This is a genomic window from Arthrobacter sp. 05N425, from assembly GCF_056397125.1.
Genome location: NZ_JBFTMU010000003.1, coordinates 113887 through 171557, shown reverse-complemented (window position 1 = coordinate 171557; position 57671 = coordinate 113887). Strand labels below are relative to the sequence as shown.

At 68.0% G+C, this 57671-nt stretch carries 45 protein-coding genes (1 of these 45 running past the window's edge); 15 read left to right on the top strand and 30 right to left on the bottom strand.

Going from position 1 to position 57671, the window contains the following annotated elements; translation table 11 throughout:
• Positions 1-159 carry the start of an LbetaH domain-containing protein gene (locus AC1DGE_RS06350; protein WP_476917100.1) on the bottom strand. The gene continues 564 nt to the left of window position 1, outside the view, so only the first 159 of its 723 coding nucleotides appear in the window; the start codon lies at positions 157-159; the stop codon falls past the left edge of the window.
• A 36-nt stretch (positions 160-195) separates the two neighbouring features.
• On the opposite strand from AC1DGE_RS06350, the gene AC1DGE_RS06345 reads away from it, so the two are divergent.
• Genes AC1DGE_RS06345 through AC1DGE_RS06335 form a run of 3 tightly spaced genes read left to right on the top strand, consistent with a single transcriptional unit; the run spans position 196 to position 2934 of the window.
• Positions 196-1287 (top strand): Gfo/Idh/MocA family protein, encoded by a 1092-nt coding sequence (locus AC1DGE_RS06345; RefSeq protein ID WP_476917099.1) that lies wholly within the window; start codon positions 196-198, stop codon positions 1285-1287.
• A 55-nt stretch (positions 1288-1342) separates the two neighbouring features.
• Complete coding sequence (locus AC1DGE_RS06340) at positions 1343-2143, top strand: acylneuraminate cytidylyltransferase family protein (protein WP_476892254.1); 801 nt, start codon at positions 1343-1345, stop codon at positions 2141-2143.
• Entirely contained in the window at positions 2140-2934 is a 795-nt protein-coding gene (locus tag AC1DGE_RS06335) for an SDR family oxidoreductase (protein WP_476892253.1), read from the top strand. Before AC1DGE_RS06340 ends, AC1DGE_RS06335 begins: the two co-directional genes overlap by 4 nt.
• A 25-nt stretch (positions 2935-2959) precedes the next feature.
• Here AC1DGE_RS06335 and AC1DGE_RS06330 read toward each other — a convergent pair whose 3' ends face one another.
• From AC1DGE_RS06330 to AC1DGE_RS06315, 4 genes are all read right to left on the bottom strand, one after another.
• Entirely contained in the window at positions 2960-3991 is a 1032-nt protein-coding gene (locus tag AC1DGE_RS06330) for a hypothetical protein (RefSeq protein ID WP_476917098.1), read from the bottom strand.
• A 69-nt stretch (positions 3992-4060) separates the two neighbouring features.
• Positions 4061-4957 (bottom strand): glycosyltransferase family 2 protein, encoded by an 897-nt coding sequence (locus AC1DGE_RS06325; protein ID WP_441417278.1) that lies wholly within the window; start codon positions 4955-4957, stop codon positions 4061-4063.
• The gene (locus AC1DGE_RS06320; RefSeq protein WP_441417277.1) at positions 4957-5370 is read right to left on the bottom strand and encodes a DUF2304 domain-containing protein; all 414 of its coding nucleotides are present in this window, start codon (positions 5368-5370) and stop codon (positions 4957-4959) included. The genes AC1DGE_RS06325 and AC1DGE_RS06320 overlap by 1 nt, the downstream gene beginning before the upstream one ends.
• Positions 5371-5373: 3 nt before the next feature.
• Complete coding sequence (locus tag AC1DGE_RS06315) at positions 5374-6147, bottom strand: glycosyltransferase family 2 protein (RefSeq protein WP_441417276.1); 774 nt, start codon at positions 6145-6147, stop codon at positions 5374-5376.
• Positions 6148-6291: 144 nt separating this feature from the next.
• On the opposite strand from AC1DGE_RS06315, the gene AC1DGE_RS06310 reads away from it, so the two are divergent.
• The gene (locus AC1DGE_RS06310) at positions 6292-8361 is read left to right on the top strand and encodes a DUF6541 family protein (protein WP_476917097.1); all 2070 of its coding nucleotides are present in this window, start codon (positions 6292-6294) and stop codon (positions 8359-8361) included.
• A gap of 96 nt (positions 8362-8457) precedes the next feature.
• Here AC1DGE_RS06310 and AC1DGE_RS06305 read toward each other — a convergent pair whose 3' ends face one another.
• The 6 genes from AC1DGE_RS06305 to glf form a co-directional block, all read right to left on the bottom strand.
• The gene (locus AC1DGE_RS06305) at positions 8458-9522 is read right to left on the bottom strand and encodes an ABC transporter substrate-binding protein (protein WP_476908563.1); all 1065 of its coding nucleotides are present in this window, start codon (positions 9520-9522) and stop codon (positions 8458-8460) included.
• 88 nt (positions 9523-9610) lie between these two features.
• Positions 9611-11602 (bottom strand): DUF6541 family protein, encoded by a 1992-nt coding sequence (locus AC1DGE_RS06300; protein WP_476908562.1) that lies wholly within the window; start codon positions 11600-11602, stop codon positions 9611-9613.
• A 40-nt stretch (positions 11603-11642) separates the two neighbouring features.
• Positions 11643-12395: an ABC transporter ATP-binding protein gene (locus tag AC1DGE_RS06295; protein ID WP_441417852.1), complete on the bottom strand. Its 753-nt coding sequence runs from the start codon at positions 12393-12395 to the stop codon at positions 11643-11645.
• 5 nt (positions 12396-12400) lie between these two features.
• On the bottom strand, positions 12401-13291 hold the full coding sequence (locus AC1DGE_RS06290) for an ABC transporter permease (RefSeq protein WP_441417272.1): 891 nt from the start codon (positions 13289-13291) through the stop codon (positions 12401-12403).
• Complete coding sequence (locus AC1DGE_RS06285) at positions 13288-15303, bottom strand: glycosyltransferase (RefSeq protein WP_441417271.1); 2016 nt, start codon at positions 15301-15303, stop codon at positions 13288-13290. Before AC1DGE_RS06285 ends, AC1DGE_RS06290 begins: the two co-directional genes overlap by 4 nt.
• On the bottom strand, positions 15300-16487 hold the full coding sequence (glf, locus tag AC1DGE_RS06280) for a UDP-galactopyranose mutase (protein WP_441417270.1): 1188 nt from the start codon (positions 16485-16487) through the stop codon (positions 15300-15302). Before glf ends, AC1DGE_RS06285 begins: the two co-directional genes overlap by 4 nt.
• Before the next feature lie 276 nt (positions 16488-16763).
• Here glf and AC1DGE_RS06275 point away from each other — a divergent pair, with 276 nt between their 5' ends.
• Positions 16764-20801, top strand: a complete 4038-nt coding sequence (locus AC1DGE_RS06275) for an FtsK/SpoIIIE domain-containing protein (protein ID WP_476908561.1) — start codon at positions 16764-16766, stop codon at positions 20799-20801.
• Positions 20802-20827: 26 nt separating this feature from the next.
• Here the strand turns inward: AC1DGE_RS06275 and AC1DGE_RS06270 are convergent, their stop codons facing one another.
• On the bottom strand, positions 20828-21310 hold the full coding sequence (locus tag AC1DGE_RS06270; RefSeq protein ID WP_476892248.1) for a hypothetical protein: 483 nt from the start codon (positions 21308-21310) through the stop codon (positions 20828-20830).
• 239 nt (positions 21311-21549) lie between these two features.
• On the opposite strand from AC1DGE_RS06270, the gene AC1DGE_RS06265 reads away from it, so the two are divergent.
• Positions 21550-21798: a WhiB family transcriptional regulator gene (locus AC1DGE_RS06265; RefSeq protein WP_003804966.1), complete on the top strand. Its 249-nt coding sequence runs from the start codon at positions 21550-21552 to the stop codon at positions 21796-21798.
• 90 nt (positions 21799-21888) lie between these two features.
• On the opposite strand, the gene AC1DGE_RS06260 is transcribed toward AC1DGE_RS06265, so the two are convergent.
• Genes AC1DGE_RS06260 through AC1DGE_RS06245 form a run of 4 tightly spaced genes read right to left on the bottom strand, consistent with a single transcriptional unit; the run spans position 21889 to position 30319 of the window.
• On the bottom strand, positions 21889-23358 hold the full coding sequence (locus AC1DGE_RS06260; protein ID WP_441417267.1) for a sensor histidine kinase: 1470 nt from the start codon (positions 23356-23358) through the stop codon (positions 21889-21891).
• Positions 23359-23392: 34 nt separating this feature from the next.
• Positions 23393-28255, bottom strand: a complete 4863-nt coding sequence (locus tag AC1DGE_RS06255; RefSeq protein WP_476917096.1) for an NAD-glutamate dehydrogenase — start codon at positions 28253-28255, stop codon at positions 23393-23395.
• 58 nt (positions 28256-28313) lie between these two features.
• On the bottom strand, positions 28314-29678 hold the full coding sequence (locus tag AC1DGE_RS06250; RefSeq protein WP_476917095.1) for a CpaE/TadZ family protein: 1365 nt from the start codon (positions 29676-29678) through the stop codon (positions 28314-28316).
• Entirely contained in the window at positions 29678-30319 is a 642-nt protein-coding gene (locus AC1DGE_RS06245; protein ID WP_476892245.1) for a CpaB family protein, read from the bottom strand. Before AC1DGE_RS06245 ends, AC1DGE_RS06250 begins: the two co-directional genes overlap by 1 nt.
• A 153-nt stretch (positions 30320-30472) precedes the next feature.
• On the opposite strand from AC1DGE_RS06245, the gene AC1DGE_RS06240 reads away from it, so the two are divergent.
• On the top strand, positions 30473-30688 hold the full coding sequence (locus tag AC1DGE_RS06240; RefSeq protein ID WP_175321842.1) for a helix-turn-helix domain-containing protein: 216 nt from the start codon (positions 30473-30475) through the stop codon (positions 30686-30688).
• Positions 30689-30695: 7 nt separating this feature from the next.
• On the opposite strand, the gene AC1DGE_RS06235 is transcribed toward AC1DGE_RS06240, so the two are convergent.
• A complete protein-coding gene (locus AC1DGE_RS06235; protein ID WP_441417263.1) occupies positions 30696-31268 on the bottom strand; it encodes a hypothetical protein in 573 nt (190 codons plus the stop codon).
• Positions 31269-31465: 197 nt separating this feature from the next.
• Between AC1DGE_RS06235 and AC1DGE_RS06230 the strand changes: the two genes are divergently transcribed.
• Together AC1DGE_RS06230 and AC1DGE_RS06225 are read left to right on the top strand one after the other, a co-directional pair.
• Positions 31466-32302, top strand: coding sequence for a LysM peptidoglycan-binding domain-containing protein (locus tag AC1DGE_RS06230; protein ID WP_476917094.1), 837 nt, complete (start codon positions 31466-31468; stop codon positions 32300-32302).
• 44 nt (positions 32303-32346) lie between these two features.
• The gene (locus AC1DGE_RS06225; protein ID WP_441417261.1) at positions 32347-32832 is read left to right on the top strand and encodes an Rv3235 family protein; all 486 of its coding nucleotides are present in this window, start codon (positions 32347-32349) and stop codon (positions 32830-32832) included.
• 103 nt (positions 32833-32935) lie between these two features.
• Here the strand turns inward: AC1DGE_RS06225 and secA are convergent, their stop codons facing one another.
• The 7 genes from secA to mtrA form a co-directional block, all read right to left on the bottom strand.
• Positions 32936-35674: a preprotein translocase subunit SecA gene (gene secA, locus AC1DGE_RS06220; protein ID WP_441417260.1), complete on the bottom strand. Its 2739-nt coding sequence runs from the start codon at positions 35672-35674 to the stop codon at positions 32936-32938.
• An 84-nt stretch (positions 35675-35758) separates the two neighbouring features.
• Positions 35759-37000 carry a winged helix-turn-helix domain-containing protein gene (locus tag AC1DGE_RS06215; protein ID WP_476917093.1) on the bottom strand — a complete coding sequence of 414 codons (1242 nt, stop codon included), beginning with the start codon at positions 36998-37000 and terminating at the stop codon, positions 35759-35761.
• A gap of 29 nt (positions 37001-37029) precedes the next feature.
• The gene (gene hpf, locus AC1DGE_RS06210) at positions 37030-37749 is read right to left on the bottom strand and encodes a ribosome hibernation-promoting factor, HPF/YfiA family (protein WP_441417258.1); all 720 of its coding nucleotides are present in this window, start codon (positions 37747-37749) and stop codon (positions 37030-37032) included.
• A 143-nt stretch (positions 37750-37892) separates the two neighbouring features.
• The gene (locus AC1DGE_RS06205; protein ID WP_476917092.1) at positions 37893-38876 is read right to left on the bottom strand and encodes a ComF family protein; all 984 of its coding nucleotides are present in this window, start codon (positions 38874-38876) and stop codon (positions 37893-37895) included.
• A gap of 108 nt (positions 38877-38984) precedes the next feature.
• Positions 38985-40703 carry an LpqB family beta-propeller domain-containing protein gene (locus AC1DGE_RS06200; protein WP_476917091.1) on the bottom strand — a complete coding sequence of 573 codons (1719 nt, stop codon included), beginning with the start codon at positions 40701-40703 and terminating at the stop codon, positions 38985-38987.
• The gene (gene mtrB / locus AC1DGE_RS06195) at positions 40700-42445 is read right to left on the bottom strand and encodes an MtrAB system histidine kinase MtrB (RefSeq protein ID WP_476892302.1); all 1746 of its coding nucleotides are present in this window, start codon (positions 42443-42445) and stop codon (positions 40700-40702) included. Before mtrB ends, AC1DGE_RS06200 begins: the two co-directional genes overlap by 4 nt.
• A gap of 175 nt (positions 42446-42620) precedes the next feature.
• Positions 42621-43295: an MtrAB system response regulator MtrA gene (gene mtrA, locus AC1DGE_RS06190; protein ID WP_476917090.1), complete on the bottom strand. Its 675-nt coding sequence runs from the start codon at positions 43293-43295 to the stop codon at positions 42621-42623.
• 264 nt (positions 43296-43559) lie between these two features.
• On the opposite strand from mtrA, the gene AC1DGE_RS06185 reads away from it, so the two are divergent.
• Genes AC1DGE_RS06185 through AC1DGE_RS06160 form a run of 6 tightly spaced genes read left to right on the top strand, consistent with a single transcriptional unit; the run spans position 43560 to position 49836 of the window.
• Positions 43560-44852, top strand: coding sequence for a DUF7847 domain-containing protein (locus AC1DGE_RS06185; protein WP_476917089.1), 1293 nt, complete (start codon positions 43560-43562; stop codon positions 44850-44852).
• On the top strand, positions 44849-45562 hold the full coding sequence (locus AC1DGE_RS06180; protein ID WP_476917088.1) for a DUF4129 domain-containing protein: 714 nt from the start codon (positions 44849-44851) through the stop codon (positions 45560-45562). The genes AC1DGE_RS06185 and AC1DGE_RS06180 overlap by 4 nt, the downstream gene beginning before the upstream one ends.
• Positions 45559-46716: a DUF4350 domain-containing protein gene (locus tag AC1DGE_RS06175; protein ID WP_476917087.1), complete on the top strand. Its 1158-nt coding sequence runs from the start codon at positions 45559-45561 to the stop codon at positions 46714-46716. Before AC1DGE_RS06180 ends, AC1DGE_RS06175 begins: the two co-directional genes overlap by 4 nt.
• Positions 46713-47813, top strand: a complete 1101-nt coding sequence (locus AC1DGE_RS06170) for an AAA family ATPase (protein WP_476908549.1) — start codon at positions 46713-46715, stop codon at positions 47811-47813. The genes AC1DGE_RS06175 and AC1DGE_RS06170 overlap by 4 nt, the downstream gene beginning before the upstream one ends.
• 3 nt (positions 47814-47816) lie before the next feature.
• A complete protein-coding gene (locus AC1DGE_RS06165; protein WP_476917086.1) occupies positions 47817-49109 on the top strand; it encodes a DUF58 domain-containing protein in 1293 nt (430 codons plus the stop codon).
• Between the two features lie 16 nt (positions 49110-49125).
• Positions 49126-49836 carry a DUF4166 domain-containing protein gene (locus tag AC1DGE_RS06160; RefSeq protein ID WP_441417251.1) on the top strand — a complete coding sequence of 237 codons (711 nt, stop codon included), beginning with the start codon at positions 49126-49128 and terminating at the stop codon, positions 49834-49836.
• A 3-nt stretch (positions 49837-49839) separates the two neighbouring features.
• Here AC1DGE_RS06160 and AC1DGE_RS06155 read toward each other — a convergent pair whose 3' ends face one another.
• From AC1DGE_RS06155 to AC1DGE_RS06130, 6 genes are all read right to left on the bottom strand, one after another.
• A complete protein-coding gene (locus tag AC1DGE_RS06155) occupies positions 49840-50877 on the bottom strand; it encodes a uroporphyrinogen decarboxylase/cobalamine-independent methonine synthase family protein (protein ID WP_441417250.1) in 1038 nt (345 codons plus the stop codon).
• 2 nt (positions 50878-50879) lie between these two features.
• Positions 50880-51302 (bottom strand): chorismate mutase, encoded by a 423-nt coding sequence (locus AC1DGE_RS06150; RefSeq protein WP_476892237.1) that lies wholly within the window; start codon positions 51300-51302, stop codon positions 50880-50882.
• 133 nt (positions 51303-51435) lie between these two features.
• On the bottom strand, positions 51436-53151 hold the full coding sequence (locus tag AC1DGE_RS06145) for an ABC transporter ATP-binding protein (protein WP_441417248.1): 1716 nt from the start codon (positions 53149-53151) through the stop codon (positions 51436-51438).
• Positions 53148-54179 carry an ABC transporter permease gene (locus AC1DGE_RS06140; RefSeq protein WP_441417247.1) on the bottom strand — a complete coding sequence of 344 codons (1032 nt, stop codon included), beginning with the start codon at positions 54177-54179 and terminating at the stop codon, positions 53148-53150. Before AC1DGE_RS06140 ends, AC1DGE_RS06145 begins: the two co-directional genes overlap by 4 nt.
• Position 54180: 1 nt before the next feature.
• Positions 54181-55272 (bottom strand): ABC transporter permease, encoded by a 1092-nt coding sequence (locus AC1DGE_RS06135; RefSeq protein WP_476892236.1) that lies wholly within the window; start codon positions 55270-55272, stop codon positions 54181-54183.
• Positions 55273-55404: 132 nt separating this feature from the next.
• On the bottom strand, positions 55405-57039 hold the full coding sequence (locus AC1DGE_RS06130) for an ABC transporter substrate-binding protein (protein ID WP_476892235.1): 1635 nt from the start codon (positions 57037-57039) through the stop codon (positions 55405-55407).
• Between the last annotated feature and the right edge of the window lie 632 nt (positions 57040-57671).

The window sequence follows — 57671 nt, the reverse complement described above, 5'->3', positions numbered from 1 at the left end:
GACGGGGCCATCCGGGCGCGCACCCGCGGCGCCGAAGGCACGGTCGCTGAGGGCGGCGATCCGTTCGCCGCGGCCGCGGATGATGGCGGCCAGGCTGCGGCTATGGCCGGAGGCGCCGATGATGAGCCATGCCGTTTCCTTCGGGGATTGCCCATCCATTTATAGTCGCAGCGCCTTTGAGAATAGAGTTGCCAGATGACCTTTTCATCATACTTGGACGATTCTAAGGTGATGGCGAGCGTCGCCACGCCTGCCGCCCGGGTCCAAGCGGGCCGCCCGCTGCGTGCCCTTGTCCGCGGTACGGGCTCCATCGGGGCCCGGCACCTGCGTGTGCTGCACAGCCTGGGGGTCGAACAACTCTTTGCGTGGCCGGTTAGGCCGCCGTCGTCGGACCCGTCCGCACGCGCCGCCGACTACCCCGCCTCGGTCCAGCTGGTCCAGGGCTACCCGGACGAACCCCTTGACCTGGTCATCATCGCCACCGACACCAACCGGCACGTCGCCGACGCCCTCGAGGCGCTGGAACACTCCCCCGCTTCGATCCTGCTGGAGAAGCCGGTCGCACCGTCCGCGGAAGAAGCGCGCGTGCTGCTGGAGCATCCGCGGGCCAACACCATCACGGTCAGCGCACCGTTGCGCTTCCATCAGGGGCTGGCACTGACGGCGGATGTTCTGCCCCTGCTTGGCCGCGTGACCAGCGCCCAGGTGGTGTCCCAGTCGTGGCTGCCCTCGTGGCGGCCGGGCCGCGACTTCCGCAGCAGCTACTCGGCCCGCAAGGACGACGGCGGTGTCCTCCGGGACCTGGTCCACGACATCGACTACCCGGCGATGCTGCTGGGCGCCCCGGTTTCCCTTAAGGCCACCCTCGGGCACGGGATCCTCGGCATCGAGGCCGAAGAGTCCGCCGATTTGCTGTGGGGCGATGGTCCCTGCGTGCACCTGCGCCTGGACTACGTCACGCCGGTTAAAACGCGCAGCATCCGGATTGCGACCGAGGAGGGGGCAATCGGCTGGGACGCAGTAAGGAACGAAGTGACGCTGGACTGGCCCGCTTCCGCGGCGGAACCCGCCGGTTCGGTCCGTGCGGCGTTCCCGGCGGACGCCGACGTCGACGTCGTGCTGGCGCGCCAGTCCCTTGCGGTGCTCGAGCGGGCGGGGACCGTCACCGGCCGCTCCATGGAGGCGTTCTCCCCGGCCGGCCTGGCCGAGGGGCTGCTGGCGGTCGCAATCTGCGACGCGGCCAGGCTGGCCTCGGCGACCGGCGGAACTGAAAAGGTACTGTGGTGATACCGCAATCCGGCCACGCACCATTGCGATCACACGACGAGGTTGAGAAATAACAATGAACGAAAAACCGTCCGCGCCCCGCGTTCTTGCAGTCATCCCCGCCCGGGGAGGCTCCAAGGGATTGCCCGGTAAGAACATCCGGCCGCTGATGGGCAAACCCCTGCTGGCCCACAGCGTGGCCCTCGCCGCGCTGCTGGGAGAGAACGTCCGTTGCATCGTCTCCACCGACGACCCCGAGATCGCCGAAGCCGCCCGCGCTGCCGGCGCGGAAGTCCCCTTCATGCGCCCAGCGGACCTCGCCAGCGACTCCGCCCCGATGAGCGTTGTCCTCCGGCACGCCCTGGAGGCGATGGAGTCACTGGACGGCACGACCTACGACATGGTCCTGCTGCTGGATCCCACCAGCCCCACCCGCACACCCGAAAGCGTAAACGAAGCCATCGCGACGCTCGGCGGCAGCCCCGAACTGGACGGCGTGGTCGCGGTCTCCGAGCCGTTCTTCAACCCGACCTGGGTGGGCGTCAAGCCGCAGACCGAAGGCGGCATCGAACTCGAGCGCTACTTCGCCGAGGGCACAGGTGTGGTGCGGCGCCAGGACGTGTCCCGGTTCCTGCGCATCAACGGCAGTTTCTACGTCTGGCGGGCCGAATTCATCCGGCGGCTGGAGAAGAGCTGGTTCGACGAAGGCCGCCACGGCTACGCCGAGATTCCCGAGACCCATGCCTTCAGCATCGATGACGAGAACGAATTCCTGCTGGTTGAAGCCGTCGTCTCCGCCGGTCTGGCCCCTCTCCCCGGTTTCGACGGCGCGGGTAAGAACTCCCGCCAGACCCTGGACAAGGACCACTCAGCATGAGCAGCGCGCAGAACCTCTTTTCCCTGACCGGGCGGACCGCGCTGGTCACCGGTGGGGCCGGCCCGCTGGGGAGCGTCCTCGCGGACGCGCTGGCGGCCCAGGGCGCGGACGTCATCATCTCCGATATCCACGAGCAGGCGTGCCAGGAGGTCGCCGCGGGCCTGCACGACCGCCACGGTGTGGCCGCCCGCGGCATCAGTTCCAACCTGCTCGAACCCGACGGCACCCGGAAACTAGTCGAGGCGATTGACGGTCCCCTGGACATCCTGGTGAACAACGCCGCCTTCACCGGGACCTCCGGGGTCCCGGGCTACGCCGTGCCGTTCGAGGAACAGACGGATGAGGCGTTCGAGCTGGCGTCCTCCCTGAACCTGCGGGCACCGTTTTCGCTGGCCCGGCAGCTGGCGCCCAAGCTCGCTGAAAGCGCGGGGGCATCGATCATCAATGTTTCATCGATCTACGGCATCGTCGCGCCGAACATGGGACTCTACGAGGGAACCCGGATGGGTAACCCGGCCGCGTATGGCGCCACCAAGGGCGGCATCGTGCAGCTGACGCGCTATCTCTCCACCGTGCTCGCGCCCCGAATCCGGGTCAACGCCTTCGCCCCCGGCGGCATCGCCCGCGGACAGGACAGCGCCTTCACGGAACGGTATGAAAAGCTGACCCCGCTGGGCCGGATGGCCACCGAAGACGATTTCCGCGGCGTCGTGGCGTGGCTGGCCTCGGACGCTTCGCGTTACGTGACCGGCCAGACCATCGCCGTCGACGGCGGCTGGAGCGCCTGGTAGCCCAGGCACCCCGCCGCCCCGGGCCTTAGGGCCTCAACGGCTCCACGGCCGCCATCGTCGGCAGCTTCGGCAACGGCGAGGGCAGGTGCTGCAGCGGGTGGCGGATCCAGTGCCACGGGGAGAGCCCCTTCTCGGTTGCGTGCGCGCCTTCGGGGACCTTCTTGAGGCCGAGCACGGTCTGCGCTTTCGTCAGGGGGCCGCTGGCCCAGTACTCCAGGAAGGGAACCACTGTGTGTGCGTCCCAGCCGAGCAGCCGGGACAATTCATGCGGCGTGCGCATGTCCCCGCGGCCCAGCTCTGCTTCGGCGATCGACGTCAGCACGTGCTGGGGCGTGGACTCGTCGTAGAACTCCGGCCACAGATCCCGCATGACCAGGCCCGGATCCGCGGCGGCATTGGCGCCCAGCCGGAAGTCCGGACCGTAGATGGCGACGTCGGCCCCGCTGACCGCTGCGTACATGATGGAGGTCGACAGCCGGTTGGACACCACACGCTTCGCGACGGACATCATCCACAGGATCCGTCCGATGAACTGCGGGTCGCGGCGGTCCCCGGCACTAACCACGTCATGGCCGGCAGAGCGCCAGGCATCAAGGATCTCGTCGTTGTGGAGATCATCAATGTGGAGGCATACCGTCGCCGGGCCCTCCTTTTCGCGGACCAGCTGCGCGTAGGCGCCGTGGTCACCGTCCACCTTGAGCAGGGCCGTCCCGTGCAGCGGAAGTACGAGGGTTCGGTCGGTGCGTTCCGGGACGGCGCCGTTGGCGCGGGCGGCGTCAAGCAGGTAGAGGTACGGGGCGCCGATGGCGTCCAGCATGGGCGTGCCGTCGCTGAAGAAGTTGCCGGCGTCGTCCGGGCTCCAGCCGCGTGAAGAGCTGGTCCAGGAAAGCCGGCGCCGGGCCGGGCCCCAGCTGGCGAAGTCGCCGAACTGGGCCGTTACCGGGCTGCTGACGGTCCAACCGTGCTGGATGAGGCCGGACACGTGGCGGAGCCTGCGCGATCCGCAGTACAGGGCAAAGACGGCCGAGTGGCCGTAGTAGTGGTTCTGGATGTCCATGGGACTGAGCGGCACCTTAAGTTGTCGATCGGGATTACCACCGCCGCTCCCGGCGGCGGGCTCGGATGGTCAGGGCCTGACGGCGTGCGTGACCAGCTTGCGCAGGCCCGGCCACATTCCCTTCGAGACCACCTTCGGCGTCAGGGACACGGCGTTTAGCCGGGACGTGAGGTGCCAGCGCGCGGCGCGGGCGGCCGAGGACCAGCCCTTGGCGGTGAAGTCACGGACGCACTCGTCGAAGAACGCGCGCTCCTCGGCGAAGCGGCGGCCGTCCAGCGCCCGGACCGAGGAGTCGGACTCCCGGTGGCGGCGGTACTGGAAGCACACCGTGTCCACGACGGCCATCTTGCCGCCGCTGAGGGTGATGTCGATGGCCAGCGCAAGGTCCTGGACGACGTCGTACTGGGGACGGAAGTCATGCTTCTTGATGGCGTCGGCGCGCCAGGCAACCGACGGGAAGTACAGCCAGTCGCCCACCATGAGGCTTTCCGCGATGGCTTCGCCGGCGACGATCGCTTCCGACGCCTTGCCGACCAGCTTGTGGCGGAGGAACTGCTTGACGGAGTCACCCAGCGGCTGGTAGACGGAGCCGTTCTCGTCGATCACCTCGACGCCGGGCTGGACAATGCTGACTTCCGGGTCCTGGAAGGCCTTGCGGACCGTGCTGAGGTAGTTCGGCAGCATCAGGTCATCGGCGCCCATGATGACGACGATGTCGTGCTCAACCAGGCCCACGCACTTCTTGTAGTTGCCGTTGGCGCCGAGGTTGACCTCGTTCCGGTAGTACCGGACCCGGTCGTCCGCGGCCACGAGGCCGGCGAAGTATTCCGGCAGGGTGTCGTCCGGATAGCCATCGTCCACAATCGTGAAGCGGAAATCCTTGTCGTCCTGTGCGAGTACGGAGGAAACAGCAGCCTTCATCATGGCTACGTCCCCGTAGTACGGGAACATTACGTCAATTGTCACTATTTTCTTCTCTCGGTTGGCGGCACGGCGGAAGCCGTCTCGGCCCCGCCTGCCGTCGGCTGGATTGGTTTGGATTCCCGTTGGAGTCGCTCCACGGAGGATCGCAGGATGGCGACTTCTTCCGCAAGAATGCGGGTCTCATCCTCAAGGATGGTGAGTTCGCGGGAGACGTGCAGGCTGACGCCCACGAGCAGCAGGATCGCCAGCGCGAACAGCAGATTGGACGGAACGACGACGCCCACCAGCGCGGCCGCCCAGTTCAGGAGTCTGGGGAAGATACCCAGAATGATGGTCAGCGTGCCGATGACCAGCCACAGGATCGCGTACTTCTCCCGCAACCGGCCGTTGCGAAGCATTATGAGGACTACTGCCACCATCACGATGGACAAAATCAAGGAACCTGCAACGTTCATGCCTTAGGCACTTCCCTCTCCGGCAATGTCGCCGGACAGCGGCGCATGCAGTTCGGCCGCGCGCGGAGTCCGGCGTCGGGCCAGCGCGAAACACAGGACCAGGCCCGAGCGCGCGAGATAGATGGATGCTTTGATGGGCCCCTGGCTGGGGGTACCGGCCTGCCGTTCTTTCATTTCGACGGGCACCTGGGTCACGCGGCAGCCGGACTTGACCGCCACGACCAGCGAATCGATGGTGTCCCCCAGGTATTCGGCCGGGAAATGTGAAATGTACTGCCGCAGTGCGGTTTCGTTCGCGGCGCGGAACCCCGAGGTGACGTCCGTCAGCTGGGTTCCGGCGACCGCCGAGATGACCTTGGCGAGGAAGAACATGGCCCAGCGGCGGGGGCCCTTGGCTCCGTAGTTTCCCTTGCCGGCGAAACGGGCACCAATCGAGATGTCGGCATACTCCAGGCCGGCCAGGACACGGTCGATGTCGTGCGGATCGTGCTGGCCGTCCGCGTCCACCTGGATCACCGAGCTGTAGCCGTTGCGGAGGGCGTACTTGAATCCCGCCCGCATGGCCCCTCCGACGCCCAGATTAAAAGGCAGGCGGAGGACCGTGGCACCGGCTTCCCGGGCAATCCTCGGGGTGTCGTCCTTCGAGCCGTCGTCGACGACTAGGACATCATGCTGGGGGACTACAGCCAGGACTTTCCGGATGGTGTTGCCGATGGCCTCGGCCTCGTTCCAAGCCGGCATGACTATTAAAACGCCGGAACGCTGTGAGTTACCCATGGTTTGAAAGTATAGCAACGTGCCACTGCCGCCCCTTGCCCCGCTGTGCGCTGCCGCCTAGCGCGGCTCCGGCGCCCGCCGCCGGATTCGTGAGGCCGTCCGCATACTTGTAGGGTTGGCTCTGAAACTTAGGAGACTGGATCAATGACTTGGTGGGAAACGCTTCCTACGCTGGCAGCGACTGCGCTGGTTTACTTCCTTCCCGGTTTGATGATCCTGGCAGCTGCCGGTCTTCGCCGGTTGAACCTGGTGGCCCTGGCCGCCCCCGTATCGGCGTCCGTTTCCGGCATGACGGCCATCATGCTGCCGTACCTGAAGCTCCCTTTTAACCCGGTGAGCTACTTCGCCGTCAGCGTGCTCGCGGCGGCCGCCGTGGCAGTGTTCAGGCTGCTCCGCCGCCGACGCCGGTCGGCAGCCGGATCCGAGGCAGCCGGGACCCGGTTCGCCGGCTTCCTGGGAGCAAACGTCCCGCTCTCCCCTGCGGACACCGGGATCTGGCTGGCCCGCCTGGCCATTCCCGCCGCCGTCCTCATCCCTGCCGCGATCATCAGCCTTCGCTACATCACCGGCTTCGGATCCCCGGACAGCTTCTCCGAGACGTTCGACAATATCTACCACCTGAACGCGGTCCGCTACATCGCCGATACCCAGAACGGCTCGACGCTAACACTGGGCAACCTCACCGCCGCGTCCAAGGGCCTGTACCCGGCGGCCATGCACGACTCCATGGCGCTGGTCCTGATGCTCGGTGCCCCGTCGGTCATGGCGGTGGTCAACGTCGGAACCATCGTTACCGGGGCCATCGTCTGGCCGCTGGGCTGCGTGTTCCTGATCAGCCGGATCGTCGGCTACCGGCCGATGCCCCTGCTGGCGGCTGGAATCCTCTCCGCCGGGTTCAGCGGGTTCCCCTACCTCATGGTGGGCTACGGTGTCCTGTACCCGAACCACGCCGCCATCGCCCTGCTTCCTGCCGTGCTTGGGCTGGCCATCGAGGCCCTCGGGATGTCGCGCACTCCCCCGGGCTCGCCTCTGGCGCCTGTCCTGGCTCTTGCCGTCACCGTTCCGGGCCTCGCCCTCTCCCACCCCAGCACCTTCGTGGCGCTGCTCGGCTTCGCCACCCCCGTGGTGATCGGCCGCCTGATCCGTTCCTGGCTCGCTGCCAGGGAAGGGCTGGTCTCACGGCGGCAGCCGCGGTTCTGGCTGGCCTTCACGGTCGCTTACCTGCTCGCCACCACCGCTGTCTGGGTGGTCGCGCGCCCCAGCCTCAGCTCTGCCGGCTGGACCCCGTTCCAGACCAACGCACGGGCCATCGGCGAAATCCTCGGCAGCGCGCCCATGGGGACCACCACTGCCTGGGTCATGCTGGTCCTGACCATCGTGGGGCTGTACGTCATCGCACGCCAACTGCGACGCTACTGGTGGGTCGCCGGCATGTACGCCGCCGGCGCCGTGCTTTACCTGGTGGTTTCCAGCTGGAGCAACGGCTTTTTCCGCAATTTCCTCACCGGAGTCTGGTACACGGACAGCTTCAGGCTTGCCGCACTGCTCCCGGTGGTGACTCTCCCCGTCGTCGTGCTCGGCGCCGAATGGGTGATCTGGCGCGTCCGCGCCTTGACCGGAGCCCTGATCGCGACCGCGAAGGAACGGCCGGCAGCCCTTCCCCGGGCAGCCTCGGGCATGATCGGCCGGCTGCCGGCGTCCTCGGGCATCGCGATGGGCTGCGTGGTACTGCTGGCCCTTGGCCTCGGCGCCCAGGGCGGAACCCTCTCCACGGTCCAGAACCGCATCAGCACCATCTTCACCACGACGCCGACGGCCTCGCTGCTGTCGACCGACGAGGTCTCACTGCTCAACGAAGTGGCGGCCATTGTGCCCGAGGGCGACGTCGTGGTGGGCAACCCCCGGACCGGCGCCTCGCTGGTTTATGCCTTCTCCGGCCGCCGCGCCCTGGCCCCGCATATCTTCGGCATCCGTACCCCGGAGGAACAGCTCCTCCTTGACCACTGGGACGAAGCCGCCTACAACGCCGCAGTATGCCCGGCGATCAAGTCGCTCAAGGCCTATTGGGCACTCGACTTCGGCAACACCGAGATCACCCCGCGTGCCGAGCCCCTCGTGGGCGTCCGCGACCTGACGGACAACACCGCCCCGGGAGTAAAGCTCGTCAAGGCCGTGGGCAGCGCCCGCCTTTTCCGCGTGACTGCCTGCGGGTAGCGCCCTGCCAGCAAAAGAGCCAGGCCGGGGACGATGTCCCGGCCTGGCTCTTCGCTTTCCTGCGTACTACTACTTTCCGTACTACTTTCCTGCGTACTACTTGCCTGCGCTGCGCTGCTGTTCATAGTAGGCCGCCTTCGCCAGTTCCGGAACAATGTTCCGGCCGGCCCAGGCGACGCCCAGCGCGGATCCGGACCGCAGGGCCTGATCCTCGATCCCCGCAGCATAAAACAGGGAGGGCTGCTTGGCCGTCGTCAGCGCCGGGATCTTGCCGCCCGCACGCAGGGAGGCCATGTCGTCCTGACTGATGGAGGCCACCAGGATGTCCGCGGTGAGTTCATCGGCGCGTTCGTGCGGCCACACGTAGGCGACCGGCGACTTCTGCCCGCCGGTGGCACGGCCTTCTGCCTTGACCTTGGCCAGCGCCGGGGCCGGAGCGAGACCGAAATCTTTCAGCACGCCCAGCACCACGGAATCGTCAGGATAGACCTGGATGTCGGCGCCGTCCGCGGACGACGCCGCCGCGAACAGGACGGTGGTTCCCTTGAGTCCGGCGTAGTCGCGGACCGAATCCCTGACCGCCCCCTCGGTCTTGGCCTGCAGCTCGGAGGCAGCGTTGCTACGGCCCAGGACCTTTCCGATAAGTGCCGACCGCTGGCGCCAGTCACGGCCCGAATCCGCCGACTCGGAGAGCACCACGGGCGCGATCTCCGAGAGCTTGTCGTAGTCGGCGCGGGTGATGCTGCCGCCGACGGCCAAAATGACATCCGGATCAAGATTGCGGATGTCATCGAGCGGCATCGCGACTTTGTCATTGAGGAGGAACGGAGGGGCGCCGTCGACGTCCCGCATCGCGTCGGTGAACCACGGCGACGAGGCGGAGCCGGAGATCCCCACCGGGGCCAGACCCAGCGCGGCCGCCGTGTCGGCGTCTGCGCTGCTCAACGCCACGACGCGCTTGGGCGGCGCGGCTACCGTCGTCGTCCCGTAGCTGTGGGTGAGGCTCAGCGGAAACGCGCTGGCTGAGACCTCGACTGCGTCACTGCCCTTGGTCGAGCTGCAGGCGGGCAGCGCCAGGGGCAAGGCAACAATTGCGGCGAGGAATCCGCGCCGGCCGACCACCTTGCCGGTCGTTGGTCCATTCGGCGGCGTCATGGCCATGTTTGAATCCTCAGTATTTCGGTGGTGGACAATGGTGCGGGCCCGCTGGACAGGTCCGAGTGTATCGCGTGCAAAAAGGGCGGCCCGTTTACCTGCATGCGGTCAGTTTCAGGAGTTTGGCCTCGCCGTGCTGGTCGACCACCTTGGCCACGCCGGCCTTCTCAAGGTCGGCCAGGCCGGGCGCGGGGTGGTGCTCGTTATTGATTTCCTGGGTGCCGAAGTCCAGGACGTAACCGATGCCGAGCCGCGACACCGCGGGGCAGACGTCAGGGTCCGTCTTGGCGTTCCGCAGCCGGGCCAGGATGGTCTTGTCATCCGGGTTCTCGTTGCTGGTCAGGATGTGAAGTTGCATGGTGCGCCGGCCGGCCAGGGCGTAGGCCAGGGCGCTGCCGTTTCCCGGGTTCGAGGCGATGACCTCATCCGCCGGAACGTACTGGTCCAGCTCGGCCAGGACGGCGGCTTCATCCGAGGTGAGCAGCGGCGACTCCGCCGTCAGCGCATAGCTGCCGCGGGCCAGTGAGACCATGTCCGGAACGCTGCCCAACTGGGTGAGGACCACCAGCACCACGGCGCCGGCTGCCGACACCGTCGCCTTCACTGGCTTGCGAGACAGCAGCGGACTCCGCGACGGACCGGCGTCGCCGACGCCGGCTGCACCCGCGCCGGCCGCGGCGAGTCGGGACCGGAGCCATGTCCAGGCGGCGGTTGCCCCGACGGCGGCCGGCACTATCACCGCCACCGGCAGCAGGGCGGCCAGCCGGTAGCTGTCGCTGTACCAGGTGCCGGAGAGCAGGTAGCGCAGCCGGCCGGCGGGGAAGCTGGAGACGGCCACAAAGAGCAGCGCCGCGATAAGCAGGACGCCGATCAGCCACCAGTTGCGCCGCTTGCGGGCGGCCAGGACGACGCCGACCACCGTGAGCAGCGAGATTGCGACGGCGGGCGAGGTGCCCAGGGGCGCATTGCCCGCCACTTGTAGCAGCGCCCGCGGGATGGACTGAACCGGCGGCCAGAAGGCTGCCGCGAAGGATGGCCTGGCGAAAACCCAGAGGCCCAGCGCCGCCGCGCCTCCGACCAGGAGGGCGGCGCTCCAGGCGGCGGCCTTCGCCTTGTTCGCCGCCCAGTCCCGGCGCCATTTCAGGATCGAAACCACGTAGACGTACAGCACGGCGGGAGCCAGGAACGCCAGGAAGGCCAGGAAGGTGCTGGGGTGCGCCTGGGCAACGCCGGCCGAGGCGAGCCCCAGCACGACCAGTGGCAGCGGTCCCCGAAGCTCCGGAACTGCTGAAAGCCCCAGGGCCTGCACGCCCAGCGCGAGCAGGGCCGGCAGCAGGGACAGCGACAGCAGGTTCGGATAGAGGACACCGAAGTGGATCATCAGCAGGGGAAACGCTCCGAACCCGGCGGACAGGATGCCCGCGATGAAGGCGGCGTCCCTGCGCTGGCCCAGGGCCTGCTGGCAGAGGTATACGCAGCCCAGGGGCCATGCGATGGACGCGATGGCGACGTTGCCGGCGTTGACCGCGACGGGGACAGAAGCCATGGAGGTCTGGGCAATCAGCGAGATGAACGCATGCCAGCCCGCCGGATAGAACGAGCCGCCGGTCATGGCGCCGAGGGTCAGCGACGACGCCTGGCCGGTGTCCTCAATAAAACGGATGGCATTCAGATGGAAGATGTTGTCGAAGGTCTGGGAAATGTGCTCCGGGGACCCGATGACCTCCACCATCCGCGCACAAATGATGATGCCGCCGAGGCCGGCACCGCCAAGGGCCCACCAGAACCGCGGATCGATCCGCCAATCTGTTTGAAGCCCGCGCCATCGTTCCGGCAGCACGTGCCGGAGACCCACGGCCGCGAGGACAGCGACGGCGGTCAGGCCGGCGACCGGCAGAAGCGACCACGGGACTTTCAGGAACGGGGCCAGCAGGCCCGCAACGGACACCAGTGCGATTGAGAGCACCGGTGACAGCGCGGCAACGGCAAATGCCCGGAAGCCGAGGGCACGCCCGAGGACCAGTCCGGGCACGACCAGCACCAGGACGGCCGTCAGTACCGCGGGCAGGCTCGCAAACCAGGACATCTGTGGCAACTCCTCAAGAGATGGGGCGGCGGACGGCGGACTAGGACGCCGCGGCCGACCGGCGTCGCAGTTCCGTCACGACTTCAGCGACCGGTCCGTCCAGGACGACGTTGCCGTGCTCGAGGAGGACGCCCCGCTCGCAGACGGTGGAGACAAGGTCGAGGTCATGGCTGACGACAAAGAGTGTCTTCCCTGCCTCCGCCAACTCCTTGATTTTCGCGATGCACTTGCGCTGGAACGGTTCGTCGCCGACCGCAAGGATTTCATCGATCAGGAAGATCTCCGGGTCCGTGTGCACGGCAATCGAGAAGGCGAGACGCAGATACATTCCCGAGGAGTAGAACTTCACCTCGGTGTCGATGAACTCCCCGATTTCAGCGAATTCAACGATCGAGTCGAACATCTCGTTGATCTGCTTTTCCGTCATGCCCAGGATGGCACCGTTCAGGTACACGTTGTCCCGTCCGCTGAGGTCGTGGTGGAAGCCCGCTCCGACCTCGATCAAACCGGCCACCCTCCCCCGCGTCCGGACGGTACCGGCATCGGGCTGCAGCACGCCGGAGATGAGCTTGAGGAGCGTCGATTTGCCCGAGCCGTTGAGGCCGAGCAGCGCCACGGTCTCCCCCTGGTGGACGTCCAGGGAGACGTCCCGCAGCGCGTCGAAAACCTTGTACATGTCGCCCTTGCGCCCGCGGACAAACCAGACCAGCGCTTCCTTCAGGGACCTGGTGTGCCGCAGCACGAACTTCTTGCGCACGTCCGTGCACGTAATCGCCAGCATTTTTTCCTGCATGACTTTCACAGCTCCTGGGCAAAACGGACGGAAAGCTTGCGGAAGACCAGCTGGCCGATGAACAGGATCACCAGCGAGACGCCGAGCGCCACCGGCGCCCAGACCGAAGCGAGCCCGTGCATGACCGGGGCGGCCGCGACCTGGTCGGCGTTCAGGGTCGGGTACCAGAATCCCCAGTGGAAGATCTCCACCGCGACGGTCATCGGGTTCAGCTGGTACAGGAAGAAGTACGGGCCGAGGGCCCGCTCCACCATGGTCCAGACGTACAGGACCGGCGAGGCCCAGGTCACGATCATGAGGATCATGTCGACGATGTTTTCCGAGTCCCGGAAGTACACGTTGGCGGCTCCGAAGAGGAGTCCCAACCCGGTGGCCAGCACGCCGACGATGATGAAGGCGAGGACCACGGCGGCGAGCTGCAGGATGCTCGGGGCCCAGCCCGCCATCAGGCAGGCACCGATGAGCACCAGCGTCTGGGGCAGGAAGTGGATGGCGGATACCAGCAGCGTCGAGACCGGAAACAATTCACGCGGCAGGTAGATCTTCCGGATCAGGTCCCGGTTGTCGACGATCGAACGGGTCGAGTTGCCAAGGACCTCAACGAAGAAGTTCACCAGGATGATTCCGGAGAAAAGGTAGATCGCGTAGTTCGGGGTGCTGCCCTGGAGGTTCAGGAAGATGCCCAGCGCCACAAAGTAGACCAGGAACTGCATCAGCGGCTTGACATAGGACCACAGCAGCCCGAGGACCGAGCCGCGGTAGCGGACCTTGATTTCCTTGCGCACCAGGAGCTTGAGCAGGAACCACTGGCGGAACACGTCCCGCAGCCCTCCCCCTTCGCCGGGGGTGGTCAGCGGGGAAACCACTGTTCCGCCACCGGATGGAGTGGCGGTCATATCTTCGCCTCTCCCCTCTCCTGTTCCTTGACCGCGACAGCCTCGAAGGTTTCCCGCCAGGCCGCCTGGCCGGTGAACCCGGGCAGCGCGTCCTTGTACCGGCGGGCGTTGTTGTCCCATTCGGCCATCAGCTTCATGTGCAGCCGGACCGTCCGCAGGAGCATGCTACCGAACTGCTTCCGGTCACGCTTGTACCAGGACGCGCCGCTGCCGTCCGAGGAGGACACGAGGGCAGAGTCGAGTGCCGCGAGCCGCCACCAGCGCGCCTCCACAGCCGGGACGGCCACTTCGGGATTCGTCATTGCGTCCTCGCGGACGGGACGCAGCTGGCGCAGCAGCCCGGTGACCGCGCGAACCAGCGATTCCGCCACGTAGTTCGGTTCGTGTTCCGCATCCACTTCACCGGAGCGGAGGACACGCGGGAACGAGTGCAGGTCCGGAGTGATCCGCGCGTCGGTGAAGTCGGCGCGGGTTTTCCGCACCCAATCCAGCCTGTCCGCGATAGTCGCGTGAAGGTGCTCGGGTCCGCTGAGCACGTCCTCGAGCGCCTTGAGCCGGACTTCAACGGCGGAATACTGCATCGAGATCAGGTGCCGGACATCAACCGCGATGCTTTCGAACGGCATCCGGCCGCCCTTTTTACGCGGTGAGTGGCTCAGCGCCGCCACCCAACGGTTGCGCTGGTGGTAGTAGGCCTGCCAGTCGATGGTGTCGTCTTTTTCGCTCCAGGGCATGTGCCAGACGGCGGCGCCGGGCAGGGTCACCGTGGTGATGCCGTGTTCCTTGGCGCGGATGCCGTATTCGGCGTCGTCCCACTTGATGAAGACGGGGAGGGCGTAGCCGACCTCGCGGACGATCGAGGTGGGGATCATGCACATCCACCAGCCGTTGTAGTCGACGTCGATCCGGCGGTGCATCCAGGGCGTGGTGCGCAGGTTGCTGGCGCCGAAGTCGTGGGCCTCTTTGGTGTTCACGGCGGGTCGCCAGAAGTAGCGGGCGTCGTCGACCTGCTCGCCGTAGGTGTGCAGTACTGAGCGCTCGTACAGGTTGAACATGTGCCCGCCCACGATGGTGGGCGTCCGCGTGAAGTCCGCGAAGCTAACCGCGCGCAGGATGCCTTCGGTTTCGATGCTGACATCGTCATCGAGCAGCATGACGTACTTGCTGCGCCCATCCTTCAGCGTCTCGTCCATGCCGCGCGAGAAGCCACCGGAGCCGCCGATATTGCCCTGCTCGATGATCTTGAGCCGGTCCCCGAGAATCGCCGCCTGCTCCTCGAACTGCGGCTGGGCGCGGACCTTGTCGGTCCCCTGGTCCACCAGGATAAAGCGGTCCAGGATCTTGACGACGTCGGCGTCCCCGGCCAGCGTGCCGATGTGGCGCAGCGCGTAGTCAGGCCGGTTGAAGGTGGTCACCGCGATGGAGAGGGTGCCGGGCACGAACCCTTCGGGTTCGCGGACGGACCACCCGGCACTCCTGAGGGTTACCGGGGTGCCGTGGGCCACGAGGTCGAACCAGTACCAGCCGCCGTCGACGAACGACTTCAGCGGCAGGTCAAAGGTGACCTCTCCGCCTTGCGAGGCGTGGGTGCTGTCCACCCGGTTCGCCGTGCCGCGGGGGCTGGAACGGTAGACAATGACCGTTGCCTCGGCGTCGACGTCGACCGTCAGCCGTACCGTCTCCACGGCGGTGTGGTTCCGCCAGTAGCTGGCGGGGAACGCGTTGAAATAGGTTCCCAGCGAAACCCTCCGGAACTCCGGCAGCGTCATGCTGTTGCGGCCGGTGATGAAGCCGGAGTGCTGGGGCGAGGTAGCCGGAACCGTCGGGGGCGCCGAGATCCGACCCCGCCGGAGGGCGCGCTTGGACAGCTGCACCACGCGCTGGACCGGGTTGAAATCGACGTACAGCGGAAGGACGTCGGTGTCGCCGTCGACCGGCAGCACGACGCGGTGGACAGTCCGGAAGGGGCGCTGGTCTTCAGCCCGTGTCGATGCGTCCACGGCTACGCTCATGCGTCCACTCCTCCGCTTTCAATCTTGGCGCCGGCCTCGAAGTGCGGGCGGATTTTGTTCTCGAACATGGTCAGGGCGGAACCGATGGCCATGTGCATGTCCAGGTACTTGTAGGTGCCCAGGCGCCCGCCGAAGAGCACGTCCCGCTCGGCGGCCGCGAGGTCGCGGTACTTGAGCAGCCGTTCGCGGTCGGCGGCGGTGTTGATCGGGTAGTAGGGCTCGTCGCCCTTCTCGGCCGCGCGGGAGAACTCACGCATGATGACGGTCTTTTCCGTCTGGTACTCGCGCTCGGGGTGGAAGTGGCGCGGCTCGATGATGCGGGTGTAGGCGACGTCGTCGTCGTTGTAGTTCACCACGGAGGTGCCCTGGAAATCCCCGACGTCGAGCACTTCCTCTTCGAAGTCGATGGTGCGCCAGGAGAGGTCGCCCTCGGCGTAGTCGAAGTAGCGGTCCACCGGTCCGGTGTAGACGACCGGGATGTTGCCGACGACCTTGTCCTTGCTGTACTCGTGCGACTCATCGAAGAAGTCGGTGTTGAGCCGGACCTCGATGTTCGGGTGCTCGGCCATCTTCTCGATCCACGCGGTGTAGCCGTTCGTCGGCAGGCCCTCGTACTTGTCGTTGAAGTAGCGGTTGTCGTAGTTGTAACGCACCGGGAGCCGGGAAATGATGCCCGCGGGCAGGTCCTTGGGATCCGTCTGCCACTGCTTGCCGGTGTAGTGCTTGATGAACGCTTCGTAGAGCGGCCGGCCGATCAGCTGGATGCCCTTGTCGTTCAGGTTCTGCGGGTCGGTGCCCGCGAGCTCTCCGGCCTGTTCCTTGATCAGGTCCTGGGCCTGGCCCGGGGTCAGGTTCGCACGGAAGAACTGGTTGATGGTGGCCAGGTTGATGGGCAGGGAGTAGACCTCGCCCTTGTGGACGCCGTAGACCTTGTGCACGTAGTTGGTGAACGTCGTGAAGCGGTTGACGTACTCCCAGACGCGTTCGTTGGAGGTGTGGAAGAGGTGGGCGCCGTACCGGTGGACTTCGATCCCGGTCTGCTCCTCCTTTTCGCTGTAGGCATTGCCGCCGATGTGGTGGCGGCGGTCGATAACGACGACCTTCAAGCCCAGCTCAGTGGCGGCCTGTTCTGCGATTGTCAGGCCGAAAAAGCCCGACCCTACGATGACGAGGTCAGCGGTCACAAAATCTCCTGGTTCGAATGTGGGCAGCGCAACGTTGTGCATTGTCTGCTGCTCTAGACTACCGAGGCTTTTGCCGGAGCCACGAATCGCGGCGCCCGCCACGGTGTGCCGCCGGAGCTGTCCGGTCCCGAGCCGCACCTGGTTTCCCCCGGCGGGTCTTTTCCACATCGGACCCTTTTCCACATGGCCGGATTCGATGGCCTGCCGGCCCGGGGCCCTTCCCTAGCGTGGGTTTAGCGCGCGTCCCAGCGCCTGACCGCAGGAAGGAGGCTCCCGGTGTTGCTGCAGTGCACCCTGGTCCGTGGACCCGTCGCGGCACAGCCGGGGATGCCCGTGGAATTGTCCATCGAACTGCCGGCGGGCTGCCCCGGCGCGGAACTGGAGTCAGCGCTGGCCCGGAAGTACGGCACGGTCCGGCTGACGGTGGCCGGCTCTCCTCTCGATGCCCTGTCCGCCGGCAACGCCCCGCTGGTCAACGGCGCCGTCCTGATCGACGGCGCCGGTGCCGGTCCGGCCTCCGGCGGCGGATCCGTCTCCGGCGCGGCCTTGCTGCTGGCTGTGCTCAGCGGACCAGGCGCCGGGACGGTACTTCCGCTGCGCCGGGGCCGCTACCTCTTGGGCCGCGCCGGCACGGAACTCGTACTTCCCGGTCCCGAACTGTCCCGCGAACACGCCCGGCTGGAGGTTACCGATTCCGCGGTCACCCTGGTCGATCTGGGCAGCGCCAACGGAACCACCGTTGACGGCCGTCCGGTGAAGAGCGGCCGGGTCACGAGCGACTCCGTCATCGGCTGCGGCCAGTCCAGCCTGGGCCTGGTGTTCCGCGGCGGGCGCGCCGGGCGGTGCGGCGAGGGGGCCGGAGGGGCCGGGGCCGGAAGTGCCGAGGCCGGCACTGACACGACGGAAGCACTGCGGATCCCCAATCCGGGCTCCCCGGCCAACCGCGCCGTGCTTCTCCTCACCGCGGTCCTGCCCTTGGCCGTGGGCGCCGCACTGGCCGTCGCCACTGGCATGTGGATGTTCCTGGCATTTTCCGCGGTTTCCGGAGTGGCCGTGCTGGTACCGACGCTGTCCGGCCGAAGACGGCGCCGTGAGCTGAAGGCGGCCGTAGCGACCGCAGCGGACGCAGACCGCGATCGACGACGCCGGGCTGCGCCGTCTGCCGCCGCTCTGGTCACCGACGCCGGGCCGCCGGAGTCCAGCGGTGCAGCGGAGGTTGAACCCGGGCCCGTGTGGCTGCGGCTCGGGCTGGCCCCGGGGAAGGCGAGAATCCGGTTAGACCCGGACGATCCCGGGTTCAGCGCCCCGCCCGTGGGCCCCGTCCCCGTGTGCCTGGACCCCTCGGCCCCGACCGAACTCCGGGGCCCGGCAGACTCCCTCGCGGGGCTGATCCGCTTCCTGGTCATGCAGCTTGCGAGCTACCCCCGGGCAGGCCGAACCCGGGTGCTGCTGCATGGCCCGGCGGCGTCCCTGCCCCTGGCTGCCCGCTTCCTGGCGCGGGTTTCCCTGTCCGCCAGTGATTCAATGACCGCCGCGCACCTTGCCGCCGGCCCCGGCCCCGGCTGTGACCGCGGCGTGCTGATCATTGTCGCGGACACCGGAGGCGCCTCGGCACTCTGCGCTGCGGCAACTCCGAACGGCTGGCAAGTACTCTGCTGTTCCGCTGCTGCGCAGACCGGTGCCGGCCGCCAGTCAGTCGTGCTCGGCGAGCGCCGAGCCTTTCTCTTCTCTGGCACCGCGAAAACCGCCTTTGCCCCCGACCTCGTTCCGGAAGACGTCTTTGACCGCTTCTGCCGGAACCGGAGCCAGCATGAAACCGCCACAGACAGCGAAACTGGGCAGATCCCGGACGATTGCCGCCTGGCCGACTTCCTGCCGCTCTCGGCCGCAGATGTGAAACAGCGTTGGGAATCCGTGGGCCGGTCGCTGATGCGGGGGCTGTCCGTTCCTGTTGGCCGCGCGGCATCCGGGCCGCTCCACGTGGACCTGCAGGCGGACGGCCCCCACCTGCTCGTGGCAGGAACCACGGGCTCCGGAAAATCTGAGTTCCTGAGGACTCTGGTGGCCGGGCTGGCGGCCAGCTACCCGCCGGACCTGGTTAACCTGCTGTTTGTCGATTTCAAGGGCGGCTCCGGGCTAGGGCCGTTGACCGGGCTGCCGCATTGCGTCGGCATGCTGACCGATTTGTCGAGCCACGAAGTGGAGCGCACTCTCGCCTCGCTCCGCGCCGAGGTCCGCCACCGGGAGGAGTTGCTGGCCGCGGGCGGCGTGCCTGACCTCACCGCCTACCAGGCACACGCCCTCGATACCGCCCAGGCGCCAGCACTGCCGGCGCTGCCCCATCTGGTCCTGGTGATCGACGAATTCCGGATGCTGGTGGAGGAGGCGCCCGCCGCGCTAAGGGAGCTCATGCGGATCGCAACCATCGGACGCTCTTTGGGGATCCACCTCGTAATGGCCACGCAGCGGCCGCAGGGGGCGCTGAACGCGGACATCCGAGCCAACGTCACAAGCAGCATCGTCCTGAGGGTCCAGTCGGAGCTCGAGTCTTCCGACGTCATGAACTCGCGGCTCGCCGCCGCCATTCCGCTGGGGAGTCCGGGGCGCGCCTACCTCGTGCGCGGAAGCGGGAGACCCGAGGAATTCCAGACCGCCGCCCTGGCGGCCCCCTCGCCCCCTGCGGGCACCGTCGTGACGGTCACGGAAGCCGCGACCCTGCTGCAGCAGAGACCCGCTGGCCTCCAGCCCCGCACGGATCGGGCCGTTGCTCCCAACCCGCAGCACGACGTTTCTCGCCTGGTGCGCCTGACATCACGGCTGTGGGCGGAGCACGGCGGCGCGCTCCCCCGGCGCCCGATAGCGGAGCCGCTGGCGGGATCGCTACTGCTTCCCCGCCACGCGGCCGGCCCCGCCGCCGCGGGGCCCGCGCGCGGGCTGCTACTGGGGATGCTTGACGTGCCGGAAGAGCAGCGACTTCGTGAGCTCCGCTGGTGTCCGCTCGGCCATGGCCATCTGGCCCTCGTCGGCGGCGCCCGGAGCGGGACGCCGGCCGGGCCGGCAGGTGCCCTGAGTCTCACGGTGGACCGGCTGTTGGACAGCGCGGCCGAATCGCACCTGTATATCCTCGATGCGGATGGCTCCCTCCGCGGTGCAGCCGCCTCGCCCAGAGTCGGCGCGTGGACAGGCGCCCACGAGCTGCGTCGGGCTGTCCGGGTACTCGAACGGCTGGCCGAGGAGATCCGCAACAGGCTGGCCGCTCCCCGAACAGCGGACATCCCGGCGCTGGTTCTTGTACTGAACAACTGGGGGTCGTGGGTATCAGCATTCCGGGCCGGCCCTCTGGCCTGGGCCGAGGACATCGTCCACGACATCATCCGCGACGGCCCCGCGGCGGGCATTGCGGCCGTCGTATCCGGCGAGCGCGAACTCGTGGCCGCGCGGTTCTTCGCTGCGCTTCCCAACCGCATCTTCTTCCCCGCCGGGTCGACAGAGGAAACCCGGCACGGCTGGCCTCGACTGCCGGATATTCCGTCGATCCCCGGCAGGGTGGCCGTCGCCGGTCCCTTCGCCGAAGCCGCCCCGCACGCAGCCCAGCTCTACGGGCCGGCGGATGCAACATCCAGGCCGCGCACCACCGTGCCTCTAAGCGAGCGCCCTACAGCCCGGCCGTTCCGCGTCGAGCCGCTTCCGGCAAGAGTGACCGTCGCCGAGGTCCGGGCCCGGATCGGCCCGGAGTCTCCGCAGCAGGCACCGCCGGCAAAAGGCGTCCGGCTCTGGATCGGGGTGGGCGGGGACGAACTCGAACCGGTCGGTGTTCCGCTGCCACCGGCCAGCGTTCTTGCCGTCCTCGGCGGACCGGCTTCGGGGAAAACGTCCCTTGTCCGGGCGTTGCCGGATCTCAATCCCTTCGCGGACTGGCTGCCGCCCGCGGTGGGAAGCGATCCGGCCCGGCAGTGGTCCGCCGTCCTGGAGCGGGCGCGCACCGGACAGCTCGACCACGCGGCCATCGTGGTGGTTGATGACGCGGATCTCCTGGGCCTGGACGCCAACCTGCGGCTGTCGGAGCTCAACTCCTTGGGCTGGACGGTCGTGCTGACCGCGGGCTACAGTCCCGCGATCCAGCAGCGCGTGCCGCTAACGCTCCAGGCCCGCGGCCAGGGCAGCGGGATCCTGATCGGTCCCCGGAAACTGATGGACGGCGACCTTCTCGGTGTCCGGTTCGAACCGGAGCCCAGCCCGCCGCCCGGCCGCGCCCTTGTCGTGGTGAATGGCCGGACCTCGGCCGTGCAGCTGGCGGTCGCGGAACCGCCGTAGGCCGGACTTGCGTCTGTCCCGCGCGCCTACAGGGCCCGGCTTGAACCGCCCGGCCGGGACGCGAACGCAATGACCCGCTTGTCGAACAGCAGCACGATGGCCAGGGCCGCCGGCAGCAGCATGGCGAGTCCGGCCAGGGGGTAACCGCCGGTGAGGGTCGGGAAGCCGATGGTGAGCATGAACAGCTGGGCCACCAGCGCTCCGGCCCTGGGCCAGCGGTACCCGCGGAAGAGGAAATGGCTCACGGCAAAAAGCCATGCCGAGAACGCCAGCAGCAGACCGAGGGTGAAGACCGCGCCCCAGAAGGACAGGACGGGTGCACCGGTCAGCAGCTGGAATCCGTACCACCCTGCGGCCACCAGCAGCGCCGCGGCCTCCAGGGCTGTGACGACCGATACGACGGTGATTCCGGCAGGTCTGGCGGCGGGAGCCGGCACCGGGCCGCCTGCCTCTGGACCGCCGGGCTGCGGGTCAGCGGGATCTGCGGGGTTCACTGGGGGTCTTGACACACTGGCACCCTACCGGACATAGTCGAACAGAATTGGGGGTTCCGCCAGGCAATGTGACGCATCGCTCACGATTTGGCGGCATTTGTTCGGCAAATACCCCTTGTTTACACAGCGTTAACATGACACGCTTAATCCAGATGACCGAGGGGGCCCACAGGGCCCCTTTCTTATGAAGCCTCTAGTGAATAATTTCACAAGAGGCATTTAACGAATTCCCAGGAATGGAGTTACTGATCAGCATGGATTGGCGTAACCGCGCAGCGTGCCTTGACAAGGACCCGGAGCTGTTCTTCCCCGTCGGAAACACCGGCCCCGCCCTCCTGCAGATCGAGGAAGCAAAAAGCGTCTGCCGGCGCTGCCCCGTTGTGGACACTTGCCTCCAGTGGGCACTCGAATCGGGCCAGGACGCGGGCGTCTGGGGCGGCATGAGCGAAGACGAACGCCGCGCCCTGAAGCGCCGCGCGGCCCGCGCCCGCCGCGCCTCCTGATTTTCAGCCTTCGGGCGACCCAATCAGCAGTGGCCCCGGACCGACTGGTCCGAGGCCACTGCTTGTTTAAACGCCGCGTCGTGGCTGCCTTTAGCGTGTGGCGAGGCTCAAGACCACCTGCACTGCGGTTCCGCCGCCCTCCCGCGGCTTCCATTGGATGCTGCCGCCGAGCTCGCTCGTCACGAGGGTGCGCACAATCTGCAGCCCCAGGCCTTCGGTGTAGGAGCCGGCCGGCAGCCCGACGCCGTCGTCCGCCACCGTCACTGTGAGCAGTTCGTCACCGTCCTCGCTCTCGGAGCGGTCGGCGATCAGCCAGACCGTCCCGGCCCTGCCCTCGAGCCCGTGCTCGACGGCGTTGGTCACGAGTTCGTTGATGACGAGGGCCAGCGGCGTTGCGAAGTCGCTCGGCAGCTCCCCGAATAGCCCGGAACGCTGGGTCTTCACTTGCTGCGAGGGCGAGGCAACCTCGGCTGACAGGCGGAACTGGCGCCCGATCAGCTCATCGAAGTCGACGCTCTGGGTCAGGCCCTGCGACAGCGTTTCGTGGACCAGGGCGATGGTCGCGACCCGCCGCATCGCCTGTTCGAGTCCCTGTTTGGCCTCGTCGCTGACCATCCGGCGCGACTGCATGCGCAGCAGCGCCGCCACGGTCTGCAGGTTGTTCTTGACCCGGTGGTGGATCTCGCGGATGGTGGCGTCCTTCGTGACGAGTTCCATTTCCCGCCGGCGCAGCTCCGAGACATCGCGGCAGAGCACCAGCGCCCCGAAGCGCTGCTGTTCGTCCCGCAGCGGGATGGCCCGGAGCGAAAGGCTGACGCCGCGGGACTCGATCTCGCTGCGCCACGGCATTCGCCCAGTCACCACCAGCGGCAGGGTCTCGTCGACCATGCGGCGGTCCCGCAGCAGCCCTGCCGTGACTTCGGCCAGTGACCGGCCCTCCAGCGATTCGCCGTCGCCGAGCCGACGGAAGGCGGAGACGCCGTTGGGGCTCGCGTACTGCACGATCCCCTCGGCGTCGAGCCGGATTAGGCCGTCGCCGACGCGCGGGGCGCCGCGGCGCGATCCGGTGGGCGAGGCAAAGTCCGGCCAGAGTCCCAGGGTGCCCATCCGCAGCAGGTCGTAGGCGCACTGCCGGTAGGTCAGTTCCAGCCGCGACGGCATCCGGGAGCTGGAGAGGTCCATATGCGAGGTCACGATCGCGAGCGTCCGGCCGTTGCGGACCATCGGCACGGCCTCGACCCGCATTGCCATGTCGCTGCTCCAGTTGGTCTCGTTGGAGCGTTCGATGGTGCGGCTTTCCCAGGCTTTGTCCACAAGCCGTTTCAGGTCCGAACGGATCCCCTCCCCCACGAAGTCGGCGTGGAACACCGTATGCGTGGTGGAGGGGCGCACGTGGGCCAGCGCCACGTAGCCAAGTTCGGGGTGCGGGAACCACAAGGCGAGGTCGGCGAAGGCAAGGTCGGCGACCATCTGCCAGTCCCCCACGAGCAGATGCAGCCACTCGGCATCCCCCGGCCCGAAATCAGCATGCTCCCTGATAGGGTCCGTAAAGATTGCCACAGCACCTCCATTTGCGACGCGGGGCCGGCAGACCCTAGCGTCGGACGATTGACCTCAAGAGCCTCAATGCTACCGAGAGCGAGGCCATGTCATCGGCCTCGAGGGCGTTCACCTCGTCGAACATGCTCTTCGCCCGCCCAAGCTGCTCCACATTCTGGCTTTCCCAGGCCACCAGCCGCTCTTCCGCCGGCATATCCGCCGACGTCGCCTCCAGGACCGCCGTCGTCATATCCGAGACGGTCGAGTAGAGGTCGTCGCGGAGGGCCGCACGGGCCAGGGCCTGCCAGCGGTCCTTCCTCGGCAGCTTGGTGATGCGCTCGAGCAGCGAATCGGCGTGGAACCGGTTGAAGACCGTGTAGTAGACGTGCGCGATGTTCTCCACCGGCTCCGGGCTGACGTGCACAATCTTGGCGATGTCCAGCAGCACGAAGCTTTCGAACAGCTCCGCCCAGCGGTGCGCCAGATCCTCGGGAAGCTCCCAGCTGCGGGCCTTTTCGAGCCACTGCGACACCCGCTCGCGGTCATCGCCGCGCAGGTAGTCCAGCAGCCGGGCCCGCATCGGATCCATCAGCGGCTTGAACTCCGCCACAATCTCCGCGATCGGCCGCGCGGCGTTGCCCTGGCTCAGCACCCAGCGGACGGCACGGTCCAGGAGCCGGCGGATGTCCAGGTGGACGGTGCTCCAGTGCTCGGTCGGGAACGACGCCGGCAGCTCGTTGAGTTCGGCCACCATGATGTCCAGCTCGTAGACCTCGCGGAGTGCGACGAACGCCTTGGCGATGGCCGACTGGGTGGCTGAGGTCTCCTCCATGGCGCGGAACGCGAACGTGATGCCGCCCAGGTTGATCATGTCGTTCGCGACGACGGTCGCGATGATTTCCCGGCGCAGCGGGTGGGTATCGAGTTCGGCGTCGAACCGTTCCCGCAGCTGCTTCGGGAAGTAGGCGCGGAGCGTCTCGCGGAACCACGGGTCTTGCGCGAGGTCGCTGTCGCGCAGCGCCGTCGCGAGTTCGATCTTGGCGTAGGCGGCCAGCACGGAGAGTTCCGGGGAGGTCAGTCCCTGGCCCTGTTCGAGCCGCTCACGCAGCGTCTCGGTGGTCGGCAGCGCTTCGAGTTCACGCTTGAGGTCGGCCGATTTCTCCAGCCAGTCCATCAGCCGCTCGTAGCTGGGGCTCCACTCGGCGACCCGCATGCGGTCGTTGAGCAGCAGGATGTTCTGGTCGATGTTGTCCTCGAGCACCAGGCGGCCGACTTCGTCGGTCATCGAGGCGAGGAACTCCGCACGTTCGGCCGGATCCAGCTTGCCGGCGGCCACCATACGGTCCACGAAGATCTTGATATTGACCTCGTGGTCCGAGCAGTCCACGCCGGCCGAGTTGTCGATGGCGTCCGTGTTGAGGATGACGCCCTGCAGTGCGGCCTCGATCCGGCCGCGCTGGGTCATGCCCAGGTTGCCGCCTTCACCGACCACCTTCACCCGCAGTTCGCGGCCATCGACGCGGATGGCGTCATTGGCCTTGTCGCCGACCTCGGCGTTGGTCTCGGTGCTCGCCTTGACGTAGGTCCCGATGCCGCCGTTGTAGAGCAGGTCGGCCGGGGCCAGCAGGATCGCCCGGAGCAGTTCCGGCGGGCTGAGCCGGGTGGTGCCTTCCGGCAGCCCCAGCGCGGCCCGGACCTGCTCGGAGACGGGAATCGACTTAGCCTGGCGGGCGAACACGCCGCCGCCTTCGCTGATCAGGGACTTGTCATAGTCGTCCCAGGAGGAGCGGGGCAACTCGAAGAGCCGCTGCCGCTCCGTAAAGGAGGCTGCCTCGTCCGGGTTCGGGTCCAGGAAGATGTGCCGGTGGTCGAACGCGGCGAGCAGCCGGATGTGCCGCGAGAGCAACATGCCGTTGCCGAAAACGTCGCCGGACATGTCGCCGACGCCGACGACCGTGAACGGCTCTGCCTGCGTGTCCAGGTCCAGCTCGCTGAAGTGCCGCTTGACCGATTCCCAGGCGCCGCGGGCGGTGATGCCCATGGCCTTGTGGTCGTAGCCGACGGAGCCGCCGGAAGCGAAGGCGTCGCCGAGCCAGAAGCCGTATTCGGCGGAAAGGCTGTTGGCGATGTCGGAGAACGAGGCGGTGCCCTTGTCGGCCGCGACCACGAGGTAGGAATCGTCGCCGTCGTGCCGCACGACGTCGGCCGGGGGCACCAGCCTCTCGCCCTCCGGGGTGGTGACCAGGTTGTCGGTCAGGTCCAGCAGCCCGCGGATGAAGGTCTTGTAGCTTTCGATGCCCTCGGCCATCCAGGCGCTGCGGTCCGCCGCGGGGTCCGGAAGCTGCTTGGCGTAGAAGCCGCCCTTCGCGCCGGTCGGAACGATCACGGCGTTCTTGACGGTTTGTGCCTTCACCAGGCCCAGGATTTCGGTGCGGAAGTCTTCCCGGCGGTCCGACCAGCGGAGTCCGCCGCGCGCCACCTTGCCGAAGCGCAGGTGCACGCCTTCGACCCGGGGCGAGTAGACCCAGATCTCGAACATCGGCCGCGGGAACGGCAGGCCGTCAATGCCGGAGGGGTCCAGCTTGAAGCTGACGTGCGTCTTGTTCTGGTAGAAGTTGGTCCGGAGCGTGGCCTGGATCAGGTTCTTGAAGGTGCGCAGCACCCGGTCGGCGTCGAGCGTGGCCACCTGCTCGATGGCCGTGTCGAGCCCGGCGCGGACCTGGTCCTGGCGCTGTTCGCGTTCGCCGTCGGGCAGCGCGGGGTCGAAGCGCGCGGCGAAGAGCGCGTTCAGGCCCCGGGCCACGTCCGGGTTGGCCAGCAGCGTGTCGGCCATGAATTCGAAGGAGTTGGTGTTGCCCATCTGCCGCATGTACTTGGCGTAGGCGCGCAGCACGATGACCTGGCGCCAGTGCATGCCTTCGCGCAGCACCAGGCGGTCGAAACTGTCCGATTCCACCACGCCGGACACTGCCGCGCCGAAGGACTCGCCCAGCAAGGCTCCGGTGCGCTCCGGGTCCACCCCGGCCGGGTATTTCAGGCCAAGGTCGTAGAGGAAGAAGTCGCGGTGGTCGGCCGTTTCGATCTCAAAGGGGCGTTCGTCCAGGACCTCAAGGCCGAGGTTGTGAAAGTAAGGCAGGATCTGGCTCAGGCTCTTGGGCTCGAGCATGTACAGCTTGACGCGGGCGTCCTCCTCGAGGGTGGCGCCGGCACCGTGCGGAAGGTACACGTGCACGCCCGGCCGCTCCCCGCCCGGCTCGCCGGTGCGCTCGGCGGCGCCGTACTTCTCGAAGCGGGCGATGTCCTCGAGCGCGTCCTCGACTTCGTAGTCGACGCGGTAGCTGGCCGGGAACGCCTCGGCCCAGACGGCGGCGAGTTCCTTGGCTCCGTTCTCGCCGTCGGCGCCGGCCCTGGCGCGCAGGACCTCGGTGATGCCTTCGCTCCAGGACCGGGCGGCGCGGACCAGGCGCTTTTCCAGTTCGTCGCTGTTGACGTGGCTGACGTCCGCATCCTTGGGCAGCCGGATCCGGAAGAACAACCGGGCCAGGGCGGATTCGGTCATCCGCGCCTCATAGTCGATCGACACGGCGTCGAACGTCTCCCGCAGTTCCTTCTCGATGCGCAGCCGGACGTTGGTGGTGTACCGGTCCCGGGGCAGGTAGACGAGGGCAGACATGAACCGGCCGTAGATGTCCGGGCGCAGGAACAGCCGGGTCCGGCGGCGTTCCTGCAGGCGCTGGATGCCGGTGGTGATGGCGGCGAGGTCCGGGATTTCGATCTGGAAGAGCTCATCGCGCGGATAGGTCTCAAGGATGCCGAGCAGGTCCTTGCCCGAGTGGGAGTCCGGCGGGAAGCCGGCGTCGCGCAGCACGGCGTCGACCTTTTCACGGACGACCGGGATATCCCGGACGGAACCGGCGTAGGCGGTCGTGGCGAACAGGCCGATGAAACGCCGTTCGCCGTTGACGTTGCCGGCGGCGTCAAAGCTCTTCACGCCGATGTAATCGAGGTACGCCGAGCGGTGAACGGTGGAGCGGGAGTTGGCCTTGGTGATTACCAGTGCCCTCTTCTCGCGCGCCTTCTTCCGGCCGGTTTCGGTCAGGTGCTGGATCTGGTGGCGGGTGTCGGCGCCGTTGCGCAACAGGCCGAGCCCGCTGTCCTCCCGCAGTTCCAGCACATCCTCGCCGGATTCATTCTTCAGGTCGTATTCGCGGTAGCCGAGGAAGGTGAAGTTGCCGTCGTCCAGCCAACGGAGCAGTTCCTGGGCCTGGCGCAGTTCGGCGATCTGCGCAGCCTGCGCCACCTTGTCGAGGTCATCGGAAATCTCGTGCGCCTTGTTGCGCATCTTCGGCCAGTCTTCGACCGCCGCACGGACGTCGCCGAGCACCCGGGAGAGGCCCTCGATCAGCTGCTCCCGCTTGGCGTCGTCGACCCGTTCGATTTCGACGGCGATCCAGGACTCCATGTGCGAGGCGTTGTCCCCCTGGGCGATCAGGTGGGACAGGTTGGGCATCGCCGCTGTGTCGCCGCTGGAGATGCCCAGGTGCGAGGGGACCCGGGCCACCTTGACCAGCCGGCCGGTCTCGCGGTTGCGGGTGACGACGAAAAGCGGGTGGATTACGAGGTGGATTGGGGACTTCTGCCGGACCAGCTCGGTGTTGACGGAGTCCACGAGGAATGGCATGTCGTCGGTGACGATGTAGACGACGCTGGACTCAGCCTCGTCGGAGATCGAAATGTTCGCCACGCCGGGCTGCCGGGTGGCGGCCACCTGCAGGTGCGTTTGTGACCGTGCGGTCAGGACGTCATCGCCGTAGGCGCGGGCATCCTCCTCGGCGAGATGTTCGTAGTAGTCCCCGAAGTACCCTTCGCTGGCACCGATCGAAACGGGTTGATCCTCCACGCTGGACCCAGACGACATCGACAAACGCCTCCATCAAAAAGTTCACGGCCGCACCGTTGCAGCCCTCATGGCGAGCCTAGTCTTTTAGCCGGGGCTTTGCTGTGGAAGAAAGGACAGAGGATTTACGATTTTGCTGGGCAGGTGCACAAACCAAGCTCCGGATGGCCCGGCGGAGGGTGGAATCCGGCGCGCTCTCGAGCAGCAACGAGCCAGCCAGCAGGGCGGCGTCACAGGCCGCCGGATCCGCCGGGAGGAAGGCTTCCAGCGGTACGGTCGGGCCGTAGCGCGCCCAAGCCTCACGAAGCTGGCGTTCCGGGGAACGGCCGACGGCGGAGGCGCGCACCTTGTTCAGGACCACGCGGGGACGCGCCTGCGGGACGGCGGCGTCCAGCTCGGCCAGTCCGCGCACCAGCCGTGGCACTCCGACCGGGTCGGCGGCGCCGATGGCATAGACGGTGTCGGCCATTTCGAGGCTTCGCAGGGTGGCCGCGTTCCGGCGCGGCGCCATCGAGTCAAAGCTGAGTTCCTCGTCCGCCTCCAGGCAGAAGCCGGCGTCGATCACCGTGACCTCGGCGATCTCCCGGGCCCGCTCGTAGACCAGCGCGAGTGCCGCCGCCCGAAGTTCGGTCCAGCGGTCGGCCCGGGTAATGCCGGTCAGCACCCGGAACGTTCCGGCGCGGGTGGATACCGGGACGGCGATCCGGCGCAACGCTTCGCCGTCGAGCTGGCCCTGGTCGGCCAGCCGGCAGGCCTGCGCAAGTCCGGCCGCCTCGTCCAGCAGCCCCAACACCGCCGCGACGCTGGCGCCATAGCTGTCGGCGTCGACCAGCAGGACGGACTTTCCCTCCGCTGCCAGTTCGCCGGCCATATTGGCGGCCATCAGGGTCCGTCCGGGCGATCCGGCGGGACCCCAGACGGCGATAATTCTCCCCGTTCCCGTTGCAGTTCCCGCTTCCCCGGCGCCGGGCCCGGGCCCGGGGCCAGCCCGCTCCGCCCCGGCCCCGCCGTCCAGAGTGCGGTCCGGGCCCGCCGGCGTGTGAAGGGCCGCGGAAGGGTCGGCCAAGCCGCTTGCCGGCGGACCGGGCCGCGCGCCGGCAAGTTCCGCCACCGCGCCCGCGATCAGGGCGGCGAGCGCGGCTGCTTCCACTCCGGAAACCTCCGGGGTAACGCCGATCCCCCGAAGCCTGGCCGATTCCTCCGGGCTGTCGGTCAGCGCCACCACGGCGACTCCCACGGCGGACAGGCGGTCGACCAGCGAGGCGGTAAGCTCGCCGGTCCCCTCGGCGACGACGGCGGCCCGCGCCAGGCCGGTCTGGCAGGCGGCCAGCAGTTCGGCGAGCTCACTGCAGCGCCGGACGACGGACACCGGGCCATGGAGCCGCTCCAGCCCGCCGACCAGGTCGTCCCGGGTCCGGCCCACCGTCACCACCGGAATGCCCATCAGGGCGCGCCTCCAGGATTCCAGACCACGGAGATCTTTGCCTTGTTGGCCTGTGCCCCCAGCAGTTTGGGCATCTGCCCGTCCGACACGAGGACCATCACCACAGTGGACCGCTGTGAGCCCAGGGCGGTGCTTCCCGGGGTGAGCTGCGCAATCTCGGCCCCCGGCAGCAGCAGCGTCGGCTCGCTGAAACCGTTGCGGGTATCCGGCAGCGCCACCCAGACATCCACGCGGGAGCCCGCCACCGCCTGCGGCGGCAGCGCCTCTTCAACGGAGATGGCGACCGGCTTGCGGTCCAGGGCGTCCAGCCTGCCGAAGCTTTCGCGCGGCAGGAGCTGGTCCTTGCCGATGCGCTGGAGGGCGACCAGGCCGCCGTCCATGCCGGACTCCGGAGTGAGGTACTGCGGCTCGACGTCGCCCAGCCGGACCTTGACGCGGTGCAGCTTGTCCGGAGAGACCTTCTCCCCGACCGCAATCGGCTCGCTGGCGGCGTAGGCCTCGGTGGTCTGGTCCGCTGCCGCCACGAGTGACACAACGCCGACTACGGAGGCCAGCACCAGCAGGATGCCCACGAGGAGCCGCGGGTCCTTCCACGAGGGCCGCTTTAACCGGGCGCCGCCGGCTACCGTGCTCACACTCATGCGTCCTGCTCCCCCTGTAGTCGCAGCCCGGGCCGCGGGCTCCGGACACCCCTATTCTCACGAATTGGCGGCCCTGCGGGAAGACACCTAAGCAAACAGCAGCAAATTGTGGATAACGCCCCCAAACGCCAGCACCGGTGGCAAAATGGTGCCATGCCCCGATTCCTGACGCTCGCAGATGTTGCCGAGCAGCTCCAGATCAACTCCCCCGCCGCCTACGCGCTGGTTCGCAGCGGCCAGCTCAAGGCCATCCAGGTGGGCGGACGGGGCCAGTGGCGGGTCGAAGAAACCATGCTCGAGCAGTACATCCAGGAGCGCTACGCGGAGGCAAGCCGCATGATCGAGGAGGCCAAGGCCAAGGGCCACTGAGCCGCCCCTAGCTGTCGGCGCCCCGGACCGACCTGATCCCTGCGAGGGCGCCAAAGGGAACCGTGGCCACGCCGCTGACATTCGCAGGCCGACGCTCCTCCCCGACAGGGGTGAGCGCGAGGTCAAGGAAGTCGCGGCCGACCCTGTCGATGACGCCGTGCAGGACGGACTCGCCTGCCGCCCCTCGAGACACGACCACGGCGAGGTTGGCGCGGTCCCGTGCCAGTCCCCGCAGGGCACTGGCCAGCCCGAGCCGGTGCCGGGCACCGTTGCCTGCGACCACCGCCAGCCGGGAGAGGCCGGCGTAGCGCACCGCCGACGCGTAGGGAATCAGGACCTGGTGCCGCTCCTCGTCGAGCACCAGCCACTGGCTGCCCACGTGGCTGAGCGTGCCCTCGTACAAAGTTCCGGAGCCAAGGTGGACGCCGATCCGCAGGCCCAGCGAGCCCCGCAACCGGTCCGCCAGCTCGACGGCGGCCGCATCCACCCGCGCCCGCTCACCAATTTCGGCGTCCAGGTCCAGGCGTTCGCCGGCAGCCAGTTGCGCCTCCAAGTCTGCAAACAGGGCGTCCCAACGCATGGCGCCAGCGTAGGCGCACCCCCAACGGCGGTCAATCCACATTCTTTGCGCACCCTATAGACAAACAGCTTCTTTAGGCATCAAACTCACTCCAAGAGCATCAAATCACATCAAACAGCTACAGAAGCCCTCCCGGACGCATTCAGCGAACCGGCCAAGCGGGCAGGACAGCGGCTCGGCCCGCAGAGGAGGCGGTTGTGGACCCAAGAAATTTTTCCGGCGCGGGCCGCCGGCGCGGGCTGGGCGYGGACGCGGCCATGGCCCTCGTCATCCTCCTGCTTGGGGCCTTCCTCGCCGGCTCGGGAGCCCGGCTCGCCCAGCGCCTGCATTCATCGGCGGCGAGGCGTCAATCCCCCTCCTTCGAGGACCAGATCGGGGTTGCCGCCAACACCGCCGGGCTGATCGTCGTCGTCTGGTGGGCGTTGTCCTTCCTGATCGCCTTCGTGGCGGCGCTCCTCGAACGCGAGGGCAGCCGCCGTTCCGCCGAAGCGGCGGGGAAGTTCAGTCCCGCCTTCATGCGCCGGCTGGCGCTGGCCGCCCTCGGGCTCCAACTCGCCACCGCCCCGCTGGCCCACGCAAACCCTGCCCCGGCCGGCCCGGAGACGACCGCCCCTCCCGCCGTTTCCGCCGCATGGATCCCCAGCGGGGCCGAGCTGGCCGCTTTCGCGTCCGGATCCGCCGCTCCCCCTCCGGCCCGTTCTCCTGCGCCGGAGCCTGAGCCTCCTGTCCCCTCCGCTATGCCCCGGAGCCTCGGCCTGGATCCTCACTGGATGCCGGCGCCGCCGCCGGTGGATCCCCGGTCCTTGGCGCCCTCCCCGCGGCGCGCCCCGGAGCCGGCGGGCACGGCGGCGGTCACCGTCCGGGCCGGAGACTCGTTGTGGAGCATCTGCGCGGCGGACCTCGGACCGCTGGCGTCCGACGTCGACATCGCCCTGGCGTGGCCGCGGCTCTACCAGGCCAACCGCGATGTCATCGGCAGCGACCCCGGGCTGCTGCTTCCCGGTCAGGTCCTTCGGATGCCGCCCGCACGCTAAACCAAGCCAATCCGCAATCCCTCCACGACAGCAAAGGAAGTCCCATGAGTCCCATGACCGGTAACCGCGCAGGCACCGCTGTCCCCCTCCCGGTGGCGCCGCCGGGTCCCCGCCCCGTCCCGCTGCATGCTCCCCGCCCGCCTGTGCCAGCCGGTACGGCACCGGTCCTGCGGCTGGTGGACCAGGACCGGGAGGTGTGTGCGATTTGCCGCTCGACCGTGCAGGCCGCCATCGAGGTCCTTGCCGGTACCCGCCCCGCACAGCAGCTGGCCCGCCGGCTCGACGAGCGCTGCCTGGCGGCGCTGCAGCACCGGGCCGCGCTGACCCGCCGCGTGGCTTCGGGCACCTCGCCGACGGCGGGCCGGCTGCACCGGAATCCGTCCGTCCGCTCGGTCCGAGCCTGCCGGGTGTCCGAGGACGTCTATGAGGCCAGCGCCGTCGTGTCCGACGAACTGCGCGTCCGCGCCGTCGCCCTGCGGTTGGAGCGCAGCAGGCTGGTCTGGCGGGTCACCGTTCTGGAGATCGGCTGAGGATCCGCGCCAGGACCCAGGGAAAGGAGGTCAACTTAAATGAAGCAGGGCCGGAACTGTCGTTCCGGCCCTGCTTGTGCGCTCTAGTCCTTGCGGCTGAGGCCTAGCGGCGCTTCTTCTTGCTGGCGCGCCGCGGCGACTCCTGGGCCGCGGCCTTCGCCGGGTTGCCGGAACGGCCGGAGGACTTCGCCTCGACCCGGGTCTGGGCCGCGCCGTCCTCGCCCGGCGCCGTGTACTGCAACTGGGCCGGCTTCTCCGGCGCTTCCAGGCCGGCAGCGTGGATCTGCGGCTCGTGGTGCTCCGTGTGCTGGCCCGCGGCGTCGGCCACCACGACGTCCTCCGCCGGGGTCACCTCGACCTCCAGGTTGAACAGGAAGCCGACGCTCTCCTCGCGGATGGCCTCCATCATTGCCTGGAACATGATGAAGCCCTCGCGCTGGTACTCGACCAGCGGATCGCGCTGGGCCATCGCCCGCAGGCCGATGCCTTCCTTGAGGTAATCCATCTCGTACAGGTGTTCCTGCCACTTGCGGCCGATCACGGAGAGCACCACGCGGCGCTCCAGCTCACGCATGCTTTCCGAACCGATCAGCTCTTCGCGGGCCTGGTAAACCAGACGCGCATCGGAGAGGATCTCTTCCTTCAGGAACTCCACCGTAATCCGCGACTTGCCGCCGGCCTCGTCAATCACGTCCCGCGGCGAGAAGCTGACCGGGTACAGGGTCTTCAGGTTGGACCAGAGCAGGTTGAAGTCCCAGTCGTCGCCGGTACCTTCGGCGGTTGCTTCATCGATGAACGCGGTGATCGTGTCCTCGAGGAAGTACTGGACCTTTTCGTGCAGGTCATCGCCTTCCAGGATGCGACGGCGGTCGCCGTAGATTGCCTCGCGCTGGCGGTTCAGGACGTCGTCGTACTTCAGGACGTTCTTGCGCTGTTCGGCGTTGCGGCCTTCCACCTGGCCCTGGGCCGAGGCGATGGCACGCGAGACGAGCTTCGATTCGAGGGCAACGTCGTCCGGCACCGAGCTGTTCATCAGTCGTTCGGCCGCGCCGGAGTTGAACAGCCGCATCAGGTCATCGGTCAGCGACAGGTAGAACCGGGACTCGCCGGGGTCGCCCTGGCGCCCGGACCGGCCGCGCAGCTGGTTGTCGATCCGGCGGGACTCGTGCCGCTCGGTGCCGAGCACGTAGAGTCCGCCGAGGTTGAGGACTTCCTCGTGCTCGTCCTTGACCGACTGCTTGGCGGCCTCGAACGCGGCGGGCCAGGCGGCCTCGTATTCCTCGGAGTTCTCTTCCGGATCGAGCCCGCGCTGGGCGAGTTCGGCGACGGCGGTGAACTCGGCGTTGCCGCCGAGCATGATGTCGGTACCACGTCCGGCCATGTTGGTCGCGACCGTCACGGCGCCCTTGCGGCCGGCCTGCGCCACGATGGACGCTTCCCGGGCGTGGTTCTTGGCGTTCAGGACCTCATGGCGGATGCCTTCCTTGGCCAGCAGCCGGGAGAGGTATTCGCTCTTTTCGACGCTGGTCGTGCCGACCAGGACCGGCTGGCCCTTTTCGTGCCGCTCGGCGATGTCCTTGACCACGGCGTCGAACTTCACGGTCTCGTTCTTGTAGACGAGGTCCGGCTGGTCGATGCGCTGCATGTCCCGGTTGGTGGGGATCGCGACAACGCCGAGCTTGTAGGTGCTCATGAACTCGGCGGCTTCGGTTTCGGCTGTACCCGTCATGCCCGCGAGCTTGTCGTACATGCGGAAGTAGTTCTGCAGCGTGACCGTTGCGAGGGTCTGGTTTTCGGCCTTGATCTCGACGCCTTCTTTGGCTTCGATCGCCTGGTGCATGCCCTCGTTGTAGCGCCGGCCGGCGAGGATGCGGCCGGTGTGCTCGTCCACGATCAGCACTTCGCCGTCGAGGATGACGTAGTCCTTGTCCCGCTTGAACAGTTCCTTCGCCTTGATGGCGTTGTTCAGGAAACCGATCAGCGGGGTGTTCGCGGACTCGTAGAGGTTGTGGATGCCGAGGTAATCCTCGACCTTCTCGATACCGGCCTCGAGGACGCCGACGGTGCGCTTCTTCTCATCGACCTCGTAGTCGGTCTCGGGCTGGAGGCGCAGTACCACCTTGGCGAACTCGCTGTACCAGCGATTGGTGTCGCCCTGGGCCGGTCCGGAAATGATGAGCGGGGTGCGGGCCTCATCGATGAGGATGGAGTCCACTTCGTCGACGATGGCGAAGTTGTGGCCGCGCTGGACCAGTTCGGACTTGTCCCACGCCATGTTGTCGCGCAGGTAGTCGAAGCCGAATTCGTTGTTGGTGCCGTAGGTGATGTCCGAGGCGTACTGCTCGCGGCGGACGGCGGGGTCCTGGTTGGAGAGGATGCAGCCGCTGCTCAGGCCGAGGAAGCGGTACACGCGGCCCATCAGGTCCGACTGGTACTCGGCGAGGTAGTCGTTGACGGTGATGACGTGGACACCCTTGCCGGTGAGGGCATTGAGGTAGGCCGGAGCGGTGGCCACCAGGGTCTTGCCTTCACCGGTCTTCATTTCGGCGATGTTGCCCAGGTGCAGGGCGGCGCCGCCCATCAGCTGGACGTCGAAGTGGCGCATCCCCAGGGTCCGCGAGGATGCCTCGCGGACGGCGGCGAAGGCCTCCGGCAGCAGGTCGTCGAGCTTCTCCCCGTCGCCGTGGCGGGCGCGGAGACGGTCGGTCTCTTCGCGCAGTTCGGCGTCGGTGAAGGTCTTGAAGGAGCTTTCCAGGGCGTTAATGGAATCGGCATAGTTCCGCAGTTGCCGCAGGGTCTTTTTGTCACCCGTGCGGAGAAGTTTTTCGATTAGTGATGCCACGTGAAATTGCTCCCAGTCTCAAGCTGCCGAATTCCGGCGTGTTTAGTCTACGGGAGAGACGCAGGGCGGGACGCGCCTGTTCCCTCAGAGCGGATGCAGGCCTGCCACGGCCTGCCCGAGCGCCGGCGCCAGGTCCCCCACGGGGGCGACAACGACCCGGTCCAGCTCCAACCACTCTGCCATGAGCTGCAGTTCCTCGGCGAGTTCGACGGCGGTGTCGGCCGGCGCGCCGGGCTCGGCGTGGCTGGCCCGGGCGAGCAGGCTGCCGGTCGCCCGGTCCGCCTTCAGGTCCACGCGGGCCACGATTCCGTCGCGCAGCAGGAAGGGCAGCACGTAGTAGCCGTAGCGGCGTTTGGCCTCGGGGGTGTAGATCTCGATCCGGTAATGGAAGCCGAACAGTTCCTCCAGCCTGCGGCGTTCAAAGACCAACGAATCGAAGGGGCTCAGCAACGCGCGGCCGTTGGCGGCGCGGGGCAACCCGGCGTCGGCGTGCCGGTACAGCGGCCTGTTCCACCCGGCCACCGTCACGGGCTCCAGCCGCCCGGCGTCCACGAGGTGTTCCACCGCAACGCCGGCGGCGCGCAACGGGGTCCTGAAATAGTCCGCGAAGCACCGCACGGTGCCGATCCCGTGCGCCTGGGCTGCGGCGTCGATCAGCCGGATCATGGCGGCCGCGGCATCCGGCTCCCGGCCCGCGGCGGGTGGTGCCGGCGCGGCCGGGACGCTGCCGGCCAGGACCCTCGAGGTCAGCGTATAGCGGCGTTCGAAGGACTCGGTCCGGGACGCGGCCGAGACCAGGCCCTCCTCAAAGAGGTGCTCGAGGACCCGTTTGACCGCGTTCCAGTTCCACCCCCAGTTGTCCTTGGGCCGGTCCTCGACGTGGCCCAGCCTGGCCGTGAGTTCGGCGGCGGTCAGCGGCCGGCCCGCGGCCAGCGCCTCCAGTACCCGCCCTGCCACCTCGCTGCGCAGCTCCGGATCCATGGCATGCGCGCCGATCCATTTTCGGTTCTGCCACAGCACGAGATCCTGGAAATGCTCGGGCCGGATGAAACTGGCCTCGTGGGCCCAGTACTCCATCATCCGTCGCGGGTGTGTCCCCGCCATGCGGTGCAGGATGGTGCGGTCGTAGTTCCCGAGCCGGGAGAAGAACGGCAGGTAGTGGCTCCGCGAGAGCACGTTGACGGAATCAATCTGGACCAGGTGGAGACGGGCAAAGGTACGGCCCACCGCCCGTGCGCTCACGGGTGCGGCGGGCCGGACCTTGTCCAATCCCTGGGCTGCCAATGCGATCCGCCGTGCCTGCTTGAGGCTCAGCGATGCGTGCACATCAGTCCCTTCGTCGGATGGTCACCAGCTCAGGCGCTGGCGGGCTCATCCTCTGAACGATAAGCGATGATCTTTTCTTCCAGCGGAGCCTCGCCCGGTTCGCAGGTCTGGTCCAGGCTGATCACGCCGTAGGTCCAGCCTTCACGGCGGTAGACGACCGACGGGGCTTTCGTCTCCTTGTCCACAAACAGGTAGAAGTCGTGGCCTACGAGTTCCATGTTGTCGACGGCGTCGTCGAGCGACAGGGACGCCGCGGGGAAGACCTTGCGGCGGATCAGCACGGGCGAGTCGCCGGCAGGAATATCGTTTTCCACCTCGTACGGCGACTTCTCGGCGGACCGGGGCTGCGGCGGATGGCTCGCTTCCTCGTAGATGGGCTCGCTGGTGCTGGCAGGTTCCAGGGTTGCCGTCGCCTCGGTGACGGACTTCGGAGTGTGCCGGCCGTGGTGGACCTTCTTGCGGTCCTTGGCACGGCGCAACCGTTCAAGAAGCTTGTTGTAGGCCAGGTCGAACGCGGCAAATTTGTCTGCGGCGCTGGCTTCGGCACGGATCACGGGCCCTCGGCCCAGGACGGTCAGCTCGACAGTGAGCAGTTCTGCGGTCTGCCGGGCCTTGGTCTCCTTGGTAACCTTGGCGTCCACCCTCTGGACCTTGTCCCCCAGTGATGCGATCTTCGAGATCTTTTCGTCGGCGTATTCGCGGAACCGGTCCGAGACCGTCAGATTACGACCGCTGATCATGAACTCCATGGTGCCCTCCAAATGACTTCGGTGACACGACGGCGGCACTTCCCGGGGCTGATCTGACTGACAGTCGAGCCCCTTTCCGAGCCGCTATCGACAGGTACATCTGTTCTTGGTACCCATGTTCGACGTTAGTTCATGGACCCCTGTTATTCATCTTTTTTTGGTTTATTTTTTTCCTCACCGCCGGGGTTCCCCGCCAGCCCGGGGATTGCCGCGGCAAAGTTGTACCGGGCGGGCGGGCGTGTCGCCGCGAGCACCACTGCGCCGCGGACCAGCCCTCCCGCGGCGTGCAGCGCGCGGGCCGCTTCCGCCAGCGTGGCGCCGGTGGTCAGCACGTCGTCCACGACGATGCAGGGCCGACCGTTCAGCTCCGGCCGGCGGAGTCCGCCCTTGATCCGCATCGAACCGCGTACCCGCCGGGTCCGGGCCGCGCGGCCCAATCCCTTCTGCCCGCCGGGCGAGCCGGCCGCCAGCCCGGGTCGGCCCCGGGGACCGTTTAGGGTGGGCCGCGCCTGGCGCAGCACGTCGGCGACGTCGGCTCCGGCCAGGGCGGGGATACGCCGGGCCCGCGCGAGCAGGAGGTGGACCGGGCTGAAGCCCCGGCGTCGAAACGCGGCACCGCTGGTAGGCACAGGCACCAGCAGGATTCCTTCCGCCCGGCCGGCCGCGGCGCCGATGGCTTTGACGAGGGCCTTGGCCAGTTCCTCGGCCAGCTGACGCTGGCCGTGCCTCTTGAAGGACAGCAGGGACTGGGCCAGCTCGCCCCGGTAGACCCCGGCTGCCACGACCGGCAGCAGGACCGAGCCGTCCATGTCCACGAGGGCAGGGGCCCGCCCTTCCGCCCGGAACGGCCGCCGCGTCAGCTGGCGGACACGATGCGCGCAGCCGGCGCACAACGTCCGGTCCTCCGCGCCGCAGCAGACGCATTCCACCGGCGCTGCCAGCGCCAGTAACTCCGCGGCAGCTGTGGCGGCACGGTCCGCGATGCGCTCCGTCCAGCGTCGGTAGCCACCACGGTGTTTCGCTGCCGGGGGTACCGGGGCAAGGTCCGGGTCGACAGCGCGGATTCTGGTGCTGTTTCGGGTGCTGTAGCGGGTGCGGTCTCTGGCGCGGCGCCGGCGTTTGTTCACCCTTCAAGGCTGGGCGCCGCCGGTCCGCCGCGGAAGCCCTCCCGGCTGCTATGTGGACATCTGTCCGGGCGCCGCCCGGCCCCTCCCGGTCAGCCCGGCCCCTCCCGGTCAGCCCGGGTAGGAGGGGTCGATGGCGCCCTTGACCTGCGGCGACCAGCCGTTACCGAGCCGCTGGAAGATGCCCTCCGTGGATTGGCCGTAGATCTCCGTCGGTCCGTTGCCGGCGCTGAGCGCGGTTAGCCCCGGCCAAGGTGCCAGCAGCTGCGGCGCCCCGGAGGTAAGGGACAGCAGCTCGGGCGTGACGTTGTCGTTCGCCGAGCTCTTCATCACGGCGACGGTCGTGTCGTTGACCCAGACGCCCCGGTCGGGGGCACGGGCTGACAGGAGTGTGATCGGCGCGGTGAGGTCCCTCGGGGTGCCGTCGCCGTTACGGATGACTCCGGTGATCTGGACGCTGGTTTTGCCGTTCAACTCCGAGATGACGAGTGCACGGGTTCCTTCGCGCGAGACCCTGAACTCCTTGATCCTCCGTCCGGCGAGCCAGGGCGGGGTCATGGTCACGGCAGGCACGTTCGCTCCCGGCGCGGTCCCGGCAGGATGGTAGGCGAGAACCTCGGTGGCCCCGTTGCTGCCGGGCCCGGCGGTCCAGACCCAGTCGTAGCGGTCGAAGGACGGCCGCGACAGGCCTGCCCGCGTGGTGAGGGCGCGCGCCGGCTGGCCCGGCAGGATTAGATACAGCGTGGTGCGGCCGGCGTTGAGGAACGCCGCTGCCTGGGACACCGGCGATTCGGCGGGCACACGCGGCGCCAGCGCCCGGACGGACTGGATGTCCGGCAGCGGACCCAGCTTGTTGTTCTCATAGCGGACCAGGTCGTTGTTGCTGACGGCGATCTGGTGGGCGGGAACGTCCTTGTCCCGCACCGGCGGCAGCACGGAGCCGTCGTCTTCGACCCGGACAAGGTCCTGGTTCGCCCGCAGCTCCACGTTGATCACGTCGGGCTGGCTGCGGAAGGTCAGCGCCAGCTGGGTCTGCATGCGCAGCCGGTCCTCGTTGGAAGCGTCCACGAGCTCCTTGGCCGTGAGGTCCACCTGCGCGGCGCCGGAGACCACCGGCACCGACTCGCGCGCCAGCTTCATGCCCGAAGGGAACGCGCTTACGACGGCGCCCTTGAGGTAAGGGGCCGGGCCGCCGAGCAGGGCGCTGGTCATGGCCTTGACGGTCTTCTTCTTGATGAACCAGCGCATGTCCGGCACCGCGTAGGTGAAGGTGGGGTCGTAGAAGTAGATGGGGTAGGCGCCGTAGATGACCTTGAACGTCTGCTCGGGGATGGCGGTGCCATCAGGGATTTCCGAGATCCTCCACTCGCCGTCGACCTTGGTCAGCGTTGCGGGAATGCTTTCCTTGGAACCTTCCGGCAACGGCGTGGCGATCCCGTCGGCGTCGACCGAATACGCCAGGTCCAGTTCGTAGTTGAAGACATTTTCGACGGCGGTGCGCACCACGCGGGCGGAACGGAAGACCAGCACCCGCTGGTCCGGCTTCCACTTCACCGAGGAGGCCTGGGTGAGGTACTGCCGGGCCACGGCATAGTCGTCCTCGTAGCCGCTGCCCGCGAGGTAGAAGTCCTCGATCATTGCCTCCGGGCCCGCTCCCGCCCGCGGAGCCACGGGGAAGAAGACCGGTGCGTTGTTGGGCTTTCCCGCGCTCTCGTCCGTGCTCTTTCCTACCGGGCCGGAGCGCGGAATCTGCGCGCACGAGGTCAGAAGAAGCAGCACCAGCGCCAGCAGGGCCCCGGCGAGCCTGGTGAGTTTCCCGGCACCTCTCATGGCTGCTCCTTCGTTGTGTCGGGGCCGGACGGGGCCGGACGGGGCTCCCTGACGGCCGTCTCCAGCAGCAGCATCGTCCGTTCACGCACGACGCCGGCGGGCCCGACGTCGGCGGGTTCCAGCTGGAGCGGTGATCGGGTGATCGTTTCGCCCTGGCGCAGCGGCAGGGTCAGTCGGAAGTTGGAGCCCCTCCCCTTGTCGCCCCAGGCCTGCAGCCAGCCGTTGTGCAGCTTGGTGTCCTCGGTCGCGATGGACAGACCCAGGCCACTGCCGCCCGTGGTGCGGGCGCGGGCCGGGTCGGCGCGCCAGAAACGGTCGAACACGCGCGCGGCCTCCGCGGCGGTCATGCCTATTCCATGGTCCCGGACGGCGACGGCCACCGCGGTGTCGTTTGCCGCCACGGAGATGTTCACGGGCCGGCCCTCGCCGTGCTCCAGCGCATTCAGAACCAGGTTCCGCAGGATCCGGTCGATCCGCCGGTCATCCATCTCGACGATGATGCTGCCTGCGGGGGCATTCAGCGTCACCTCCGAGCCGTATTCGGCCGCCACCGGGGCCACCCCCTCGATCACGTGCGAGACGAGCTGGACGATGTCGGACGGTTCGGCGTCGAGCATGGCCACGCCGGCGTCGAACCGGGAGATTTCCAGCAGGTCGGCCAGCAGCGACTGGAAGCGTTCCACCTGGTTGTAGAGCAGTTCCGCGGACCGCTTGTTGATCGGGTCGAAGTCCTCACGGGCGTCGTAGAGCACCTCCGCCGCCATCCGGACCGTGGTCAGCGGGGTGCGGAGCTCGTGCGAGACGTCCGAGACAAACCGCTGCTGCATTTGGGACAGGGTGGCCAGCTGGGTGATCTGCTCCTGCAGGCTGGCGGCCATGTGGTTGAAGGAAGCGCCCAGCCGGGCGACTTCGTCTTCGCCCTTGACCACCATGCGCTCCTGCAACTGGCCGGCGGCCAACTTTTCGGAGACAACGGCAGCGTGGCTGACCGGGCTGACCACGTTGCGGGTGACGTACCAGGCCACGGCGCCGATCATGAGGGCCAGGGCGGCGGCACCGGCCAGCAGGACGTTCTGGATTTCGTCCAGGGTCTTTTGCGCCGTGTTGAGGTCGTAGATCAGGTAGAGCTCGTAGACCGTGCCGTTGAACGTCACCTTGTTGCCAACCGCGATCCCGGGGCGATCCTCGGTTCCCACCGGGAATTCTGTGGAGGCCCAGAACTGGTCTTTGCCGGAGTCCTGCACCGCCTTGCGCAGCTCGGGCGGGATCACACTGATCGTGAGCTGGTCGGACGCGCGCGACTCGACCCACCGGTTGCGCGGCTTGGTCTGTTCGGGCATGGCCTCGAAGACGTAGCGCCGCTGGATCACCGAGCCGCGGCCTTCGACGGCGTTCAGGGTGTCGTAGACGAGGGTGATGACGCTGGACTGGTCGGTGACCTGCGCGCCGTCGAACGTGTCCTGGACCTGCTTGACGTTGTAGCGGGTCTCCGACTCCGCCTGAGCCAGCCGCTCCTGGAAAAGGTTGTTGGCGATCTGGTTGGAGAGATACGCGCCGACGACGGCGAAGGAACCGATCGCGAGCATGAGGGTGGTCAGCACGGTGCGGAACTGCAGGGACCGCCGCCAGCGCCGGTGCACGGCACGCAACAGATACCTGGTTGCCGGCAGGATGCGGGACGCACCGGTGCGGACCAACCGGGCAACGCGGGCGGTGACAATCCGGGCCCGGCGGCTCCAGATCCGGGCCCTGAAAAGCGGGGTCTGTCCGCGGGACGACGACGGCGCCGTCTGGCCCTCGGGGGCAGCGGCCTCGGTCGCGGCAGCATCAGGCTGGCCGTCCGACGGGGCGGCAGTCTCCGGGAGCTCGAGCCGGGCAGCGGTCTCCGGGGCGGTCCCCGGCGGGCCGTCCGCCGGCTCAGGAGCCTGCTTTGTAGCCGACACCACGGACCGTCAATACAACTTCAGGGGCTTCCGGATCGCGTTCGATCTTCGAGCGCAGCCGCTGGACGTGGACGTTGACCAGGCGGGTGTCCGCCGCGTGGCGGTAGCCCCAGACCTGCTCGAGCAGCAGCTCCCGGGTGAAGACCTGCCAGGGCTTGCGCGCCAGGGCGACCAGCAGGTCGAATTCCAGCGGGGTCAACGAGATCCGCTCGCTGTTGCGGCTGACCACGTGGCCGGCGACGTCAATCGTGACGTCCGCGATGCGCAGCGTCTCCGGGGCCTTCTGGTCGCCGGGACGGAGCCGGGCGCGCACCCGGGCCACGAGTTCGGCGGGCTTGAAAGGTTTGGGAACGTAGTCGTCGGCGCCGGACTCGAGTCCGCGGACCACGTCCGAGGTGTCGGACTTGGCCGTCAGCATGACGATCGGGACATCAGACTCGCCGCGGATCTGGCGGCACACTTCGATGCCGTCAATGCCGGGAAGCATCAGGTCCAGCAGCACCAGGTCCGGCTTGGATGAGCGGAAAACCTCCAGGGCCTGTCCACCGTCCGCGCAGAAGACGGTGTCGAAGCCGTCGTTGCGCATCACAATACCGATCATCTCGGCCAGCGCCTCGTCATCGTCCACTACCAAAATCCGTGCCTTCATAGGTTATATATTCCCCTATTGAAATGGCTTTGTCGTATTCGGGCAGTCCCCGGCATGGCGCGGGCGATTGCACATGCTGCGGCACCCGGGGTGGTCCCGCCGCTAACTTGGTGCCGCGACTTGGCCTGAATGCTTGCGGCCGGCCGTCGAAACTATAGGCTGGGGGCAAGCCTGGCCCGGACTCACGCCGGGGCACGCGGGAGGCACGGCAACCGGTCCCCGGCCGCGTGCATCCGGTGGGCAATTTTCTTGGGGAGGAAAAGCTTGTCTGAGCAGGAACCTAGCGAACCGCAGCAGTGGGGCGGCCAGCCGCAATGGGGCGTCCAGCCGCCGGCCCAACAACCCGCATGGGGCACCACCCCGCAGTGGGGGCAGCAGCCGCCGGCCCAACAACCCGCATGGGGCACCACCCCGCAGTGGGGCCAGCAGCCGCAGTGGGGCGCTCCCCAGCTCGGCCCCCGCTTTTCCGGCCCCTACGTCCCCTCCCCTTACGGACAGCCGCGTTACGTCGCGCCGCCCAAGCCCGGCATTGTGCCGCTGCGTCCCTTGATGTTCGGCGAAATCCTCGACGGCGCATTCCGGACCGTCAGGCGGAATCCCGCGGCCATGCTGGGGGCGGGCGTAATCGCCCAGGCCCTGACGTCTGTCACTTCCGCGCTGGCCCAGACAGGCGCCCTCTTCGGGGGATCAGGCGCACCGTGGCCGGGCAACCTGGGTTCGTCGCAAGCCACGGCGTTCGCCTTTGGCACAGCGGCCGGCGTCGGCGCGCTGTTGTCGCTCCTGACCGTGCTGATTTCGGTGGTCATGCAGGGTGCCATGGCGGTCCCCGTGGCGCGGGCACTGCTGAACAGGCGGACAGGCTTCCGCCAGATGTGGACGCTCGCCCGTTCCCGGACCGGTGCCCTGCTGGGACTCGCAGGCCTGCTGATCCTGGGCGCGGCCGCCGTCGTCGTCCTCGCGGTGGTGGCAACGATGGCCCTGGTTGCGGCCATGGAGCGCGCCGCCGTGCTTGCCTTGGTGCTCCTGTTCATCGGCCTGATGATTGTGCTGCTCTGGCTCGGCATCCGGTTCCTCGTCGCGCCGGCGGCGATTGTGGTGGAGGAGATCGGCACCTTCGCCGGGCTGCGCCGTTCCTGGCAGCTCACGGGCAGGAACTGGTGGCGCATCCTGGGCGTCACCCTGGTGGTGGGGCTGCTCGTCGGGGTTATCACCCAGATTGTCCTTATTCCGGTCAGCCTCCTGGGCAACGCCGTCGGGTTTACCGTCTTCTCCCAGGGCGGCGAGGGTGGGCCCCAGGTGGTCCGGATCCTGGTCGCCGTCGTCGGCACCGCGGTCACCGCGCTGGTGGCCGCCGTGGGCTACGCCTTCCAGACCTCAACCGTTGCCCTGGTCTATCTGGATCTGCGGATGCGCAAGGACGGACTCGATCTGTCCCTGCTGCGGCAGTTGGAGACGGGCAGTGACCCGGAGGGGGTCCCGGGACGGACCGCAGCCATCCGCGGGGACACCTCCACCTGGCAGCAACCTCCCTACGGTCCTCCCCCGGTCCGGCGGTGACGGCGGCCCCCGTCTTCGCCGCCGAGCGCGCGGTGGCGGTGCTGTCGGCCCGGCTGCAGCCGGAACCTCCGGTGCTGCCCGACCGGGACGAAGCGCGCCGCTGGGCGGCGGAGGAGCTCGCGAAGGCACCGTACCGCGAAGCCGAGCCCAGTTGGCTGGACAAGGCACTTGCCGAGTTCGGTCGCTGGCTGCGCTCCCTGTCCGGCGACGGCACCCCCGGCGCCGACGGCGGCTATGCCGTGCCGCTCCTGCTGGTCATCGCCGCCGTGGTCATCGCTGTCGCCGTCGTGGTGGTGCGTCCGCGGCTCAACGCCCGGCGGGCCGCCGCCCAGGACGTGTTCGACGCCGATGCGGCACTAAGCCCTGACGCGCACCGCGAGCGGGCCTCCGCCGCCGCGGCGCGCGGGGACTGGTCCGCCGCCGTCGTCGAGCAGTTTCGCGCCCTCGTGCGCGCGGCGGAGGAGCGCACCGTACTGGATCCGCAACCCGGCCGGACCGCCAGCGAGGTCGCCGCCCGGTTGGGCCGCGCCTTTGGAGCGTACGCCCGCGAACTGGAGGAGGCGGCGCTCACTTTTGACGCCGTCCGGTACGGCGGGGCGGACGCCGGATCCCCGGACCACGCGGCGCTCGTCCGGCTCGATGCGGCGCTGGCCGGCACCACCCCGGATTATCGGGGCACCGGCTCGGACGCGCTCGTCAGGCCGCTGTGAAGAGCACAGCGGCGCCGCTGCGCTGGATCCGCCGGCACCGCACCTGGGCCATACTCGGCGTCGTCTTTGTCGCTGCCCTCGTCCTCACGGCGGTGCTTCAGCTGCAACCCCATGGAGATCGGACCCAGCTGTCCATCCGAAATCCCGCCCCTGAAGGAGCACGCGCCGCCGCGGAAATCCTTGGTCGCCATGGCGTCGTCGTGGAGCAGCGGGACTCTTTCGAGTCGACCATCCAGACGCTTGAAAGCGCCAAACGCGCCGGCGAGCGCACCACCGTCCTGCTCTACGACCGCAACGGCTACCTCGGCCGCGACCAGCTGCAGTACCTGGGCGGCGCGGCGGACCGTCTGGTGGTGATCACGCCCCGGCTCAACACGCTGCAAGGCGTCGGCGGCGGGATCGTGCAGGCCGGAGTGGTGCGGGACGGCACCGAGGTACTAGCCCCGGCTTGCGTTATTTCCGACCCCGCCGACGCCGGCACGGTCTCGGCCGCGAATGGCTACCTCTACGACGGAGAAGTGGTCTGTTACGCGCCGCGCGACGGCGGGGGCGGCCTCTACGCCGGCAGCGAGGACGGCCGGACCGTGGTCCTGGGCAGCACCGAAATCCTCAGCAACCGGGCCCTCGCCGAGCAAGGCAACGCCGCTCTGGTGCTGCGGACCCTTGGGGCGGAGCAGCGGCTGGTCTGGTACCTGCCCGGGATCGCCGATGTGCCCGAGGCGAAGAAACCGGTGACCCTCGATGAGCTGGCCGCGCCGTGGACCCACGTCCTGGGGCCCTGGCTGGCGTTCGTGGCGGTGCTGGCAATCTTCTGGCGCGGCCGCAGGCTTGGCCCGCTGGTCTTCGAACCGCTCCCCGTGGTGGTGAAAGCGGTGGAGACGGCTGAAGGTCGGGCCCGCCTCTACCATGACGCCCGCGCCGTGGACCGTGCCGCCGACGTCCTCCGGGCCGGCACGCTGGTGCGGCTGGCCAGGACCCTCCGGCTGGGACCGGACGCCGGGGCCGCGGCCATCATCGACGCGGCTGCCCGGCACCTGGACCGGACTCCGGAAAGCGTCGCCGTTGTCCTCGACGCCGAGCCCCGGGCCGAAGCCGAGCTCGTGCGCTGGGCCCAGCAGCTGGAAAGACTAGAGAAAGAGGTACACGCCCGATGAATGATCAGCCAACCGTCTCCACCGGCCCGGCTGCAACAGCCGCTGCCGGATCCAGCACTGCCGCCCCCTGGCCCGCGCCACGGCCCGCCGCGCAGCAGGCGCCGCAGCAGGCAGCGGGAACCCGCGGCTACCGGGACGCCCGGGACCCGGACCCAGTCCGCCAGGCCCTGCTGGATGTGCGCCAGGAGGTCGCCAAGGCCGTCGTCGGGCAGGACGCCACCGTCACCGGGATGCTGATTGCGCTACTGTCCCGGGGACATGTGTTGATTGAAGGGGTGCCTGGCGTGGCCAAGACCCTGCTGGTGCGCAGCCTCTCCGCGGCCCTCAGCCTCGATACCAAGCGGATCCAGTTCACCCCGGACCTGATGCCCGGCGATGTCACCGGCTCGCTCATCTACGATTCGCGCACCTCGGAGTTCAGCTTCCGCGAGGGCCCCGTTTTCACCAACATCCTGCTCGCGGATGAGATCAACCGGACGCCGCCCAAGACGCAGGCCTCGCTTCTGGAAGCCATGGAGGAGCGGCAGGTGTCGGTTGACGGCGTCTCGCGCCAGCTTCCCGCGCCCTTCATCGTGGCGGCCACGCAAAACCCGGTGGAGTACGAGGGCACCTACCCGCTGCCGGAGGCGCAGCTGGACCGCTTCCTGCTCAAACTGACCATGCCGCTGCCCGGCCGGGAGGATGAAATCGAGGTGATCCGGCGGCACGCGGCCGGCTTCGATCCGCGCAACCTGGCCGCGGCCGGCGTCCGCCCCGTCGCGGGTCCCGCCGAGCTGGAGCAGGCGCGGCAGGCCGTGGCCGCCGTCGAGATCGGTCCCGAAGTCCTGGCCTACATCGTCGACCTCGTCCGCGCCACCCGTTCCGCGCCGTCGTTCCAGCTGGGCGTCTCGCCGCGCGGCGCCGCGGCCCTGCTGAACGGCTCCCGTGCCTGGGCCTGGCTCTCCGGCCGCCGCTTCGTCACCCCGGACGACGTCAAGGCCCTCGCCCTGCCCTGCCTGCGGCACCGGGTGGCCCTGCGCCCCGAGGCGGAGATGGACGGCGTGCACGTCGACGGCGTGCTGGGCAGCATCCTCGCTTCCGTGCCCGTGCCGCGCTGAGCCATGGCGATTTCCGGACGCTTCGTGCTGCTGGCACTGCTTGGCCTGGTCCCCGCCGTGCTCCTGCCCGGCTGGGAGTCCGCAGTGGTTGTCCTCCTGCTGCTGGCCGCCGCCGCGCTGCTCGACCTGGGCCTCGCGGTACCGCTGCGGCACGTCTCGGTGCAGCGCACCGATCCCGGCAGCGTCCCGCTCACGGGGTCGGCGGAGTCCGTCCTGACGGTGGCCAACGCCGGCCGCCGCGCCCTGCACGGCCTGGTCCGGGACGCCTGGCAGCCCTCGGCCGGCGCGCAGAACCCGAACCAGCGCCTGCTCGTACCGGCGGGTGAGCGCCGCCGGATGACCGTCACGCTGCAGCCCACGCGGCGCGGCGAACTGGGCGCCGCGCATGTCACGGTCCGCGCCTTCGGCCCGCTGGGCCTTGCCGCACGGCAACGCACCCTGCCCTGCCCCGGTTCCCTCCGGGTGCTCCCGCCGTTCCACGCGCGGCGGCACCTTCCGTCCAAGCTGCGCCAGCTGCGGGAGCTCGACGGCAAGGCGGCGGTCCAGATCCGGGGCGCCGGCACCGAATTCGACTCCCTGCGCGACTACGTCCGCGGCGACGACGTGCGCTCCATCGACTGGCGTGCCACGGCCCGCCGCTCCGCCGTCGTGGTCCGCACCTGGCGGCCGGAGCGCGACCGCCGCGTCGTCATCCTGCTGGACACTTCGCGCACGGCCGCAGCCCGGATCGCGGACGAGCCGCGGCTGGACACAGGCATCGAGGCGGCGCTGCTACTGGCTGTCCTTGCCGAACGGGGCGGCGACAGGGTGGACTTCCTCGCCTTCGACCGCAGGCTCCGGGCGCGGGCCGGGTCGGCGGCCAAGGGGAACCTGCTGGGACAGCTGGTCCAGGCGATGGTCCCGCTCGACGCCGAACTCATCGAACTCGACTGGTCACAGATCCCGGCCCAGATCCGCTCGGTCTCCGCCCACCGGTCCCTGGTGGTGCTGCTCACCGCGCTCGACGGCGGCGCACCCGAAGAGGGGCTGCTGCCGATGGCCGCCCTGCTCGCGCAGCAGCACGTGGTGGTGGTGGCCTCGGTCCGCGATCCCATGCTCGGCGAAATGCAGCAGGAGCGTTCGAGCGCCAGCGGGGTGTTCCGGGCCGCGGCGGCCGAGCGGGCCCTGCTGGAACGCGAGGCGGTCAGCGCCCAGCTGCGCCAGGCCGGCGCTGAAGTTGTCGATGCCGAGCCATCCCTGCTGCCGCCGGCGCTGGCGGACGCGTACATTCGATTGAAGGCCGCCGGACGGCTGTGACCCCAAGGAGTATGCCGTGACCAGCTACGAACCCATCTACCAGCTCGGCCTGGGACGCGAATTCTCCCGGCTGCAGCCGGAACTGCAGCAGTACTTCTCGCTCGCCCCGGGCTCCGGGCACTACGGGGTGGGCGAGGGCGTCTTCGACGTCGTCGGCTGCCGGCAGCGCTGGCTGCGGCCGCTGCTGCGGCTCGCGACCGGCGAACAGGCGTTCTTCCCGGAATACGGCGAGGGCATCAGGTTCCGGATCGAGAACCACGCCCATCTGGACCCGTTCGGGCGCTCCAGCCTGACCGCGCGCCGGGAAATTTTCTTCCCGCAGACCACCCGGATCTTCCAAGACACCACCAGCACGGACTCCTCCGGGGGCACCCCGCGGCTGGTTGATTACGTCGGCCGCTACCGCAGGCTGGTCACCGACCTCAACCTGAGCGTCACCCCGGAAGGCCGGCTGCGGGGCGTCTCCGAGGCCTCCCGGCTGTTCCTGGGGCCGCTGCGGATCCCGCTGCCGGACGCCCTGGATGCCAAGGCCTATGCCGAGCAATGGTGGGAGCCGGACGAGGGCCGGCATCGGATCCAGGTCAAGGTGATCCAGCCCCAGATCGGCCTGGTGCTGGTCTACGCCGGGCACTTCGACTACCGGCTTGAGCCTTACCCGGCGGATGCCCTGGCGCCGGGCTACCTGCCGGAGAGGGCCCGGCCCGAGCGTTGGGAAAGCCGCGTCTAGGTCTTAGCCGAGCGCCAGCTGGTTGAGGCCGTCAGCGAGCTGCGTCAGGCGGGTCAGCACCGCCGTCGCGGACGACGGCGTGTGTCCGGCGAGGCCTGCGGAGGGCGTCACCCGCACGGTGCCCAGCGCCGTGGCCGGGAGGCCGAGCTGGCGCCACGGGAGCCAGAGCGTTTCGACGGCCTGGGGCACGCGCGGCAGCGCCGCGGCCGGCTGGTCGACCGGCAGCGCCCCGGCCCAGAAGCGTTTCCCGGACTCCACGGCTGCCGCGATTTGTTCCCACTGGCGGGAGGTCAGTGCACGCAGCGGCACCGCGATCCCGTCGGCACCGGCGGCGAGGATCCGGTCGAAGGGCGCCTCGACTTCAGGCACGGAGACCACGATTTCGGCCGCGCCGGCGGCCCTCAGGGCATCGATGACGAGGCGCCAGGACTCGGTGATTTCAGAACCGGCGACTGCGCGCAGGGTGCGGTAGCCGCTGGAGGTGGGGATGGTGCCGGCCATCACGGCGGCGATGTCCGGTTCGTCGAGCTGCACCACCAGGCCGGCTCCGGGCGCGGCGGCGGCGACCTTGCGCAGGTAGGGGCCCACACCGGCTGCCAGCGAGGCCGCGAGGTCCCGCCGGGCGCCGTGGTCGAGGAGGGCCCGCTCCCCGTTGTGCAGGTGCAGTCCGGCGGCGAGGCTGAGCGGGCCGCGCAGTTGGATCTTGAGCTCCGCGGCCGGCGTGTCCTCGGCCCCGACGACGTCGGCGAGGACGTTGATGTCGGTGGACAGCGCCGAACGGGCCCGCATGAGGTCCTTGCCGGGGCGGTCAACGAGCCGCCAGCCGTAAGGCTGGACGTCGACGGCGAGGCCCTCCAGCAGCGACGCCGTCCGGCCGAGCGCGTCGGAACCCACGCCTCGGTCCGGGAGTTCGGCGAGGAAGGGAACGTGTGGACTGCCGAGCTCGCCGCGGATGATGCGGGCAGCTTCGACCGGGTCCTCCCCCGGCCACGGGCCGAGTGCGGTGGCCGTGACCTGGCCGGGGGAAACGGGTACGGGCACGGCTACGCCTCGGCGGAAACGCCGGGGTCCGCAGCAGCCGTGGCCCGGTGCGCGGCCGCCTCATGGTCCTCGGCGATGGCCTCATGGTGCCGGATCACCTCGCCGATGATGAAGTTCAGGAATTTTTCCGCGAACGCCGGGTCCAGGTGGGCTTCGGCGGCGAGGCGGCGCAGGCGCGCGATCTGTGCCGTTTCCCGGCCGGGATCCCCCGCGGGAAGCTTGTGCGCGGCCTTGAGGAAGCCGACCTTCTGCGTCGCCTTGAAGCGCTCGGCCAGGAGGAAGACCAGGGTGGCATCGATGTTGTCGATGCTGGAGCGGATGGAGAGCAGTTCCGCCATCACCGCGGGATCCACGTGCCCGGCCAGCGAGCTGGCCGTGGGGTCGTAGGAATCGGCGTCAGGGAGGTGCTGGTTCTGCTCGGTCATTCGTCCAGTCTAGGGGCTGGCACGGAAATCCCGCCGGGTGTTAAGCGGGCATGCCCGCCGTTCGCAGTGAACGGCGGGCATGCCCCTTGGTGCGGCCAGCCCTCGCCCCAGGCGGGGCAGGCGCGGCCGCTTGCTAGGCTCCGAGAACCGCGCGGAACTCCTCACGACGCCGGGCCTGCTCGTCCGGATCCGGGACCGGCAGCGACGCGATGAGCTTCTTGGTGTAGTCGTGCTGCGGGTGCCCCATGACCTGGTTTCCAAGGCCCTGCTCCACCATCTTGCCCTTGTACAGGACACCGACCCAGTGCGAGAGGATGTCCACCACGGCGAGGTCGTGGCTGATGAAGAGGCAGGCGAAACCGAATTCGGCTTGGATGTCCTTGAACAGCTCCAGCACCTTCGCCTGCACCGAAACATCCAGCGCCGACGTCGGCTCATCGGCGATCAGCAGCTTCGGGTTCAGGATCAGTGCCCGCGCCAGCGAGGCGCGCTGGCGCTGGCCGCCGGAGAGCTCGTGCGGGTACCGGTCCGCGTAAGCCGCCGGCAGCTGCACCGATTCGAGCAGCTCCCGGGTCCGCTGGCGTGCCTGCGCCGGCGTCGGCTTGGTGTGGATGATGAGCGGCTCCGCGATGCAGTCACCGATGGTGAGCTGCGGGTTGAACGACGCCGCCGGGTCCTGGAACACGAAGCCGATCTGCTTGCGCAGCGGTTTGAAGGTGCGCTCCTTGAGGTTGAGCATCTCGTAGTCCAGCACCTTGAGGCTGCCGCCCGTGGTCCTGTTCAGGCCCGCTATGGCGCGGCCGATCGTCGTCTTGCCGGAGCCGGACTCGCCGACGAGGCCGAAGACCTCGCCCTCGGACAGGGTGAAGTTCACGCCGTCCACGGCCTTGAACGCCGGGCTGCCCAGCCGGCCGGGGTACTCGATGGTGAGGTTCTTCGCCTCGACCAGTACCTTGCCGCCCTGGTGGGCGCGTTCGGTCATGCCCGCCGAGGCGGAGTTCCGGCCCAGGTGCGGGACGGCGGCCAGCAGCTTCTTCGTGTAGTCCTGCTTCGGTTCCGCAAAGAGCACCCGAGCGCTGGCCTCCTCGACGACGTCGCCCTGGTACATCACGACGACGCGGTCGGCGAGGTCGGCCACGACGCCCATGTTGTGCGTGATCAGCACGATCGAGGTGCCGTACTGGTCGCGCAGGTCGCGCAGCAGTTCCAGGATTTCCGCCTGCACGGTGACGTCCAGTGCGGTGGTCGGCTCGTCAGCGACGATGAGGCCCGGGTTGAGCGCCAGCGCGGCGGCGATGACGACGCGCTGTTTCTGGCCGCCGGAGAACTGGTGCGGGTAATAGTTGACCCGGGTTTCCGGATCCGGGATGCCCACCTTGCGCAGGGCGTCGATGGCGCGAGCCTTGGCCTCCTTGGCGCTGACCCGGCCCGCTCCCCCGTGCCCGGCATGGGCGCGGATGCCCTCGGCGATCTGCCAGCCAACGGTGAAGACCGGATTGAGCGCCGTGGAGGGCTCCTGGAACACCATGGCCACGTCGCGGCCGCGGATTTCCCGCAGCTTCGAGGCGCTGACGCTGATCACGTTGTTGCCGTTGATCAGCACTGCGCCGGAGCTGATCGCCGTCTCCGGCAGCAGCCCCAAGATGGTCTTGGCGGTGACGGTCTTGCCGGAGCCGGACTCGCCGACGATGGCGACGACTTCGCCGGGGTTGACCTCGAGGCTGACATCCTTCACGGCATAGACGTCCCCGGCGTCCGTGGCGAAGGTGACCCTGAGGTGGTCGATGTCCAGCACGGGCCCGGCGCCGCGGGCGTGCTGGTCTGAAACGGAACCGATATTGGTGCTCATGAACTGCTCACTTCTGCTGAGTGCGCTGCCTGGGCGGCGGAACCGGGTCCGCCGGTGCCGGGGCCGGCTTTGCCGGAGGCAGCCTTCTTGCGGCCGCGCAGGCGCGGGTCGTTGAGGTCGTTGATGCTTTCGCCGACCAGGGTCAGCCCCACCACGGTGAGGACAATGGCCAGGCCCGGGAAGACACCGGTCCACCAGATCCCGGAGGTGGTGTCCGCCAGCGCCTTGTTGAGGTCGAAGCCCCATTCGGCGGCCGAAGTCGGTTCGATGCCGAAGCCGAGGAAGCCCAGGCCCGCGAGGGTGAGGATGGCTTCGGAGGCGTTCAGCGTGAAGATCAGCGGCAGGGTGCGGGTGGCGTTCTTGTAGATGTGGCGGGTCATGATCCTGATGTTGGACGCGCCCACCACCTTGGCCGATTCCACGAAGGGTTCGGCCTTGAGCCGGATGGTTTCGGCGCGGATGACGCGGAAGTACTGCGGGATGAAGACCACGGTGATCGAGATCGCAGCGGCCAGGATGCCGCCCCACAGGCTGGAACGCCCGCCGCTGATCACGATTGCCATGACGATGGCGACCAGCAGGGACGGGAACGCGTACACCGCGTCGGCGACGACCACGAGGATCCGGTCAAGCCAGCCGCCGATGTAGCCGCTGACCAGGCCGAGGATGACGCCGATGAAGATCGACATGATGACGGCCACGATGATGACCATGACGGCGGTCTGCGCGCCCCAGACGACCCGGGAGAACACGTCGTAGCCGCCCACGGTGGTGCCGAGCAGGTGCTTGCCGCCGGGTGCCTGCTGGGCGGGGAAGCTGCCGTCGGCGTCGGAGATCTGGGAGAAGCCGAAGGGTGCGATCAACGGTGCGAAGATGGCGGTCAGCAGGAACAGCGAGGTCAGGATCAGCCCGGTGACGAGCATGCCCCGCTGCAGGCCGACGCTCTTGTTGAAGTGGGAGACGACCGGCAGTCGCCGGTACCAGGGGTCCCGGCGGCTTTCTGCGGCAATGGTTGGTTCGATGCTCATGTCAGTACCTCACGCGGGGGTCGATCAGCGCGGCGACGATGTCCACGATGAAGTTGGTCACGGCCACGATCACGGCGAGCAGCACCACGATGCCCTGCACGGCCACGAAGTCGCGGGCCGTCAGGTAGGTCGCCAGCTGGAAGCCGAGGCCTTTCCATTCAAAGGTGGTCTCGGTCAGCACGGCGCCGCCGAGCATGACCGCGATCTGCAGGCCCATCACGGTGATGATCGGGATCAGCGCCGGCTTGTAGGCGTGCTTGGTGACCAGCCGGAATTCGCTGACGCCGCGTGAGCGGCCGGCCTCCACGTAGTCCTTGCCGAGGGTGCCGATCACGTTGGTGCGGACCAGCCGCAGGAAGATGCCGGCGGTCAGCAGCCCAAGGGCGACGGCGGGCAGCACGGCATGGGCGGTGACATCACCGAGTGCGGCCATGTTGCCGCTGCGGACCGCGTCGAGCCAGTAGATGCCGGTGGGCGCCTGCAGCGCGGTGAGGGCCAGTTCGGTGGAGGTCTTGGCGCGGCCGGCGACCGGGAGCCAGCCGAGCCAGACCGAGAAGGTCAGCTTGAGCAGCATGCCGGCAAAGAAGACGGGCGTGGCGTAGCAGAGGATCGCGAAGATGCGCAGGACGGCGTCGGCCGCCTTGTCGCGGCGATGCGCGGCGATCATGCCCAGCGGGATACCCACGAGCAGTGCCACGAGCAGTGCGTTGATGGACAGTTCCAGCGTTGCCGAACCGTAGGTGGTCAGCATCTCGGAGACCTGGCGGTTGTCCGAGAGCGTGGAGCCGAAATTGCCGGTGATGAGCTGTCCGAGGTACTCGAAGTACTGCACGAAGATGGGCCGGTCGTAGCCGGCCGCGTGGATGCGCTCCGCCAGTTGTTCCGGCGGGAGCCGCCCGCCGAGGGCGGCCGTGATCGGGTCGCCCGTGATGCGCATCAGGAAAAATACGAGTGTGACCAGGATGAAAATGGTCGGGAAGATCAGCAGGAACCTGATCAGGATGTATTGGCCCAGTCCCCCACCGGACGCCTTCTTCTTTGTTGGCAATAGGCCGTCGGCGTCGCTGGGCGGCGCCTCAATAAGTGTTGTCATTGGTACCTAAATTTGTGTTTCCGTCGGCTTCGTGGGCTTCCGGAATCGGTTGTCCTGCTATCAGCAAGAAAGGCGGGACGCCGCGCAGGCGCCCCGCCTCCTTGGCTGGTCAGGACCGGATGGGGAATGGACCTACTTGGAAATCACACCAAGACGGGTCTTGAAGGACGCGTCGAGGGTCTTTTCGACACCCTGGACGTCCTTGCCGGCGACCATGAGCTGGGCGCCCTGCAACAGCGGCAGCGTGGAGAGGTCCTTGGCGACGGCCGTCTGGGCCTCGCCAAGCACCTTTTCGCGCTCGGTCTTGTCAACGGTGGTGAGCTGCTTCTTGATCAGCGCCGTGACGGAGGCGTTCTCGTAGTGGTTCTTGAGGAAGTTGCCCGGGACGAAGAACGGGGTCAGGTAGTTGTCGGCGTCGGAGTAGTCCGGGAACCAGCCGAGCTGGTAGACCGGGTAGACGTCCTTGGTGCGGTCCTTGGAGTAGGTGACCCACTCAGTGGACTGCAGGTCGACCTTGAACAGGCCGGACTTCTCCAGCTGCTCCTTGATCATGGCGTACTCGTCGCCGGAGGATTTGCCGTAGTGGTCCGGGTTGTACTGCAGCTTCAGCGTGACCGGGGCGGTGACGCCGGCGTCGCTGAAGGCCTTCTTGGCCTTGTCCAGGCTGGGTTTGCCGTTGCCGTCGCCGTACATTTCCTTGAGCGGCTTGATGGCGCCGACGAAGCCGTCCGGGACGACGGAGTACGCGGGCAGGTAGGTGCCCTTGTAGACCTGGCTGGCGATCGCGTCGCGGTCGACGATGTCTGCCATCGCCTGGCGGACGGCGAGTGCCTTCTTCGGGTCGGCGTCGGCAGCCTTGGCGCCGAACGGCATGGTGTCGAAGTTGAAGACGATGTAGCGCAGTTCGCCACCGGGGCCCTTGTGAACCTTGACCTTGGAGTCCTTCTCGAGGTCGGCGGCGTCGGTCGCGGTCAGGCTGCGGCCGGCGACGTCGATGTTGCCCTGCTGGACATCGAGCTTGAGGTTGTTGGAGTCCGCGTAGTACTTGATCGTGGCGCTGTCGTTCGCCGGCTTGCCGAGCAGACCCTTGTAGTCAGGGTTGGCCTTGAGGCTGACGAGCTCGTTCTTCTTGTAGCTCTCGATCGTGTACTGGCCGGCGAAAGGCTTGCCCTTGACGATGTCCTCGTCGCTCATCAGCTTGTCGGCGGAGAAGACCTCTTCGTCGACGATCGGACCTGCGTTCGCGGCGAGCACGCCCGGGAAGACCTGGTCGTTGCCTTCCTTGAGCTTGAAGACCACGGTGGAGTCGTCTTTGACTTCCACCGAGGCGAGGTTGCCCAGCAGGGAGGCCGGGCCGTTGTCGTCGTTGATCTTGATGACGCGGTCGATCGAGAACTTCACGTCCGAGGACGTCAGCGCGTGCCCGTTGGCGAACTTGAGGCCGGACTTGAGCTTGACGGTGTATTCCGTGGGGCTCGTGAAGGACGCGGACTCAGCGATGTCCGGGCTGGAGTCAGCCGTTCCGGGCTTCGAGTTCATCAGGAACGGGTAGATCTGGTTCATCACCATGAACGAGCCGGCGTCGTAGGAGCCGGCCGGGTCGAGGGTGACCACCTTGTCCGTGGTGCCGTACGTAATGCTGCCTCCGCCTGCGGCGCTGCCGGAGGACGTTCCGCCGCCGGTAGGGCCGGTGCAGGCCGTCAGTGCAAAGGCGGAAACCCCGGCAAGCGCGATGGCGCTCTGCAGGGCCTTTTTGTTCATTGCCATCTGTGAACTTTCTGTTCGATGAGTACTAGTGCGCAGCCCGAAGTAGCTTGACTCGTTGGGCAGCACCTGTCCTGATTCCTAGATTCAACCAGAAGACCACGGGCGAATCGCTACATCTTGTGAGTTGAGACACAAAATTTACACGAACCGGCGGAAGTTATCGCATTCTTCGGGATTTCGCCCGGATCTTCGGCACCCCGGACTCGGTGCGGCCTGCGGCGGCGGGGGCTCGGGAACGGACATGCCCACCGCCCAGGCCAGGGACTGGGCATATACCCGAAGTGCCCACTCGTGGCCGCGAAGAATGGACATGTCCCTCGCTCTAGCCGGAAGACGAACATGGCCCGCGCTCTAGCCGGAGGACGGGCATGCTCACCGCCGAGGCCCGGGAGTGGACATAATCCCGAAGTGCCCACTCGTGGCCGCGAAGAATGGACATGTCCCGCGCGGGATGCTTGCGCGGGGTGCACGCTAACGAACATGTCCCGCGCGGGATGCTTGCGCGGGGTGCACGCTAACGAACATGTCCCGCGCCCGAGCCCGGGAGTGGACATATACCCGAAGTGCCCACTCGTGGCCGCGAAGAATGGACATGTCCCGCGCCCGGGCGACGGTTAAAGGCAGGAGCGCCG

Coding starts and splice junctions, on each gene's coding strand:
- AC1DGE_RS06345 (WP_476917099.1), top strand. CDS start 196: ATGACCTTTTCATCATACTTGGACGATTCTAAGGTGATGGCGAGCGTC.
- AC1DGE_RS06340 (WP_476892254.1), top strand. CDS start 1,343: ATGAACGAAAAACCGTCCGCGCCCCGCGTTCTTGCAGTCATCCCCGCC.
- AC1DGE_RS06335 (WP_476892253.1), top strand. CDS start 2,140: ATGAGCAGCGCGCAGAACCTCTTTTCCCTGACCGGGCGGACCGCGCTG.
- AC1DGE_RS06330 (WP_476917098.1), bottom strand. CDS start 3,991: ATGGACATCCAGAACCACTACTACGGCCACTCGGCCGTCTTTGCCCTG.
- AC1DGE_RS06320 (WP_441417277.1), bottom strand. CDS start 5,370: ATGAACGTTGCAGGTTCCTTGATTTTGTCCATCGTGATGGTGGCAGTA.
- AC1DGE_RS06315 (WP_441417276.1), bottom strand. CDS start 6,147: ATGGGTAACTCACAGCGTTCCGGCGTTTTAATAGTCATGCCGGCTTGG.
- AC1DGE_RS06310 (WP_476917097.1), top strand. CDS start 6,292: ATGACTTGGTGGGAAACGCTTCCTACGCTGGCAGCGACTGCGCTGGTT.
- AC1DGE_RS06305 (WP_476908563.1), bottom strand. CDS start 9,522: ATGGCCATGACGCCGCCGAATGGACCAACGACCGGCAAGGTGGTCGGC.
- AC1DGE_RS06300 (WP_476908562.1), bottom strand. CDS start 11,602: ATGTCCTGGTTTGCGAGCCTGCCCGCGGTACTGACGGCCGTCCTGGTG.
- AC1DGE_RS06295 (WP_441417852.1), bottom strand. CDS start 12,395: ATGCAGGAAAAAATGCTGGCGATTACGTGCACGGACGTGCGCAAGAAG.
- AC1DGE_RS06290 (WP_441417272.1), bottom strand. CDS start 13,291: ATGACCGCCACTCCATCCGGTGGCGGAACAGTGGTTTCCCCGCTGACC.
- AC1DGE_RS06285 (WP_441417271.1), bottom strand. CDS start 15,303: ATGAGCGTAGCCGTGGACGCATCGACACGGGCTGAAGACCAGCGCCCC.
- AC1DGE_RS06265 (WP_003804966.1), top strand. CDS start 21,550: ATGGATTGGCGTAACCGCGCAGCGTGCCTTGACAAGGACCCGGAGCTG.
- AC1DGE_RS06255 (WP_476917096.1), bottom strand. CDS start 28,255: ATGTCGTCTGGGTCCAGCGTGGAGGATCAACCCGTTTCGATCGGTGCC.
- AC1DGE_RS06250 (WP_476917095.1), bottom strand. CDS start 29,678: ATGGGCATTCCGGTGGTGACGGTGGGCCGGACCCGGGACGACCTGGTC.
- AC1DGE_RS06245 (WP_476892245.1), bottom strand. CDS start 30,319: ATGAGTGTGAGCACGGTAGCCGGCGGCGCCCGGTTAAAGCGGCCCTCG.
- AC1DGE_RS06240 (WP_175321842.1), top strand. CDS start 30,473: ATGCCCCGATTCCTGACGCTCGCAGATGTTGCCGAGCAGCTCCAGATC.
- AC1DGE_RS06235 (WP_441417263.1), bottom strand. CDS start 31,268: ATGCGTTGGGACGCCCTGTTTGCAGACTTGGAGGCGCAACTGGCTGCC.
- AC1DGE_RS06225 (WP_441417261.1), top strand. CDS start 32,347: ATGAGTCCCATGACCGGTAACCGCGCAGGCACCGCTGTCCCCCTCCCG.
- hpf (WP_441417258.1), bottom strand. CDS start 37,749: ATGGAGTTCATGATCAGCGGTCGTAATCTGACGGTCTCGGACCGGTTC.
- AC1DGE_RS06200 (WP_476917091.1), bottom strand. CDS start 40,703: ATGAGAGGTGCCGGGAAACTCACCAGGCTCGCCGGGGCCCTGCTGGCG.
- mtrA (WP_476917090.1), bottom strand. CDS start 43,295: ATGAAGGCACGGATTTTGGTAGTGGACGATGACGAGGCGCTGGCCGAG.
- AC1DGE_RS06170 (WP_476908549.1), top strand. CDS start 46,713: ATGAATGATCAGCCAACCGTCTCCACCGGCCCGGCTGCAACAGCCGCT.
- AC1DGE_RS06165 (WP_476917086.1), top strand. CDS start 47,817: ATGGCGATTTCCGGACGCTTCGTGCTGCTGGCACTGCTTGGCCTGGTC.
- AC1DGE_RS06150 (WP_476892237.1), bottom strand. CDS start 51,302: ATGACCGAGCAGAACCAGCACCTCCCTGACGCCGATTCCTACGACCCC.
- AC1DGE_RS06145 (WP_441417248.1), bottom strand. CDS start 53,151: ATGAGCACCAATATCGGTTCCGTTTCAGACCAGCACGCCCGCGGCGCC.
- AC1DGE_RS06140 (WP_441417247.1), bottom strand. CDS start 54,179: ATGAGCATCGAACCAACCATTGCCGCAGAAAGCCGCCGGGACCCCTGG.
- AC1DGE_RS06135 (WP_476892236.1), bottom strand. CDS start 55,272: ATGACAACACTTATTGAGGCGCCGCCCAGCGACGCCGACGGCCTATTG.
- AC1DGE_RS06130 (WP_476892235.1), bottom strand. CDS start 57,039: ATGGCAATGAACAAAAAGGCCCTGCAGAGCGCCATCGCGCTTGCCGGG.